The organism is Streptomyces sp. NPDC017056 (assembly GCF_044332485.1).
Lineage (GTDB): Bacteria > Actinomycetota > Actinomycetes > Streptomycetales > Streptomycetaceae > Streptomyces.
In genome coordinates this window covers 1-56,771 of sequence record NZ_JBIRPD010000019.1, presented here as the reverse complement: position 1 = coordinate 56,771, position 56,771 = coordinate 1, and the positions used below count along the sequence as shown (strand labels likewise).

49 protein-coding genes and 1 pseudogene (1 of these 50 running past the window's edge) are annotated in these 56,771 nt (G+C 74.1%); 27 read left to right on the top strand and 23 right to left on the bottom strand.

Translation table 11 applies throughout. The features are described 5' to 3' along the window. The 4 genes from ACH4OW_RS29760 to ACH4OW_RS29745 form a co-directional block, all read right to left on the bottom strand. On the bottom strand, nt 1–3,260 hold the 5' portion of the coding sequence (locus tag ACH4OW_RS29760; protein ID WP_398030843.1) for a BTAD domain-containing putative transcriptional regulator. It extends 85 nt beyond the left edge of the window; 3,260 of the gene's 3,345 nt are visible here — the first part of the coding sequence; it begins with the start codon at nt 3,258–3,260; the stop codon falls past the left edge of the window. A gap of 46 nt (nt 3,261–3,306) precedes the next feature. After that, nucleotides 3,307–4,572 (bottom strand): SAV2148 family HEPN domain-containing protein, encoded by a 1,266-nt coding sequence (locus ACH4OW_RS29755; RefSeq protein WP_360131528.1) that lies wholly within the window; start codon nt 4,570–4,572, stop codon nt 3,307–3,309. 102 nt (nt 4,573–4,674) lie between these two features. After that, entirely contained in the window at nt 4,675–5,796 is a 1,122-nt protein-coding gene (locus ACH4OW_RS29750) for a copper amine oxidase (protein ID WP_398030963.1), read from the bottom strand. A 352-nt stretch (nt 5,797–6,148) separates the two neighbouring features. Next, nucleotides 6,149–6,979 carry a Tat pathway signal sequence domain protein gene (locus ACH4OW_RS29745; protein ID WP_398030841.1) on the bottom strand — a complete coding sequence of 277 codons (831 nt, stop codon included), beginning with the start codon at nt 6,977–6,979 and terminating at the stop codon, nt 6,149–6,151. Nucleotides 6,980–7,193: 214 nt separating this feature from the next. On the opposite strand from ACH4OW_RS29745, the gene glgX reads away from it, so the two are divergent. Then, nucleotides 7,194–9,389 carry a glycogen debranching protein GlgX gene (glgX, locus tag ACH4OW_RS29740; RefSeq protein WP_398030839.1) on the top strand — a complete coding sequence of 732 codons (2,196 nt, stop codon included), beginning with the start codon at nt 7,194–7,196 and terminating at the stop codon, nt 9,387–9,389. Nucleotides 9,390–9,569: 180 nt separating this feature from the next. Beyond that, entirely contained in the window at nt 9,570–12,002 is a 2,433-nt protein-coding gene (gene treY, locus ACH4OW_RS29735; RefSeq protein WP_398030838.1) for a malto-oligosyltrehalose synthase, read from the top strand. A gap of 59 nt (nt 12,003–12,061) precedes the next feature. On the opposite strand, the gene ACH4OW_RS29730 is transcribed toward treY, so the two are convergent. Next, nucleotides 12,062–12,607 carry a DUF1707 and FHA domain-containing protein gene (locus tag ACH4OW_RS29730; RefSeq protein WP_360131514.1) on the bottom strand — a complete coding sequence of 182 codons (546 nt, stop codon included), beginning with the start codon at nt 12,605–12,607 and terminating at the stop codon, nt 12,062–12,064. Between the two features lie 324 nt (nt 12,608–12,931). Between ACH4OW_RS29730 and treZ the strand changes: the two genes are divergently transcribed. Then, the gene (treZ, locus tag ACH4OW_RS29725) at nt 12,932–14,794 is read left to right on the top strand and encodes a malto-oligosyltrehalose trehalohydrolase (RefSeq protein ID WP_398030835.1); all 1,863 of its coding nucleotides are present in this window, start codon (nt 12,932–12,934) and stop codon (nt 14,792–14,794) included. Nucleotides 14,795–14,815: 21 nt separating this feature from the next. On the opposite strand, the gene ACH4OW_RS29720 is transcribed toward treZ, so the two are convergent. Then, on the bottom strand, nt 14,816–15,349 hold the full coding sequence (locus tag ACH4OW_RS29720; protein ID WP_360131509.1) for a type 1 glutamine amidotransferase domain-containing protein: 534 nt from the start codon (nt 15,347–15,349) through the stop codon (nt 14,816–14,818). A gap of 213 nt (nt 15,350–15,562) precedes the next feature. Here ACH4OW_RS29720 and ACH4OW_RS29715 point away from each other — a divergent pair, with 213 nt between their 5' ends. Both ACH4OW_RS29715 and ACH4OW_RS29710 read left to right on the top strand, forming a co-directional pair. Beyond that, the gene (locus ACH4OW_RS29715; protein WP_398030961.1) at nt 15,563–17,101 is read left to right on the top strand and encodes a PucR family transcriptional regulator; all 1,539 of its coding nucleotides are present in this window, start codon (nt 15,563–15,565) and stop codon (nt 17,099–17,101) included. A gap of 84 nt (nt 17,102–17,185) precedes the next feature. Beyond that, a complete protein-coding gene (locus ACH4OW_RS29710) occupies nt 17,186–18,091 on the top strand; it encodes a metallophosphoesterase family protein (protein ID WP_398030833.1) in 906 nt (301 codons plus the stop codon). Between the two features lie 55 nt (nt 18,092–18,146). On the opposite strand, the gene msrB is transcribed toward ACH4OW_RS29710, so the two are convergent. The 4 genes from msrB to ACH4OW_RS29690 all read right to left on the bottom strand — a co-directional run bounded on the left by msrB (nt 18,147) and on the right by ACH4OW_RS29690 (nt 21,946). Next, nucleotides 18,147–18,554, bottom strand: coding sequence for a peptide-methionine (R)-S-oxide reductase MsrB (gene msrB, locus ACH4OW_RS29705; RefSeq protein WP_398030832.1), 408 nt, complete (start codon nt 18,552–18,554; stop codon nt 18,147–18,149). Nucleotides 18,555–18,571: 17 nt separating this feature from the next. After that, nucleotides 18,572–19,975, bottom strand: coding sequence for a UDP-N-acetylmuramate--L-alanine ligase (gene murC / locus ACH4OW_RS29700; protein ID WP_398030830.1), 1,404 nt, complete (start codon nt 19,973–19,975; stop codon nt 18,572–18,574). Between the two features lie 94 nt (nt 19,976–20,069). Continuing rightward, nucleotides 20,070–20,741, bottom strand: a complete 672-nt coding sequence (locus tag ACH4OW_RS29695) for a response regulator (protein WP_398030829.1) — start codon at nt 20,739–20,741, stop codon at nt 20,070–20,072. Beyond that, on the bottom strand, nt 20,738–21,946 hold the full coding sequence (locus tag ACH4OW_RS29690; RefSeq protein WP_398030959.1) for a sensor histidine kinase: 1,209 nt from the start codon (nt 21,944–21,946) through the stop codon (nt 20,738–20,740). Before ACH4OW_RS29690 ends, ACH4OW_RS29695 begins: the two co-directional genes overlap by 4 nt. Before the next feature lie 242 nt (nt 21,947–22,188). On the opposite strand from ACH4OW_RS29690, the gene ACH4OW_RS29685 reads away from it, so the two are divergent. Further along, complete coding sequence (locus ACH4OW_RS29685) at nt 22,189–23,313, top strand: ABC transporter permease (protein WP_360131466.1); 1,125 nt, start codon at nt 22,189–22,191, stop codon at nt 23,311–23,313. A gap of 295 nt (nt 23,314–23,608) precedes the next feature. Further along, on the top strand, nt 23,609–24,334 hold the full coding sequence (locus tag ACH4OW_RS29680; protein ID WP_360131463.1) for an ABC transporter ATP-binding protein: 726 nt from the start codon (nt 23,609–23,611) through the stop codon (nt 24,332–24,334). On the opposite strand, the gene ACH4OW_RS29675 is transcribed toward ACH4OW_RS29680, so the two are convergent. Both ACH4OW_RS29675 and ACH4OW_RS29670 read right to left on the bottom strand, forming a co-directional pair. After that, nucleotides 24,300–24,845: an indole-3-glycerol phosphate synthase gene (locus tag ACH4OW_RS29675; RefSeq protein ID WP_360131460.1), complete on the bottom strand. Its 546-nt coding sequence runs from the start codon at nt 24,843–24,845 to the stop codon at nt 24,300–24,302. The genes ACH4OW_RS29680 and ACH4OW_RS29675 overlap by 35 nt on opposite strands. A gap of 145 nt (nt 24,846–24,990) precedes the next feature. After that, complete coding sequence (locus ACH4OW_RS29670) at nt 24,991–25,752, bottom strand: pyrimidine reductase family protein (protein ID WP_398030827.1); 762 nt, start codon at nt 25,750–25,752, stop codon at nt 24,991–24,993. Between the two features lie 248 nt (nt 25,753–26,000). Between ACH4OW_RS29670 and zapE the strand changes: the two genes are divergently transcribed. The 3 genes from zapE to ACH4OW_RS29655 all read left to right on the top strand — a co-directional run bounded on the left by zapE (nt 26,001) and on the right by ACH4OW_RS29655 (nt 29,699). Continuing rightward, nucleotides 26,001–27,089 carry a cell division protein ZapE gene (gene zapE, locus ACH4OW_RS29665; RefSeq protein ID WP_398030957.1) on the top strand — a complete coding sequence of 363 codons (1,089 nt, stop codon included), beginning with the start codon at nt 26,001–26,003 and terminating at the stop codon, nt 27,087–27,089. 163 nt (nt 27,090–27,252) lie between these two features. Further along, entirely contained in the window at nt 27,253–28,620 is a 1,368-nt protein-coding gene (locus ACH4OW_RS29660; protein WP_398030825.1) for an alkaline phosphatase PhoX, read from the top strand. A gap of 119 nt (nt 28,621–28,739) precedes the next feature. Further along, a complete protein-coding gene (locus ACH4OW_RS29655) occupies nt 28,740–29,699 on the top strand; it encodes a polysaccharide deacetylase family protein (protein WP_398030823.1) in 960 nt (319 codons plus the stop codon). Here ACH4OW_RS29655 and ACH4OW_RS29650 read toward each other — a convergent pair. From ACH4OW_RS29650 to ACH4OW_RS29635, 4 genes are read right to left on the bottom strand one after another with little or no spacing between them, the layout of a single operon-like run. After that, a complete protein-coding gene (locus tag ACH4OW_RS29650) occupies nt 29,696–29,920 on the bottom strand; it encodes a hypothetical protein (protein ID WP_360131447.1) in 225 nt (74 codons plus the stop codon). The two genes, ACH4OW_RS29655 and ACH4OW_RS29650, sit on opposite strands and share 4 nt — an antisense overlap. 43 nt (nt 29,921–29,963) lie before the next feature. After that, complete coding sequence (locus ACH4OW_RS29645; RefSeq protein ID WP_398030821.1) at nt 29,964–30,632, bottom strand: ABC transporter; 669 nt, start codon at nt 30,630–30,632, stop codon at nt 29,964–29,966. Continuing rightward, on the bottom strand, nt 30,629–31,570 hold the full coding sequence (locus tag ACH4OW_RS29640; protein ID WP_398030819.1) for an ATP-binding cassette domain-containing protein: 942 nt from the start codon (nt 31,568–31,570) through the stop codon (nt 30,629–30,631). The genes ACH4OW_RS29645 and ACH4OW_RS29640 overlap by 4 nt, the downstream gene beginning before the upstream one ends. A 40-nt stretch (nt 31,571–31,610) precedes the next feature. Beyond that, nucleotides 31,611–32,288, bottom strand: a complete 678-nt coding sequence (locus ACH4OW_RS29635; RefSeq protein ID WP_360131438.1) for an AIM24 family protein — start codon at nt 32,286–32,288, stop codon at nt 31,611–31,613. An 86-nt stretch (nt 32,289–32,374) separates the two neighbouring features. Here ACH4OW_RS29635 and ACH4OW_RS29630 point away from each other — a divergent pair, with 86 nt between their 5' ends. Next, a complete protein-coding gene (locus ACH4OW_RS29630; RefSeq protein WP_398030818.1) occupies nt 32,375–33,148 on the top strand; it encodes a peptidyl-tRNA hydrolase in 774 nt (257 codons plus the stop codon). 9 nt (nt 33,149–33,157) lie between these two features. On the opposite strand, the pseudogene ACH4OW_RS29625 reads toward ACH4OW_RS29630, so the two are convergent. Continuing rightward, nucleotides 33,158–33,451: pseudogene (locus tag ACH4OW_RS29625) on the bottom strand (glyoxalase/bleomycin resistance/dioxygenase family protein); the annotation flags it as partial. A gap of 73 nt (nt 33,452–33,524) precedes the next feature. Between ACH4OW_RS29625 and ACH4OW_RS29620 the strand changes: the two are divergent. Together ACH4OW_RS29620 and ACH4OW_RS29615 are read left to right on the top strand one after the other, a co-directional pair. Continuing rightward, the gene (locus ACH4OW_RS29620; RefSeq protein ID WP_398030816.1) at nt 33,525–33,932 is read left to right on the top strand and encodes an ArsR/SmtB family transcription factor; all 408 of its coding nucleotides are present in this window, start codon (nt 33,525–33,527) and stop codon (nt 33,930–33,932) included. Beyond that, nucleotides 33,929–34,120 carry a hypothetical protein gene (locus tag ACH4OW_RS29615; protein ID WP_398030814.1) on the top strand — a complete coding sequence of 64 codons (192 nt, stop codon included), beginning with the start codon at nt 33,929–33,931 and terminating at the stop codon, nt 34,118–34,120. Before ACH4OW_RS29620 ends, ACH4OW_RS29615 begins: the two co-directional genes overlap by 4 nt. Before the next feature lie 165 nt (nt 34,121–34,285). Here ACH4OW_RS29615 and ACH4OW_RS29610 read toward each other — a convergent pair whose 3' ends face one another. Further along, nucleotides 34,286–34,651, bottom strand: coding sequence for a darcynin family protein (locus ACH4OW_RS29610; RefSeq protein WP_360131429.1), 366 nt, complete (start codon nt 34,649–34,651; stop codon nt 34,286–34,288). A 138-nt stretch (nt 34,652–34,789) separates the two neighbouring features. Between ACH4OW_RS29610 and ACH4OW_RS29605 the strand changes: the two genes are divergently transcribed. After that, entirely contained in the window at nt 34,790–35,749 is a 960-nt protein-coding gene (locus ACH4OW_RS29605) for a LysR family transcriptional regulator (protein WP_398030955.1), read from the top strand. A 35-nt stretch (nt 35,750–35,784) separates the two neighbouring features. On the opposite strand, the gene ACH4OW_RS29600 is transcribed toward ACH4OW_RS29605, so the two are convergent. Beyond that, nucleotides 35,785–36,492, bottom strand: coding sequence for a nuclease-related domain-containing protein (locus ACH4OW_RS29600; protein ID WP_398030812.1), 708 nt, complete (start codon nt 36,490–36,492; stop codon nt 35,785–35,787). 126 nt (nt 36,493–36,618) lie between these two features. Here ACH4OW_RS29600 and ACH4OW_RS29595 point away from each other — a divergent pair, with 126 nt between their 5' ends. The 6 genes from ACH4OW_RS29595 to ACH4OW_RS29570 all read left to right on the top strand — a co-directional run bounded on the left by ACH4OW_RS29595 (nt 36,619) and on the right by ACH4OW_RS29570 (nt 43,872). After that, complete coding sequence (locus ACH4OW_RS29595; protein ID WP_398030811.1) at nt 36,619–37,287, top strand: LysE family translocator; 669 nt, start codon at nt 36,619–36,621, stop codon at nt 37,285–37,287. 147 nt (nt 37,288–37,434) lie between these two features. Further along, entirely contained in the window at nt 37,435–38,754 is a 1,320-nt protein-coding gene (locus ACH4OW_RS29590) for a DUF692 domain-containing protein (protein WP_398030809.1), read from the top strand. A gap of 5 nt (nt 38,755–38,759) precedes the next feature. Further along, nucleotides 38,760–39,779 (top strand): TIGR04222 domain-containing membrane protein, encoded by a 1,020-nt coding sequence (locus ACH4OW_RS29585; RefSeq protein ID WP_360131414.1) that lies wholly within the window; start codon nt 38,760–38,762, stop codon nt 39,777–39,779. A 198-nt stretch (nt 39,780–39,977) separates the two neighbouring features. Continuing rightward, nucleotides 39,978–40,766: a DUF4142 domain-containing protein gene (locus ACH4OW_RS29580; RefSeq protein WP_360131411.1), complete on the top strand. Its 789-nt coding sequence runs from the start codon at nt 39,978–39,980 to the stop codon at nt 40,764–40,766. 24 nt (nt 40,767–40,790) lie between these two features. Further along, nucleotides 40,791–42,056, top strand: a complete 1,266-nt coding sequence (locus tag ACH4OW_RS29575; RefSeq protein ID WP_398030807.1) for a DUF1996 domain-containing protein — start codon at nt 40,791–40,793, stop codon at nt 42,054–42,056. Between the two features lie 190 nt (nt 42,057–42,246). Further along, nucleotides 42,247–43,872: an alpha/beta hydrolase gene (locus tag ACH4OW_RS29570; RefSeq protein ID WP_360131408.1), complete on the top strand. Its 1,626-nt coding sequence runs from the start codon at nt 42,247–42,249 to the stop codon at nt 43,870–43,872. A gap of 51 nt (nt 43,873–43,923) precedes the next feature. On the opposite strand, the gene hemQ is transcribed toward ACH4OW_RS29570, so the two are convergent. Next, the gene (gene hemQ / locus ACH4OW_RS29565) at nt 43,924–44,670 is read right to left on the bottom strand and encodes a hydrogen peroxide-dependent heme synthase (RefSeq protein ID WP_360131405.1); all 747 of its coding nucleotides are present in this window, start codon (nt 44,668–44,670) and stop codon (nt 43,924–43,926) included. 11 nt (nt 44,671–44,681) lie between these two features. Then, entirely contained in the window at nt 44,682–46,148 is a 1,467-nt protein-coding gene (hemG, locus tag ACH4OW_RS29560; protein ID WP_398030805.1) for a protoporphyrinogen oxidase, read from the bottom strand. A 128-nt stretch (nt 46,149–46,276) separates the two neighbouring features. Here hemG and ACH4OW_RS29555 point away from each other — a divergent pair, with 128 nt between their 5' ends. The 4 genes from ACH4OW_RS29555 to ACH4OW_RS29540 all read left to right on the top strand — a co-directional run bounded on the left by ACH4OW_RS29555 (nt 46,277) and on the right by ACH4OW_RS29540 (nt 51,645). After that, the gene (locus ACH4OW_RS29555) at nt 46,277–47,272 is read left to right on the top strand and encodes a DUF4349 domain-containing protein (protein WP_398030803.1); all 996 of its coding nucleotides are present in this window, start codon (nt 46,277–46,279) and stop codon (nt 47,270–47,272) included. A 115-nt stretch (nt 47,273–47,387) separates the two neighbouring features. Continuing rightward, nucleotides 47,388–48,623, top strand: a complete 1,236-nt coding sequence (locus tag ACH4OW_RS29550; protein ID WP_398030801.1) for a thiolase family protein — start codon at nt 47,388–47,390, stop codon at nt 48,621–48,623. 121 nt (nt 48,624–48,744) lie between these two features. Next, nucleotides 48,745–50,175 (top strand): aldehyde dehydrogenase family protein, encoded by a 1,431-nt coding sequence (locus tag ACH4OW_RS29545; RefSeq protein ID WP_398030800.1) that lies wholly within the window; start codon nt 48,745–48,747, stop codon nt 50,173–50,175. A gap of 87 nt (nt 50,176–50,262) precedes the next feature. Next, nucleotides 50,263–51,645: an FAD-dependent oxidoreductase gene (locus ACH4OW_RS29540; RefSeq protein ID WP_360131390.1), complete on the top strand. Its 1,383-nt coding sequence runs from the start codon at nt 50,263–50,265 to the stop codon at nt 51,643–51,645. Nucleotides 51,646–51,687: 42 nt separating this feature from the next. Here ACH4OW_RS29540 and hemE read toward each other — a convergent pair whose 3' ends face one another. Next, the gene (gene hemE, locus ACH4OW_RS29535; protein ID WP_360131387.1) at nt 51,688–52,755 is read right to left on the bottom strand and encodes a uroporphyrinogen decarboxylase; all 1,068 of its coding nucleotides are present in this window, start codon (nt 52,753–52,755) and stop codon (nt 51,688–51,690) included. 102 nt (nt 52,756–52,857) lie between these two features. Here hemE and ACH4OW_RS29530 point away from each other — a divergent pair, with 102 nt between their 5' ends. The 3 genes from ACH4OW_RS29530 to ACH4OW_RS29520 all read left to right on the top strand — a co-directional run bounded on the left by ACH4OW_RS29530 (nt 52,858) and on the right by ACH4OW_RS29520 (nt 55,878). Next, a complete protein-coding gene (locus ACH4OW_RS29530; RefSeq protein ID WP_398030798.1) occupies nt 52,858–53,517 on the top strand; it encodes a DUF3000 domain-containing protein in 660 nt (219 codons plus the stop codon). A gap of 346 nt (nt 53,518–53,863) precedes the next feature. After that, nucleotides 53,864–54,526, top strand: coding sequence for a response regulator transcription factor (locus ACH4OW_RS29525; protein ID WP_003985651.1), 663 nt, complete (start codon nt 53,864–53,866; stop codon nt 54,524–54,526). A 77-nt stretch (nt 54,527–54,603) separates the two neighbouring features. After that, a complete protein-coding gene (locus ACH4OW_RS29520) occupies nt 54,604–55,878 on the top strand; it encodes a ribonuclease D (protein ID WP_360131380.1) in 1,275 nt (424 codons plus the stop codon). 44 nt (nt 55,879–55,922) lie between these two features. On the opposite strand, the gene ACH4OW_RS29515 is transcribed toward ACH4OW_RS29520, so the two are convergent. Continuing rightward, complete coding sequence (locus ACH4OW_RS29515; protein WP_398030796.1) at nt 55,923–56,600, bottom strand: PepSY domain-containing protein; 678 nt, start codon at nt 56,598–56,600, stop codon at nt 55,923–55,925. Nucleotides 56,601–56,771 lie beyond the last annotated feature (171 nt).

Genomic DNA, 56,771 nt, shown 5'->3' with positions numbered 1-56,771 from the left:
TCCTCGAAGGCTGCCGCGAACGCGTCGTCGCCGCCCAAGCCGTCGCGTGCGCGGGCCGTGACGCGGTCCACGTCCCAGCGTTCGGCGGGCGGCAGCGGTGTGCCCAGCGCGGCCCGGGTCGCGCTGGCGCGGCCCAGTAGGCGGGCGGCGTGGGCGTACCGGCCCGCGGCGGCCTCCGCGCCGGCCAGTCCCTCCAGGGCGAGGGCGACGGCGCGCGGATCGCCGGTGGCGCGCGCCGCCTCGTAGCCGTCCAGATGGAGGCGGCGGGCCGTGGCCGCCTCGCCCCGCAGTTCGGCGACGAACCCCAGTTCGGCGAGGAGCAGGGCCGTGCCGGGGTCGCCGTCCCGGCTGCGGCACCATTCCAGCCAGCGCGAGTGGTGCCGCTCGGCGTCGTCCAGCCGGCCGGCGCGGCGGGCGCCGATGCCCAGTCCGGTATCGGCGAACATCTCGCCGCGCCGGTGCGACTGCTCGGCGGCCAGCCGCAGCCCCCGTTCGTGGTGTGCGCGCGCCGCCTCCAGGTCGCCGGTCAGCAGGGCGATGCGGCCGAGGCCGGAGTGTTTGTACGACGCCTGGATCCACAGGCCCAGTTCCTCGGCGCCGCGCAGCCCGTCCCGGTGCAGCCGGGCGGCACGCTCGTAGTCGCCGTCCTGCTCGGCCAGTGTCCCGAGCGCCTCGGCCGCCTGGAGGCGGCCCCACCGGTCGCCCAGTTCCTCGAACAGCGCGGCGCTCTCTTCGGCGTCGCGCCTGCGTGCGGCCCGGTCGGGTACGGCGCCGGGGCCCGCGGACTGGGCTTGGGCGCGGCTGCTCAGGGCGGCGGCCGTCCCCCAGCGGTCGCCGAGTGTCCGGAAGCCCGCAAGCGCGCGGGCGAGCCGTTCGCGTGCGACGGCCGGGTCGCCCAGCCCTATCTGAGCGTAGGTCAGGAACCAGAGGGCCCAGGCGTGGCCCGCCGGGTCGTCGGCAGAGAGTGCCGGGGTTCCGGAGGTCCTGCTCCCGTCCTCGTACTGCTTCAGTACGGCGTCGGCCCGTGCCACCGGGTCGGTGTCGCCGCCCGCCAGCGAGGCCATGCCGACCTGCCAGACCGCGGCGCGCAGCCGGAGCCGGCCCGGCGCGGGGCCGCCGTCCCCGTCCACCCTCAGGGCCGCGCTCAGCGCCCGCCCCGCCTCGCCGAGCCGGCCGCGCAGGAACCAGTACCAGGCCAGCGCGTTGACCAGGCGCAGCGCACGGTCCGCCGCGCCTTCCTGGACGGCACAGTCCAGCGCCGCGCGCAGGTTCGCCGTCTCCTGGTCGAGCCGGGCGAGCCACTCGCGTTGCCCGGCCCCGTACAGAAACGTTTCAGCGCGTTCGGCGAGCGCGGTGTGGTGAACGCTGTGCCGCCGCCGCACGGCCTCCCACTCGGCCGCCTCGCGGAGCCGTTCGAGGCAGTAGGCGGCCACCGACTCCAGCAGGCGGTAGCGCGGGCCGTACGGGCCCTCGGCGACCGCCACCAGGGAGCGGTCGACGAGCCGCGCCAGCAGGTCCGCCACCTCGCCGGACCGTACGCCGCCACCCGCGCACACCTCCTCGGCGGCCCGGAGCGTGCAGCCGTCGGCGTGCACGGCGAGCCGCCGCAGCACGATCCGCTCGGACGGGGTCAGCAGCTCCCAGCTCCAGTCGATCATCGCGCGCAGGGTCTGCTGGCGTGGCGGCGCGCCCCTGCGGCCCGCGCCCGGCAGCCGGAACCGGTCGTCCAGCCGCGCGCTCAGCTCCCGTACGCCCAGGGCCCGTACCCGCGTCGCGGCCAGCTCCAGCGCGAGCGGGATGCCGTCGAGGCGGCGGCAGACGTCCGCGACATCCGCCGCGTTGTGCGCGTCGAGCGTGAAGCCGGGGGCCGTCGCCGCCGCGCGTGCGGCGAAGAGGCGGACGGCGTCGGACTCTTCCAGCGGCGGCACCGGCCACACCCGCTCGCCGGCCAGCCCCAGCAGTTCCCGGCTGGTCGCCAGCACCCGCAGGCCGGGCGCCGCCCTGAGGAGTTCCGCCGTGACCTCGGCGACCGCGTCGACGACGTGTTCGCAGTTGTCCAGCACCAGGAGCAGCCGTTTGCCGCGCAGCGCGCCCGCCAGGCGCTCGCCGGCCGGGCCTGACGCCGCGCCTTCCCGTACGCCCAGCACCGCGAGCACCGCCTCGGCCGGCCCGGCGGCCGTGCAGGTCTCCGCGGGGGCCCCGGCCGGGCGGCCGAGCGCGGCCAGCTCCACCAGCAGGACACCGTCGGGAAAAGCGGTGGAGTCGCCGGTGAACCCGTGCGCGGCCTCCAGGGCCAGCCGGGTCTTGCCCACCCCGCCAGGGCCGGTGAGCGTCACCAGCCGGCCCGCCTCCAGGAGCGCGCGGACCTGGGACACCGCCGCGCCCCTACCGACGAGTTCGGTGAGCGTGGCGGGCAGGTTCGTACGCGGCGGGGCGCCCGGCGAAGGCGACGGGGCGCCCGGCGAAGGCGACGGGGTGCCCGGCGAAGGCGGCGGGCCGTCGTCCGCGCCCGCCAGGTCCGGGTCCTGCCGCAAAATCGCCTGGTGCAGGGCGGTCAGCTCGGGGCCCGGGTCGATGCCCAGTTCCTCCGCCAGCCGTTCACGCAGCGCGGCGTACGCGGCCAGGGCCTCGCTCTGCCGCCCTGCGCCGTACAGGGCCCGCAGGTGGAGCGCGCTCAGCCGTTCGCGCAGCGGATGCCGGGCCACCAGCTCCGCCAGTTCGCCGGCCAGCGGGCCGTGGCCGCCCAGCCGCAGCCGGGCCGCGGCCCGTTCCTCCAGCGCGGTCAGCCGCTGTTCCTCCAGGCGCTCGGCCGCGGGCCGGGCGAACGGCGCGTCCGCGAATCCGGCGAAGGCCGGGCCTCGCCACAGCCCGAGCGCCTCGGTGAGCAGCGCGGCCCGCCGCCCGGGGTCAGGTTCCCCGTAGGCGCGGGCCGTCAGCGCGGCGAAGCGGTCCGCGTCGACGGCGTCGGTCCCGGCGTCCAGCTGGTAGCCGGGCGGGCGCGCGGCCACCAGCGAACGGCCGCCGGGCCCGGCGGCCTCCAGAGCGCGCCGCAGTTGGGAGACCTTGGCCTGGAGGGCGCCGGCCGGGTTGGCGGGCAGCCGCTCCTCCCACAGGGCGTCGATGAGGCGTCCGGCGGCGACGGGCCGCCCGCGGTGCGCGAGCAGCGCGGCCAGCAGGGTGCGTACCTTCCGTTCCGGTACCCGTACGGGCCGTCCGTCCGCCGACCGCACTTCCACCGGCCCGAGCACGCCGAATCGCATGCCGCAACGTTACCTGCCCGTTCGCGGCCGGCCGGGCCGCCGCCCCCTACGACACCGGCCGCGAATCCGCCCACACGCTCTCGAACTCCTCCCGGTACGTCGAGAAGAGGCCGTTGTCGTCGTCCCGGCCCGCCTCCTGGCGCAGGATCTCGCGGCCGCCGCCGCGCAGGACCAGGACCGGCGACTCCATGCCCCGGCTGCGCCGCAGGTACGACTGGACGACGGCGAGGCCGTCCGGGCCGTCGCCGTCCACCAGGTAGGCCGTGAAGCGGGGGGTCTCGTCGAAGACCTGGATCTCGAAGGCGCCGGGGTCGCGCAGCCGCGCCCGTACCCGCCGCATGTGCAGGATGTTCATCTCGATGGAGCGGCTCATCTCGCCCTTCTTGAGGCCGAGTTCCCGCTCGCGGCGGCGGACCGCGCTGCTGGCGGGGTTGAGGAAGAGCAGCCGGATGCGGCAGCCGGACTCCGCGAGCCTGACCATGCGGCGGCCCGAGTAGTTCTGCACGAGGAGGTTGAGGCCGATGCCGACGGCGTCCAGGCGGCGGGCGCCGCCGAAGAGGTCCTCGGCGGGCAGCTGCCGCTGGAGGCGCACCCGGTCGGCGTGGACGCCCACGACGTCCGCGTACCGGTCGCCGACCAGGTCCTCGACCGCGTCGATGGGCAGCCGTCCCGCCGTACGGGTGCCGATGCCGGAGCCGAGTATGTCCAGCAGCCGGGCGGAGGCCCGCTCGGCCTGGGCCAGGACCGTCCCGGACAGGGCGCGGTTGCGGGAGACGATGTTGCGGGCCACCTCCAGTTCGTCGAGGGCCAGCTCCACCTCCCGCCGGTCGTCGAAGTACGGCTCGAAGCAGGGCCAGTGCTGGACCATCAGCTCGCGCAGCTGCGGCAGGGTCAGGAAGCTGAGGATGTTGTCGTCCGCCGGGTCGAGCAGGTAGCCCTTGCGGCGGCTGACCTCGCGGACCGCGACCGCCCGCTGGACCCACTCCTGTCCGGTGGGCCCGGCGGCGGCGATGACCCACTCGTCGCCGTGCACCGGCTCGTAGATGGGGCTCAGCACCGCCGCCACGACGGCCCGCAGCCGCTGTTCGACGAGGTTCAGCCAGATGTACGCGCGCCCGGCCCGCCGGGCGCGCGTCCGCACCTCGCTCCAGGCTTCGCTGCCCCAGTCCAGCTCCGCGCCGATCTCCATCGGCCGGGCCAGGGACACCGCCCCGGGCGGGGCGTCGACGGAGCCGCCCTCGTGTCCCTCGTGACCGTCCTGGCCGTCATGGCCGTCGTCACCAGGGGGCAACTCCAGCCCGCCCGAGCTCACCCGCACACCGCCTTCCGAACCCCCGTGCCAACGATCAAGGCAGACTACTGCGGGTCCGGGAGGCGGTGCAGCAGGATGGATCGAGTCCTTCGCCAACTCCCCTTATTCGACGTGACCGTTGTGCCCGGAAAGCGCGGGCGGAGTGAGCGGATTCATAGCGGTGACGTCGCGCGGGGAGAGCTGGAAGCCCTGCCAGTGGACCGGCATGGGCTCCTGGTCCTCGTCCCTGGCGATGTGGTGGAAGCCGATGTTGACCCAGGCGACGGGGTGACGGAGCGGCTGCCCGTTGACCCACTTCTCCACACTTCGCCCGGCCCCGGCCCCGCAGTCCGCGAGGTTGTGGCTGGCGAACTGCTCGCACTTGTTGTACTCGGTGAAGTACACGTCGTGCTTGGCGTAGGCGCGTCCGGTGTACTTGGTGGTGTGACCGGGAACGATCTCGTACGACCGGGGATGACCGTCCTTGTTCTTGCCGACGTTGCTGACCACCCGCCACCACCGCATCGGCCCGGCGTCGCCCGCCAGCTCCTTGGTCACCGGCGTACGGACCGTCTTGGTCTTGGGCGTTTTCCCGTCGCTCTGCGGGGTGATCGTCGAGTCGAACTGCTCGACCCGGTTGGCGGAGGAGCCGTCCAGGCCGAAGTTCAGGCGCCAGAAGACGTTGTGGCTGTGGCTGGTGGCGTAGTCCTTGGCGCCCTTGCCGATCGGCCAGCCGCGGCCGTCACCCGCGTCGTAGTCGCTGGGCGAGAGCGTGCCGGTGGCGCCGACCTGCATGTTCATCGTGCCGTCGCCGGAGAAGCGCCACTCGACGACGTACTCGTACCAGCCGGTCTTGTTGACCGTGTAGACGAGCAGGTCCTTGCCCTGGGCCTGGTAGGTCGTGCCGGCCTCGCCCGGGTAGTACCCCAGGCGGTAGGCGTGGCCGCGGGCGCGCGTGGTGACGCACAGCCCGTTGACGTCCGCGTGGGCCGGGTCCCAGGCGCCCGGCACCTTGACCGATTTGATGGTGCCGCCGGGACACTCGCCCGGGTCGAGCGTCTGGAGGCCCTGGGCGAAGCCCTGCCCCGTCAGGTCGTCGTACTCGATGCCGCCGTCGTCGTACGGGACGTGGATCTGCGCGAGTTTGGCGCTGGTCAGCACCTGGATCGGCCGGGGCTCGCCCTTCGGCTGGTAGGAGACGTTGTCCAGGACCAGCCCGGCGTTCGCCTCGTAATGCCAGCACATGCGCCAAGTGGTGCCGCCTTCGAGGGTCTGCGTGATGCTGTACGGGGTACTGCATCCTGCGGCGGTGGGAGCGGGCGCCGCGGGGGCCGCCGGCGCGGCCTGGGCGGCGGAGGGCCCGGTCGTCAGTGCCGCCGTACCGAGCAGCAGCGGCGCGGCGACCAGTGCGGCGCGCCGGAGGCGGGCACGGTGGGTAGGGACAGGGACACGGGTACGGGCACGGTCGTGATCGACGCGGGCACGGCGGAAGGGTCTTGCGTGCATGGGAACGCTCCTGTACGGCAGTGATACGGAAGCTGCGGGGTACGTGACGGCGGCGTGCTCGCACGCCACCGCGGGGCCGGCCGCGGCCGGCTCAGTCCAGCCGGCCGACCGTGCGGGCACTCAGGTCGACCACGAAACGCCGGGTGTCGATCCACTGGCCGTTCTTCACCTTGGTGAAGAGCCGGACGCAGCGGTGCTGCCCGCACTCGCGCAGCCCCTCGGGTGCCGGCCCCTCGGCGGCTCCCCGGTAGACGAAGCCGGCCACGGCCAGCTGCTCCGGGCCGGTCAGCTTCTTGCCGGTGGCGTGTTCGTAGTCCTTCCTGAGGCCCTCGCCCTCGGGCGCGGCGATCAGCAGGCCGGCCGCCGTCTCGCTCTCGGTGCGGTTGGGCGGCGGCTGCACGCCGTGCTGGGTGTTCGTCTTCTCCACCTTTCCCGTGGTCAGGTTGACGGTCTTGGTCACGTACGCGTCGGCCCGGTAGTCGTAGAAGGAGACGTCGGCCCGGCGCGGCGGATCGGCGCTGCCGGTCTCGTCGGGACCCAGCTCGGCCAGGTCGGTGGTCAGCCGCTCCGGGCCGGCCCCGCCCTTGACGTTCTCGGTCGCGCCGCGGAGCGTACGGGGCGCCGCCAGCTCCTGTGCCCGCCGGAACTCGTCGTCCGTGAGCGGGTCGCGGCCGACTCCCCTGCTTCCCTCGGCGGGCGGGCGTTCGACGGCCCCGGGGCGCGCCTGCTGCCCCTGGCCCGCTGGCGGCTGCTGCCCCTCGGACGCGGCGGCCCGGCTCCCCCCGCCGGCCGCTCCCGCGTCCCCCGGCAGGGCCACCGCGGCCATCACGGCGGTACCCGCCAGGGCCACGGCCGCGCCCGCCACCACCTTGCCCAGGTGGCGGTGCATCATCTTGCGCACTGTTCCCCCCTGCTGCCTCATGGTGCTCAGCACATATCGGTCGTCCTGTACGACGATCCGACTTCGTCGCGGGTTGGCCGCCTTTCAGCCCGGATCACGCGAAAAACCAGCCGAACAGGGCAGGTTGAGACACCGAACCAACCCACCGCATACCGCCAACGAACACAGCGACACACGACCGACGTGAGGCATCCAGGCGCCGCGGCGCCCATCGAGGAAGTGGAAGAGTCGACGCATGCAGGTCTGGCCGGGACAGATGTATCCCCTGGGTGCCACGTACGACGGTGCGGGCACCAACTTCGCGGTGTACTCCGAGACGGCGGAGCGCATAGAGCTGTCACTGCTGCACGACGACGGCTCGGAGACCGCCGTCGAACTGCGGGAGACCGACGCGTTCGTGCGGCACGCCTACCTCCCCGGGATCATGCCGGGGCAGCGGTACGGCTTCCGGGTGCACGGCCCGTACGAACCGGAGCGCGGTGACCGCCACAACTCCGCCAAGCTGCTGCTGGACCCGTACGCGAAGGCGGTCAGCGGCAGCATCGACTGGGACGAGGCGGTGTACGGCTACCACTTCGGCAAGCCGGACAGCCGCAACGACCTCGACTCGGCGCCGCACACGATGACGTCGGTCGTCATCAACCCGTACTTCGACTGGGGCGACGACCGCCCGCCGCGCACCGACTACCACGAGACGGTGCTCTACGAGGCGCACGTCAAGGGCCTGACGATGCTCCACCCCGACCTGCCGGACGACCTGCGCGGCAGCTACGCGGCGCTCGCGCACCCCGCGGTCATCGAGCACCTGACCGAGCTGGGGGTCACGGCCCTGGAGCTGATGCCGGTCCACCAGTTCGTGCACGACCACCGGCTGGTGGACGCGGGGCTGGCGAACTACTGGGGCTACAACACGATCGGCTTCTTCGCCCCGCACAACGCGTACGCCTCCTGGGGCGACCGCGGGCAGCAGGTGCTGGAGTTCAAGTCGGCGGTGCGGGCCCTGCACGAGGCGGGCATCGAGGTCATCCTCGACGTCGTCTACAACCACACCGCGGAGGGCAACCACCTCGGCCCGACACTGTCCTTCCGCGGCCTGGACAACGCCTCCTACTACCGGCTGGTCGCCGACGACCCGCGCTACTACATGGACACCACCGGCACCGGCAACTCACTGCTGATGCGCAGCCCGCACGTCCTCCAGCTCATCATGGACTCGCTGCGCTACTGGGTGACGGAAATGCGGGTGGACGGGTTCCGCTTCGACCTGGCGGCGACGCTGGCCCGGCAGTTCCACGAGGTGGACCGGCTGTCCTCGTTCTTCGACCTCGTACAGCAGGACCCGGTGGTCAGCCAGGTGAAGCTGATCGCCGAGCCGTGGGACGTGGGCGAGGGCGGCTACCAGGTGGGGAACTTCCCGCCGCTGTGGACCGAGTGGAACGGGAAGTTCCGGGACACCGTACGGGACCTGTGGCGCGGCGAACCGCGCACCCTGGCCGAATTCGGCTCCCGGCTGACCGGCTCCTCCGACCTCTACCAGGGCGACGGCCGGCGCCCGCTCGCCTCCGTCAACTTCGTCACCTGCCACGACGGCTTCACCCTGCGCGACCTGGTCAGCTACGACAACAAGCACAACGACGCCAACGGCGAGGACAACCAGGACGGCGAGAGCTTCAACCGGTCCTGGAACTGCGGCGCCGAAGGCCCCACGGACGACCCCGCCGTACGGGAGCTGCGAGCCCGCCAGATGCGCAACTTCATCGCCACGCTGATGCTGTCGCAGGGCGTGCCGATGCTCAGCCACGGTGACGAGTTCGGCCGCACCCAGCGCGGCAACAACAACGCGTACTGCCAGGACAACGAACTGGCCTGGGTGCGCTGGCCGGGCACGGCCGAGACGGACAAGAGAGAGGGGGCCGACCCGGATCGGGCCGCCGAGGAGGAGGACCCGGCCACGGCAGCCGTCCGGGAAGAGGACCGGGAGCTGCTCGCCTTCGTCCGGCAAATGGTGTGGCTGCGGCGCGACCACCCGGTCTTCCGGCGGCGGCGCTTCTTCCACGGCCGGCCCATGGAAGGCACCCACGACGAGCTGTCCGACATCGCCTGGTTCACCGCGGAGGGCGAGGAGATGCGGCAGCGGGACTGGCAGGCGGCGCACGCCAAGTCGCTGACCGTCTTCCTCAACGGCAGCGCGATCTCCGAACCGGGGCCGCGCGGCGAACGGATCACCGACGACTCGTTCCTGCTGATGTTCAACGCGCACGCGGACGAGCGGGAGTTCACCGTGCCCGTCGACCACGGCCGCCAGTGGCAGGCGGTCGTGGACACCGCGGCGCCGGAGGCCGTGGCGGAAGGCGGCGGCATAAAGGCCCAGGCCGGCGACCGCCTGACCCTGTCGGGGCGGAGCATGCTGGTGCTCCAGCGGCCGGCTTAGCGGCGACTTCGGCGGCTGCGGGCCGCGGGGACCGTGCGCGTACGGCGGTGCCCGCGGCCCGCGCGCCCGTACCGGGTACGCCACGGGCGGGACGGCGGGGTCCGCCATTGCGGTGACCCGGGCCCGAGGCGTCCCGGTTCGGGTGACACAACGAGCCGTCCGGCGGGTACGTGTGTTCCCATGACGGCCGATTCCAGTGCGCCCCCCACCGCCACGTACCGGCTCCAGCTCCAGCCGGACCTGCCCTTCGCCGCCGCCGAGAAGGCCGTGCCGTACCTTGCCGCGCTGGGCGTCTCACACCTCCACCTCTCCCCCGTCCTCGAAGCCGCGCCCGGCTCCACGCACGGCTACGACGTGGTGGACCACTCGGCGGTACGGGCCGAACTGGGCGGCGAGGAGGGTTTGCGGGCACTGGCCGCCACGGCCGCGGCGCACGGGCTGCGGCTGGTGGTGGACCTCGTGCCCAACCACATGGCCGTACCCGCGCCCGAGTCGCTGAACGCGCCGCTGTGGGCGGTGCTGCGGGACGGCCCCGCGTCGCCGTACGCCCGCTGGTTCGACATCGACTGGGACGGCGGGCACGGCGGCCGGGTGCTGCTGCCGGTGCTGGGCGGGCGGCTCGGCGACGAACTGCGCGACATACGGGCCGACGGTGACGTCCTGCGCTACCACGACCACGTCTTCCCCGTCAGGCCCGGCACCGAACGGCTGCCGCTGCCCCGCCTGCTGGACGCGCAGTGGTACCGCCTCGCCTGGTGGCGGCTGGCCCGCAGCGAGATCAACTACCGGCGGTTCTTCACCATCTCGGAGCTGATCGGCGTGCGCGTCGAGGACCCCGAGGTGTTCGACGCGACGCACCGGACCATCCTGCGGCTGCTGCGCGAGGGCGTCGTCGACGGGCTGCGCATCGACCACCCGGACGGCCTGGCCGCCCCCGGCGACTACCTCGCCCGGCTGCACGCCGCCACCGGCGGGCGCTGGACCGTGGTCGAGAAGATCCTCACCGGCCGCGAGCGCCTGCCGCACGGCTGGAAGTGCGCGGGCACCACCGGCTACGACGCGCTGCGGCACCTCGACGGCCTGTTCGTCTGCCCGCTCGGCACCGGCCGTCTCTTCACCGTCTACCGCGACTTCGTCGCCCCGCTGGCGGACACCGGCGGCGACTGGGAGGAAACGGTACGCCGCGCCGCGTACGAGGTCGTCACCCACGACCTCGCCGCGGAGGTCGAGCGGCTGGCGCGCACCGCGGGACGGATCAGCGACCAGGCGTCGCACCAGGGCGACCACGCCCCCTGGGCGCTGCGCACCGCCATCCGCGAACTGCTGGTCAGACTGCCCGTCTACCGGCCGTACGCCACCGACGGCGCCGGAGCGCGGGACCCCCGGCGCGGCGAGCAGGACGCGGCGATGCTGGCCGAGGCCGCCGCACGGGCGCGTACGGTCTTCCGCGCGCCGGAGGAGGCCCTCGCCGTCGACCTGGTGCGCGACCTGGCGCTCGGCCTGCTCGGGGACGGCCCGGACTGCGTGGACTTCTGCGCGCGCTTCGCCCAGACCTCCTCCGCGCTGCGCGCCAAGTCCGTGGAGGACACCGCCTTCTACCGCTACGTGCCCCTGCTGTCGGCCTGCGAGGTGGGCTCCGACCCCGGAGCGCCCACCGTGGGCGTGGACACCTTTCACGCGTACTGCGCCCGCATCCAGCGGGACTGGCCGCTGACCTCGACGGTGCTCTCCACCCACGACACCAAGCGCAGCGCCGACGTCCGGGCGCGCATCGCCGTACTGACCGAATGCCCCGACCGGTGGCGGGAACTGCTGCGCCGGGTCTCCGCCGGCCCGGCCGGCGGCGAAGGGCCGCAGCCGCCGGACCAGCAGCTCGCCTGGGTGGCCTGGCAGACCGCCTTCGGCCTCGGCAAACCGTCGGCGGAGCGGCTGATCCCGTCGGTGCTCAAGGCCGTGCGCGAGGCAGGGCTGCACACCTCCTGGACGGACCAGGACGCCGGGTACGAGGAGGCGGTCGGCGACTTCCTGCGCGCCGGACCGTGCGGGCCCGCCGCCTCGTCGCTCACCGAACTGGCCGCCGAACTGGCGCCGTACGTCCGCGCCAACGTGCTGAGCGCGGCGCTGCTCCACCTGACGATGCCCGGCGTGCCCGACCTGTATCAGGGCACCGAGACGGAGTACACCGCCCTGGTCGACCCCGACAACCGCCGCCCGCCCCGGCTGCGTGCCGCGCTGCTGACCGAACTGGACGACGGGACGGGGCCGCAGGACCTGTCGGGGGAGAAGATGTTCCTGACGGCCACGGCCCTGCGGCTGCGGCGGGCCCACCCGCGGTGGTTCGGCGCCCACGGCACCTACACCCCGCTGCACGCCGACGGCACGGCCGCCGGGCACTGCCTGGCCTTCACGCGCGCCGGCCGGGTCGTGACGGTGGCCACCCGGCTCTCGCTGCGCCTGTCCGAGGACGGCGGCTGGCGCGACACGGAACTGTCCCTCCCGGGCCACGACCGGTGGCGCGACCTGCTCACCGGCCGTGAAGTGCCGGGGCCCGTGGTGTGCCTGCGGGAGCTGTTGCAGCAGTATCCGGTGGCGCTGCTGGTCGCCGAGGGTTGAGGGCGCGGAGGATCGAGGGCGGAGGGGCGGGCCCGTACGGGATCGGGTCGGCCCGGCCGTCAGCGCTCGGTGAGCACGTAGTCGACACGGCCGAAAGCGACGTGGTCGCCGGGGCGCACCAGCACTTCGCCCACGACCCGGCGCCCGTTCACACACGTGCCGTTCGTGGAGCCGAGGTCGCGCAGGAGCCAGCCGGCGTCGGCGCTGCGCAGTTCGGCGTGGGAGCGCGAGACGGTGTCGTGGTTCAGGCGCAGGCCGACGCCGGGCGCGCGCCCTATGAGCAGCGGGAACGGTCCCGGCGCGGGAAGCAGCAGCTTCGGCAGCCGCTCCCTGCGCCACGCCCTGCGGACCATGATGTTGAACTGCGACACCTTGCCCACCGCGCTCAGAACGGCGCCCTCGACACGGCCCCTGGAGGCCAGGTCGGCGGTGGCCGCGGCGAGTTCGGCGTGCTGACGGGCGGTGAGCACCAGCTCCAGCCGCCGCAGGAAGGTGTCCTGGGACAGCCGGCCTTGCGCCGCGCCTTCGCGCAGCAGCTCCAAGGCACGTTCCCGGTCGGCTTCCGACGGGCGCGCCGGTCGGGCCGGGAACTCCAGCGATGTCATGCCGGTGATTGTCCGGTGCCCACGAGCCGGTGTCCAGCGGGGGCGGCCCCGGGGCCGCCCGTCGAGCGGTACCGCTGCGCGTGGGCGCCCGGGTGCGGCCTTCCGGAGCAGCCGGGGCGGCTGGTGTTCCGGCCAGAGCCGGCAGCCGGCCGCCGGAGGAGCCGACCGGATCGTCGCCGAAACGGACCAGTCGAACGCCCCCATGGCGGCGGCTTTCGCCAAGGCGGGCTACCCGTTGACGCAGGAGCGTGCATCCTTCGTCTGAGAGCGCGTGAGAGCGGGCGGGGCCTTCTTCGTCCGCCTGGCGGACTAGGGAGGACAGCCGTGCTGTTCGAAGTGTGGGCACCGAACGCCGGACGGGTCGCGCTGCATTTCGTGACGCCCCGCGGCCGGGAAGCCGAGGACCCCGAGGATCAGGATCTCGCCCTCACGACGGGGCACGCCGCGGCGACGGGGTACGTCCGCACGGGGCGGGTCCCCGCCGAGCACGTCCCCATGGAACGCGACCCGGCCCGTGAGGGCTGGTGGCGGGCCGAGGCGCCGGCCCGCGACGGGGACCGCTACGGCTTCCGTCTCGACGACGGCCCGCTCCTGCCCGATCCGCGCTCGGCGCGTCAGCCCGAAGGGCCGGACGGGCCGAGCGCGGTCGTCGAGCACGCCCGGTTCGCCTGGCGGCACGACTGGCCCGGCCGTCCCCTGCCGGGCGCGGTCCTGTACGAGCTGCATACGGGCACGTTCACCGGCGCCGGTACGTTCGACGCCGCCGTCGAGCACCTGCCGCACCTCGCCGGCCTGGGTGTCACCCACCTCGCCCTGATGCCCGTGTGCCCGTTCCCCGGGACGCACGGCTGGGGGTACGAGGGCGTGGCGCCCTGGGCCGTACACGAGCCGTACGGCGGCCCTGACGGGCTCAAGCGCCTCGTCGACGCCGCCCACGGCCACGGCTTGGGCGTCGTCCTCGACGTCGTGCACAACCACCTGGGGCCGTCCGGCAACCACCTGCCCGCGTTCGGGCCGTACTTCACCGACACCCATCACACGCCGTGGGGCGCGGCGGTCAACCTCGACGCGCCGGGGTCGGACGAGGTCCGCGCGTACTTCATCGAGAGTGCGCTCGCCTGGCTGCGCGACTACCGGATCGACGGTCTGCGCCTCGACGCCGTACACGCTCTGATCGACACGCGGGCCCGCCATTTCCTGGCCGACTTGTCCGGCGCCGTCGATGCACTCGCCACACACCTGCGCCGCCCGCTGTTCCTCATCGCCGAATCCGACCTCAACGACCCGCGCACCCTCGCCCCGCGCGCGGGCGGCGGTCATGGCGTGCACGCCCAGTGGAACGACGACTTCCACCACAGCCTGCACACCGCGCTGACCGGCGAGTCACAGGGCTACTACGCCGACTTCGCGCGCGCGCCGCTCGCCGCCCTCGCCAAGACGCTGACCGGCGGCTTCTTCCACGACGGTACGTATTCCAGCTTCCGCGGCCGCAGGCACGGCAGCCCTCTGGACCGGCGTGCCACCGCCGCCCACCGCCTGCTGGCCTACGCGCAGACACACGACCAGATCGGCAACCGGGCGCTCGGCGACCGGGCGGCCGCCGGCCTCTCCCCCGGCCTGGTCGCCTGCGGCGCGGCGCTGTCGCTGTGCTCGCCGTTCACGCCGATGCTGTTCATGGGAGAGGAGTGGGGGGCCCGTACGCCCTGGCAGTTCTTCACCGACCACACGGACCCGGAGCTGGCCGAGGCGGTACGCACCGGGCGCCGCCGCGAGTTCGCCGAGCACGGCTGGCGGGCGGCGGACATCCCCGACCCGCAGGACCCGGCGACCCGTGAGCGCTCCTGCCTGGACTGGTCCGAGAGGGAGCGTGCACCGCACGCCGAACTGCTGTCGTGGTACCGGACGCTGCTCACGCTACGCGCCGCCCACCCGCCGCTCACCGACCCTGACCTGACGCTCACCCAGGTCACGTACGACGAGGAGGCCCGCTGGCTGTGCCTGCGGCGCGGGCCGGTGCGGGTGGTGGTGCACCTGGCCGGGGAGGGCACGGCCGAGGTGCCGGGGGCCGGCGGGCGGGCGCGGGTGCTCGCCGCGTGGCCGGACGCCCCGGACACCGTCACGGCCGGCCCGGACGGCGTCCTGAGACTGCCGCCCGAGTCGGCCGTGGTGCTGTCGGAAGAGGGGTGACCCGCGTCCCCGTACGGGGGATCAGCGCTTGAACTCCGCGACGAAGGTCTCGCAGAACGCCTTGAGGTCGTCCGGCTTACGGCTGGTGATCAGCTTGTTCGGGCCGCCGGTGCAGACCTTGACCTGCTCGTCCACCCAGGTGCCGCCGGCGTTCCTGATGTCCGTCTGCAGGCTCGGCCAGGACGTGAGCGTACGGTCACGGACCACGTCGGCCTCGATCAGCGTCCACGGCGCGTGGCAGATCGCCGCCACCGGCTTGCCGGCGTCGAAGAAGCCGCGGGCGAACGCCACGGCCTTCTCGTTCAGCCGCAGCGCGTCCGGGTTGGCGACGCCGCCGGGCAGCACCAGCCCGTCGAAGTCGCCGACCTGCGCCTGGTCCACGGTCTGGTCGACGGGGAAGGTGTCCGCCTTGTCCAGGTGGTGGTACGCCTGGACGCGGCCGGACTCGGTGGAGACCAGCTTCGGGGTGCCGCCCGCGTCGATCACCGCCTGCCACGGTTCGGTCAGCTCGACCTGCTCGATGCCTTCGGGTGCTACGAGAAACGCCACCTGCATGCCGTTCATCCTTTGCGTTCGTCTTGCGTACGAAGAGGTGTTCCCTCTGTGGTCTTCTTTTCGACTCCCCGATCGGAAGCGGGCAAAAACATGCCAAATGGGATGTGATGCGTCCTCTCTCAGCGGGTACCGGAGTCCGCCCTCACCCAAACGGAGGAGCCACCCTCCTAGCCCGATCGTCTACTCTGCCCTCCCCTGATGGACACTGTGTCCATGCCGCTGCGTATCGCCGACCTCCTCGCCCGCCCCGAGCTGAACCTGTCGGTGACCTACGACGTCCCCGCCACGCTGCTGGACCGCCCCGTCGAGGCCGCGACCGTCTCCGACCTGCTGCACCCGGGAAAGTGGCTGCAGGGCGGCGAACTGCTGATGACGATCGGCCTGGTCCTGCCGATGGAACCCGCGGCCTGCCGGGCGTACGTCCGCGACGTCACCGAAGGCGGGGCGGCCTGCCTCGCGCTCGGCCTGGGCACCGGCCTCCCGTACCAGCAGGCCCCCGCGCCGCTGGTCGACGCCGCGCGCGAAGCCGGCCTGCCGCTGCTCACCGTCCCCGACGAAGTGCCGTTCATCGCCGTCACCAAGGCCGTGTTCGACGCGCGCGCCGACGAGCAGCGCGCGGTACTGCACCGGGCGTTCGCGACACAGCGGCGGCTGACCGCGGCGGCGACGGACAGCGGGCTGCAACCGATGCTGGAGGAGTGGACCGCCGCCACCGGCGTCGGCGCCGCGGTGCTGGACCCGCTCGGGCGGCTGCTCGCCACGGGCAGCGGCCCCCACACGCCACCGCTGGCCGAAGCGCACGACCTCGTCGACCGGGTCGCCGCGCGCGGACTGCGCGGCAGCGCGTCCAGCACGGCTGCCGGCCACCAGGTGGAGGTACAGCCGCTCGGCGCCCGGCGGCTGCGCGGCCTGCTGCTGCTCACCGGCAGCCCGGACGCGGCAGCGCGCGCCGTGGTCCCCGGCCTGGTCTCGCTGCTCTCTCTGGAGCTGGAACGCCGCCACCTGATGGACGAACCGGAACGGCGCCGCAGATCCGCGCTGCTCGCGGAGCTGCTGGCCGACGAGGAAGGCCCGGCGGGACGGGCCCACGACATCCTGGCCACCGCGGGCCTGCACGACGACCGGGTACGCGGCGTCGCGGTCGAACCCCCGGCCGGACTCGCGCACACCGGCCCCCACGACATCGCCGCCGACCTGGCCCTGGCCGTGCCCGGCGGCCTGGTGCGCGTCGCGGAGAGCGGCCGCGTCGAGGCCGTGGTCGGCGCGAACCTGGACGTCCGGGACGTACTCGGCCGCTTCGCGCCGCACTGCCCCGCGGGCATCGGCCCGCTCACCCCGCCGGAAACGGTACGCGTCTCCCTGCGGCAGGCAGCGGGACTGCTCGGCGTCAGCCGGGCCAGCGGAGTGCCGGAGGAAGCCCGGCAGAGCGCGGCCAGCCGGCTACTGCTGGGCCTCGGCGACCGCCACGCGCTGCACGGCTACGCCGATTCCGTACTCGGCCCGCTCGATCTCGACGCCCACGGCGAGGAGTTGCTGACCACGCTCGCGGCCTGGCTGGAAACCGGCGGCGCGTGGGACGCCACCAGCCGCCGCCTCGGCGTCCACCGGCACACCGTACGCAACCGGCTCGACAAGGCGATGGACCTGACGGGACGCCGGCTCGACGACCCCGACGACCGGTTCGACCTCTGGCTGGCCACCCGCATCCGGCGCGGCGGCGACACCCCGCCGGGCGGCACCGGACGGGCCTGAGCACACGGGCCCCGATCTCCCGAGGTGTCCAACGCCTCACCCCCGGCGTGTCCTTGCACGCGTCTCCTGTCCTACCGTCGGGGCATGCAGACCCCACGCTCCGAAGGAGACCGCGCCGCCGGGCCCGGCCGGGCCGCGACCGCGCCCGGACGGCTGATGGCCATCAGCGACCTGCACATCCGCTACCAGGAGAACCGCGGCATCGTCGAGCGGCTGCGTCCCGGGGCGGACGCGGACTGGCTGCTGGTGGCCGGGGACGTCGGCGAGTACGTCGCGGACATCCGCTGGGCGCTGACCGAACTCAGCCGCCGGTTCGCCAAGGTCATCTGGGTGCCCGGCAACCACGAACTGTGGACACCGGCCAACGACCCCGTACAGCTGCGCGGCGTCCGCCGCTACGAGCACCTGGTGGAGATCTGCCGCGAACTGGGCGTCCTGACACCCGAGGACCCCTACCCGGTCTGGGAGGGCGAGGGCGGGCCGGCCGTGATCGCCCCGGTCTTCGCCCTGTACGACTACACCTTCCGCCCGCCCGGCACCCACACCAAGGAGGCGGCGCTGGCGGTCGCCGAAGAGGCCGGTGTGGTCTGCACGGACGAGTTCTTCCTCCACCCGGACCCGTACCCGACCAGGGAAGCCTGGTGCCGGGCCCGCGTCGAGGCCACCGAGGCCCGGCTCGCCGCAATCCCCGAGGACCTGCCCACGGTGCTGGTCAACCACTGGCCGATCGTCCGCAAGCCCACCGAGCCGCTCTGGCACCCGGAGTTCGCCCTGTGGTGCGGCACCGAGGCCACCGCCGACTGGCCCCGCCGCTTCCGCGCCGCCTCCGTCGTCTACGGCCACCTGCACATCCCGCGCACCATCGAGGTCGACGGCATCCCCCACCAGGAAGTGTCCCTGGGCTACCCCCGCGAATGGCGCCGCCGCAAGACCCCTCCGGGACAACTGGTACAGATCCTGCCGGCGGTGGCGAGGGAACCGGCGTTCTGAGCGGGGCGTGCCGTGCGGCCGCCGACCCGGCTCCGGGCCGGCGGCCCGCCCCTCGTCAGCTGCCGTCAGCCGTCAGCCGCACCGATATGGAGTTGATGCAGTACCGCTGGTCGGTCGGGGTCGGGTAGCCCTCGCCCTCGAAGACGTGGCCGAGGTGGGAGCCGCAGCGGGCGCAGCGGACCTCCGTGCGGACCATGCCGAGGGAGTCGTCCCGGAGCAGTTCGACGGCGTCGGTGTCCTTGGGGTCGTAGAAGGACGGCCAGCCGCAGTGGCTCTCGAACTTGGTCTCGGAGCGGAACAGCTCGGCGCCGCAGGCGCGGCAGGAGTAGACGCCCGCCGTCTTCGTGTCGGTGTACTCGCCGACGAAGGGGGGCTCCGTGCCGCCCTGGCGCAGGACCTGGTACTCCTGCGGGGTCAGCTCGGCGCGCCACTGCTCGTCCGGCTTGTCGATCTCGTACGGCATGAGGTCCCTCTTCTCTGTCAGCCCTGCAGGCGCGCGAGGATCTGCGGGCCCAGTTCGGTCACGTCGCCCGCGCCCATGGTGAGAACAAGGTCGCCGGGCTCCGCCATTCCTGCGATCACCTCGGGAATCGCGGCCTTGTCGTGCTCGGCGGTCACCCGGGCGCCCTTGGCCTGGGCGGCTTCGATGATCAGGGCGCTGGTGATGCCGGGGATCGGGTCCTCGCGGGCCGGGTAGACGTCCAGGACCACGGAGGCGTCGGCGAGGGTGAGGGCCTCGCCCATCTCCTTGCCCAGTTCCTGGGTGCGGGAGAAGAGGTGCGGCTGGAAGACGACCAGGACGCGGGAGCCGGTGGCGGCGCCGCGGATGGCCTCCAGGTCGGCGGTCATCTCGGTGGGGTGGTGCGCGTAGGAGTCGATGACCTGCACGCCGGCGGCCTCGCCCTGGAGCTGGAGGCGGCGCTTGACGCCGGTGTACGTGCCGAGCGCGGAGGCCAGGTTGTGCGGCGGGAGGCCGAGGGCGGTGCCGGCGGCGAGGGCGGCGACCGCGTTGTGGGCGTAGTGCTTGCCGGGGACCGAGACGGTGAAGGTGAGGATCTTGCCGTTGGCCAGGGCGACGGTGACCTCGCTGGACAGGCCGCGCGGGTTGACCTTGAGGACCCGTACGTCGGCGTCCTCGGCGTCGCCGTAGGTGACGATCTCGATGTCGTGGCGGCCGGCGACGCGGGAGGTCAGTTCGCGGGCGCCGGGGTGGTCGGCGGAGATGACGAGGGTGCCGCCGGGGCGGATGCGGGCGGCGAACGTCTCGAAGGACTCGTAGATCTCGTCCATCGAGGCGTAGTTGGCGTGGTGGTCCAGTTCGACGTTGAGGACGATGGCGACCTCGGGCGCGTACTTGTGGAAGCTGCGGTCGCTCTCGTCCGCCTCGGCGACGAAGATCTCGCCGCTGCCGTGCTCGGCGTTGGAGCCGGGGGCGTTCAGGTCGCCGCCGATGGCGTAGGACGGGGACAGGCCCAGGGAGGCGAGGGAGACGGCCAGCATGGAGGTGGTGGTCGTCTTGCCGTGGGTGCCGGCCACGGCGATCGGGCGCAGGCCGTCCATGAGGGCGGCGAGCGCGTCGGAGCGGTGCACGACGGGGATGCCGCGCTCGCGGGCCGCGGCCAGCTCGGGGTTGTCCTCGCGGATCGCGGAGGAGACGACGACGCTGGTGGCGTCCTCGGCGAGGTGGGCGGCGGCGTGGCCGACGTGGACCGTGGCGCCGAGGTCGCGCAGGGCGCGGGCGGTGGCGGAGTCCTTGGCGTCGCTGCCGGCGACCCGGGCGCCGCGCTGGGCGAGGATCTTCGCAATGCCGGACATCCCGGCGCCGCCGATGCCGATGAAGTGCGGTCGGTCCATCGCGTCGGGGATGCCCGGGGACGGTGCCATGCGTCAGTCTCCTGCTCGTCGATCTCTACGTCCGTACGCGCACGATTCTCGCACCCGGCACCGACAGCCGGTGCCGGGCGGGCCCGGCACCGGATCAGCGGCGGATCAGCCCGCGCGCGGCGGCCGCGGCCACCGCCGAGGTGCGGGAGTCGACGCCCAGCTTGGCGTAGATGTGCACGAGGTGGGACTTGACCGTGGCCTGGCTGAGGAAGAGCCGTTTGCTGATCGAGGCGTTGGACAGGCCGTCGGCGACGAGCTGGAGGACCTCGGTCTCGCGGCGGGAGAGGGCCGTGGCGGGCGTCCGCACGCGGTCCATCAGGCGCAGCGCGATGGTCGGCGCGAGCGCGGACTTGCCGGCCGCCGCGGTGCGTACGGCGGCGGCGAGCTCCTCGGGCGGCGCGTCCTTGAGGAGGTAGCCGGTGGCGCCCGCCTCGATGGCGGCGAGGATGTCGGCGTCGGTGTCGTACGTGGTCAGGACCAGGACGCGGGGTGCGTTCGCGCGGGCGGTGATGGCGGCGGTGGCTTGGGAGCCGAGCATCCGGCCGCCGAACTGGAGGTCCATCAGGACGACGTCGACGCCGGCGCGTGCCGCCCGCTCCACGGCCTCCTCTGCGGTGGGCACGTCCGCCACGACCTCGAAGTCGGGTTCGGTCTCCAGGACGGCGCGCAGTCCGGCCCGTACGACGGGGTGGTCGTCGGCGAGGAGGAGGCGGACGGGGGCGGGGCGGGGGCCGGTGGCGGGTCCGGGCTCGGGGTGGTGGGTCACGCGGTGGCCTGTTCGGGAGGGGCGTCGGGGCCGGGTGGAGGAGCGGGGGCCGGCGGGGCGGCCGACTGCGGGTACGGCAGGGTGACGGCGAGCGCCGTGCCCTCGCCGGGTGCGGACTCCACGGCCAGCGTGCCCCGCAGCGCGCGGGCCCTGGCGCGCATCGCGGCCAGCCCGAAGCCGGTGCCCGCCCCGGTGCCGGAGCCCGGTGCGGGCACCTCGGCGGGCACGAAGCCCGCGCCGTCGTCGACCACGTCGAGGGCGACCTCGGTGTCCATGTAGGAGAGGGTCAGCTCGGCGCGGCCGGCGCCCGCGTGCCGCACGGTGTTGGCCAGCGCGGACTGTGCGATGCGCAGCAGTGCGACCTCGTGCGGGGTGGGCAGTTCGACGGGGGCGCCGGAAACCTGGCAGTGCACGGCCATGCCGGAGGCCCGGGCGGTGGTCGCGCACAGCCGTTCCAGGGCGGCGGGCAGCGACCCGGCCTCCAGGTCGGGCGGGCTCAGCGCCCGTACGAAGCGGCGGGCCTCGGCGAGGTTGTCGACGGCGGCCTGCCGGGCCTGCCGGACGTGGCCGAGCGCGGTCCCGGTGTCCTGCCCCTGCGGAATCGCCCGTTCCGCGGCGCGCAGCAGCAGCTGGATGCTGGAGAGCCCCTGCGCGAGGGTGTCGTGGATCTCGCGGGCCAGCCGCTCGCGCTCGGCGAGCACCCCGGCGGCGTGCTCGGCGGCCGCCAGGTCGCTGCGGGCGGCGGTCAGCTCCTCGATGAGGCGGCGGCGCTGCTCGCTCTCCCGGTACAGGGCCTGGTAGCCCAGAACCACGGCGACGGCGACCGCGGCGCCGAGCGCGGGCCCGACGACCGTGCCGACGGTGAGCACGTGGGTGTGCCGGCCGAACCCGCCGATCGCGACGAGGGTGGTGGCCAGGACCGCGGGCAGGCCCCAGCGCAGCGGGAGCAGGTGCAGCTGGACGAAGAAGAGCGGGAAGGCCAGCCAGACGCCGAGCGGCGTGAGGGCGAGCAGGACGGTCCACACCGCCATGACGACGGCGAGCCAGAGCGCCGCCGCGGCCGTGGAGGTGCGGACCGGCGGCAGGGTCGGGCCGACGGCGTAGACGGCGAGGAGCAGGACGGCGGCGCCGGTGACGGCCGGCGCGTTCGGGCTGTGGTCGGCGACGGCCCGTACGGCGGCGAGCGCCAGCAGCGCGGCGACCATCAGGTGCAGGCAGCTGCGCAGCACCCGCAGGACGGGGGTGAGGGAGTGCGGAGTCACGACCCCTCCAGGCTAGGCGCCCGGCCCCGTACCGGCATCAATCGAAAGGTTGATCGCGGGGTGCGCCTTTCGATCCCGGCGAACCGGCCGAGGGCGCGATGCGCGCCGCCCCGCTCGCCGGCGACGGTGGGGTCCAGCCGCCGGGCACCGGGCCCGGCGACCGACCGAAGGATGGCCGGGACCCCGTGTTCGTCGCCTGGAGAGACCTGAGATTCGCCAAGGGCCGGTTCGCCCTGATGGGCACCGTCATCGTGTTGATCACGGTGCTGGTGGGGCTGCTGTCCGGGCTGACGGCGGGCCTGGGCCGGGAGAACACCTCGGCGATCACCTCGCTGCCCGCCGACCGCCTCGCCTTCGCCGCCCCGGCCGGCGGCGGCGACGTCTCGTTCACCGACTCGCACGTCGGTGAACGCACCTGGCAGGCGTGGTCGCGGGTGCCGGGCGTCGCGTCGGCGGAGCCGCTGGGGATCGCTACGGCCAAGGCCGCGGCGGGCGACGGCGCGGACCGGCGCTCCGCCGCGCTGTCCGCCTTCGGGGTACGGCCGGGCTCCGGCCTGGCGCCCGCGTCCGGCCGGATAGCCGACGGTGCGGCCGTGCTGTCCCGCAAGGCCGCCGAGGAGCTGGGCGTACGGGCCGGGGACGCCTTCACCCTGAACGGGCGGCGATTGACGGCCGCCGCGGTGTCGGGTGAGGCCATGTACAGCCACACGCCGGTGGTCTGGACGTCGCTGGCCGACTGGGCGGGTGCGCCGGGCGGCGGAAGCGGGGGCTCCGGGGGCGCCGGCGGCTCCGGCGGCGGCGCGGACGCGGCCACGGTGGTGGCCCTCACCACCTCCGGGGGCGCCGACGTGGCCGCCGCCGACCGGCGGCTGGGCACCCGTACCGTCACGACCGGCGAGGCGCTGCGCGCCATCGGCTCGTACACCGCCGAGAACGGCTCCCTACAGCTGATGCGCGGCTTCCTCTTCGCCATATCGGCGCTGGTCATCGGCGCCTTCTTCACGGTGTGGACGATCCAGCGCAGCGGCGACGTCGCCGTGCTCAAGGCGCTCGGCGCCTCCACCCGCTACCTGCTGCGGGACGCGCTCGGCCAGGCGGTGGTGCTGCTGGTGGCCGGCACGGGCCTGGGCACCGCGCTCGCGGCCGCGGTCGGCGCTGCCGTGGGCGACGCCGTCCCGTTCGTCCTGGACCCGGGCACCGTCCTGCTCCCGGCCCTGGTCATGATCGCGCTGGGGTCCTTCGGCGCCGCGCTGTCGATCCGCCGTATCACCGCCGTCGATCCGCTGACCGCGCTGGGCAGTGCGCGGTGAGCCGCCACGGCGCCCTCGTGACGGCGTACGGCTTTCCCGATTCCGTGCCTTTCCGGCGCCCGGCCGGGATTCTCCGGTGAAACCCGCGGCGCGGCCGGATTCCGGTTCCATCCCTCAGGCGTATTCCGGAAGCAATTCCGGTCCGGCCGCGGGTGTGTTCCGCCAGCGCGTTCCGGTTCCGGGAATTCCGATGGCCGCGCGGGCGCCGCTCCCGCGCATTCCGGGCACGAAAGGACGGCCCCGGACACCGCGCCCGCCCCGCTTCCTCCGACCCACGACCCCAGCGACGGACACCATGAACGCGAACGCTTCCCGCCTCCCCCACGCCCCCGGCCTCGAACTGACCGGGGTCACCCTCACCTACCCGGACGGCGCCGCCCGCCTGACCGCCCTCGACGACGTGAGCCTGACCGTGCCCGCCGGGTCCGTGACCGCGGTGCTCGGTCCCTCGGGCTCCGGGAAGTCCAGCCTGCTCGCGGTGGCCGCGACGCTGATCACGCCGGACGGCGGCCGGGTGGTCGTGGCCGGCACGGACACCACCGGGATGGACCGGGCCGGGCTGACCGCGCTGCGCCGCACGAAGATCGGCACGGTCTTCCAGCAGCCCAATTTGCTGCCGTCCCTGACGGCGGTGGAGCAGTTGCAGGTGATGGCCCACCTGGACGGCCGCCCGCCGCGCACGGCACGGGCGCGGGCGCTGGAGCTGCTGGCCGCGGTGGGCCTGGCCGACCAGGCCGGGCGCCGCCCGCACCAGCTCTCCGGCGGCCAGCGGCAGCGGGTCAACATCGCGCGGGCGCTGATGAACGAACCGGCCGTCCTGCTGGTCGACGAGCCGACCAGCGCGCTGGACCACGAGCGCGGCGCCGCGGTACTCGACCTGATCACCACGCTCACGCACCAGCGCGCCACCGCGACGGTGCTCGTCACGCACGACCGCGCCCACCTGGACGCGGTGGACGCGACCGCGGAGATGCTGGACGGGCGGCTCAGCTCCCCGCGGCGTCCTCTCCCGAGCCGGTAGCCGGGCCCTTGGCCGGGTTCTGCGCCACGTCCTGGGCCGGGTCGTCGGGCGCGTGCGAGAAGAGCTTGAGCACGGGCACGCCGACCTTGTGCCGGGCGCGGGAGGCCCAGTCGCGGTGGAAGAACTCCTCGACGAAGTGCGGGGCGGTCAGCACGATCACCTCGTCGGCGCCGGTCTCGTCGACGACCGACCGCAGCAGGTCCAGCGGGTGGTCCTCGACGATCTGCCCGACGGCCTCGGCGCCCGCCGCGCGCAGCGCCTCCAGGGTGTAGGACAGGGCGCGCCCGGCGGGTGGCTCCGCCTGCGCGCCCTCCGGCTCGTCGCCTTCGCGTACGGCGTCCTCGAACTCACCCAGGGCGACGTCGTCGATGGCCCGGAGCAGGAGGTCCTGCTTGCCGCGCGGCTGCATGAGGACGACGAAGGAGACCTGGTCGTCGCCGTGCAGCGTGGTGACGAACTCCACGTCGGCGGGCGTCAGGGGCTTCTCGATCATCAACACACTCGTGAACACGGCGGGCGCCCTTCTTCTCTTCTCTCGCGGCCCGTCCCTGGGAGCGGGCCGAACAGAAACCATCCTGCCCCGTCGCCACACGGGGCCTACTGGCCTTTAGTGTGCCCGGCGGGAGCTAAGCGGAACGAATAATTCCGCCGTTTGTTCAGGACCGACGGTAACGGGTGAACAGGAAACCGGCTTCCTCCAGTACGGACGCGAGTACGAATGTTTCCGGAACGGCGGCCACCGGCGCGTTCATGATGCGCGGCGCGTCACCGGCGACCACCAGAGGTGCCAGGGAGAGGCACAACTCATCGAGTGCCCCGCATCCGGCGAGCTGACCCAGCAGACGCGGGCCGCCCTCCGTCAGCAGCCGCGTGAAGCCGCGCGCCGCGAGCGCCCCGACGATGCGCGACGGGTCGACGACACCGCCGTCACCTGCGAAGACCACCTCGGCGCCGGCCTTGCGCGCGGTACGCACCCGGTCCTCGTCGGCCCCCGCGCCGGTCAGCACCACCGTCGGCACCAGCGGCTCGGTGAACAGCGGCTGCGCGAAGTCCAGGTCCAGGCTGGCGGTCACCACCGCGACGGCGGGAGCGGGGCCCTGCCCGGCCGCGGCCCGGCGCGCGGCGAACGCCTCGCGGGCGCGGGCCGGGCGGTAGCCCTCCTTGCGTACGGTCTCGGCGCCGACGACCACCGCGTCCGCGAGCCCGCGCAGCACGCCGAAGATCCTCATGTCCGCGTCACTGGACAGCGGCTGCGAACGGCCCTCGTGGTGGGCGGCGCCGTCCAGCGAGGAGACCATGTTCGCGCGCAGCCAGCCCGCGCCCTCGCCGAGCCGCGGATACGCATAGGCGTCCGCCAGTTCGTCCAGACCCCACCGGCGGTCGGCGAAATCGGCGGGCCCCGCCGTACCGGAATCCACCGGGGCGGAACTCGCGCTGTGGGAAGTGCCCGTACCGGAATCCGTGCCAACGGGACCGGCGGTGGAATTCTCGGCAGCGGAGGGTCCGGGGAAATCCGCTGACCGTGCGTACTGGGCGGGAATGGGGAACAGGCGTCGCATAGGCCGCAGTGTGACATGCCTCGCTCACCCGGCCGAGTCGTTCCGCACAGGAGCTAGGCTGGACGGCTGTGTCGCCTTCCCAGCCCTCGTCCCCCCAGTCCTCCCCCATAGCCGGACCGCCGGCAGAGGGGGCCGGAGCGGCGCCCGCCGCGCTCACCGCGCGCGCACCGCACGTCCCGGCCGACCGTCTGGTGGCGGAAATGGTCCCGCCGCCGCGCTTCCAGAGCGCGCGCTTCGAGACGTACATCCCGGACCCCAAGCAGCCCAGCCAGGCCGCGGCCGTACAGATCCTGGGCGACTTCGCCGCGGGGATCGGCGGCGGTGCGGAGACCGCCGGCGGCGGCAAGCGGCGCTGGTTCGGCAGGGGCCCCAAGAAGGCGGCGGCGCCCGCCGGTCCGCGCGGCGTCTACCTGGACGGCGGCTACGGCGTCGGCAAGACGCACCTGCTGGCGTCCCTCTGGCACGCCACCCCGGCCGCCCCCGAACTGAAGGCGTTCGGCACCTTCGTCGAGCTGACCAACCTGGTCGGCGCGCTCGGTTTCCAGCAGACCGTGCAGACGCTCAGCGGCCACCGCCTGCTCTGCATCGACGAGTTCGAGCTGGACGACCCCGGTGACACCGTGCTCGTCTCCAGTCTGCTCAGCAGACTGGTCGAGGCGGGTGTGGCGCTCGCCGCCACCTCCAACACGCTGCCCGGCAAGCTGGGCGAGGGCCGCTTCGCCGCGGCGGACTTCCTGCGCGAGATCCAGGGCCTGAGCGCGCACTTCCGGCCGCTGCGCATCGACGGCGAGGACTACCGCCACCGGGGCCTGCCCGAGGCCCCGCCGCCGTTCGACGACGCGACCGTCACGCGCGTCGCGTACCGCACCCCCGGCGCCTCGCTCGACGACTTCCCCTCGCTGCTGGAACACCTTTCGAAGGTGCATCCCAGCAGGTACGGGGCGATGTGCGACGACATCTCGGCCGTCTGCCTGACCGATGTGCAGGCGGTGCCGGACCAGTCGACGGCGCTGCGCCTGGTGGTGCTCGCGGACCGGCTCTACGACCGCGAGATCCCCGTGCTGGCAGCGGGCAAACCGTTCGACGCGCTGTTCAGCGAGGACATGCTCAAGGGCGGCTACCGCAAGAAGTACTTCCGCGCCATATCCCGGCTGACGGCACTGGCCCGCGACGCCAAGCCGCTGGCGGAGGCGTAGGGCGAAGACCCGTGCGGGCCGGGCCGGACGGCCCCGGCCCGCTCCCTGCGATCCGGCCCTGCGGCGCCGCCCCGGCGGGCCGCGCGCGGCCGGTTCCCGGCGGCCGACGTGCGTGGTACACACATGCGGTCACGTCACCTGTCCGCCAGCAGGGAGTTGCCCCATGTCCGCAACACGGCGTCAAATCCTGGCAAGAACCGGCACACTGGGCCTGTCGATCGCCTTCGCCGGCAGCATTTCGGAAGTCTTCGCGGGGACCGCCACCGCGCGGAGCGCGGGCCGGCGCGGCTACGGCCCGCTCGTACCGGACCCGGCCGGACTGCTCGACCTCCCCAAGGGGTTCCGGTACACGGTCCTCTCCCGCGAGGGCGGCCGGCTGCCCTCCGGCGAGGGCCGAATACCGGGCAACCACGACGGCATGGCCGCCTTCCCCGGCCGCCACGGCCGCGTCCACCTCGTACGCAACCACGAGAACCGGCGCAGATCGCGGGTGCCCGTCCCCACCGTCGCCGGCCTCACCTACGACCCGGCCGGCGAGGGCGGCTGTACGGCGCTGGAACTGGACCGGCACCACCGGGTGCTCTCCGAACGCGTCGCCATCGCCGGCACCTCCACCAACTGCGCGGGCGGGCCCACCCCGTGGCACACCTGGCTCACCTGCGAGGAGACCGAGGTGCGCGCGGGCCAGGACGGGCACACCAAGGACCACGGCTTCGTCTTCGAGGTCGATCCGTACGACCCGCGCCGCACCGGGGCCGTGCCGCTGACCGCCATGGGGCGGTTCCAGCACGAGGCGGTCGCCATGGACCCGGAGAACGGCACGGTCTACGAGACCGAGGACGCCTTCGACAAGCCGTTCGGCCTCTTCTACCGCTTCCGGCCCGCCAAGCCGCTGGGCGGGCGGGGCTCGCTGCGGGCCGGCGGCCGGCTCCAGGCGCTGCGCATACCGGACGTCCGCGACCTCTCCGCCGTCCAGGAGGCCGGTACCACGTTCCGCCACGTGGAGTGGGTGGACGTCCCCGACCCGCTCGCCCGGCAGACCCCCATACGCCTCCAGGACTTCGGCCCGCGCGGCATCACCCACGCGCAGAAGCTGGAGGGCTGCTACTGGGGCGGCTCCAGCGTCTACTTCGTCTCCAGCTTCGCGCGGAGCGCGGACGGCTCGGCCGCCGACCACTACGGCCAGATCTGGCGGTACGACCCGGGCGCGCGCCGCCTGACCCTCGTCGTCGTCTTCGGCCCCGGCACCGACATCCAGCTGCCCGGCGAATCCCCCGACAACATCTGCCTGGCGCCCGGCGGCGGCCTGATGGTGTGCGAGGACGGGGAGGGGGCCCAGCACGTGTACGGACTGACCCGGCGCGGCACGGTCCACCCCGTGGCACGCAACCGGCAGAACATCGGCACACCGGAGAAGCCGGAGTGGGGCGAGTTCGCGGGCGTCACCTTCTCCCCGGACCAGCGCACGATGTACGTCAACTGCTACACGCCCGGCACGACGTTCGCGGTCACGGGCCCCTGGGAGGACTGAGACCGCCTCCGTATCGGCCGTGTCGCCCGGGGCGAGTGACACGGCCGATACGGTCGACACGGCCGCCGCACCCGTGTCGTCCCGGCCGTCGCCCCGCCTCCGCTGCTTACGCTCCGCACATGCTCACCAGCGCCGGTTCCCGGCCGCTCACGACCGCGCTGCGGGTGCTCGCGCCGCTCGCCCTCCTCCTGACGCCGGCCACCGCCTGCGGGCCCGCACCGGCCGTCCGGGTCGCGCCGTCCGCACCCGCGCCCGTACCGGTACCGACCCTTCCGGCCGGGCCCGACGGCCGTACCGCGGTCTTCGCACACGGCCCGCGGTACGGCGGCGGGGCGACGGGCCGGGCAAGCGGCGCGGCCCGGCCCGTGGCGCTCACCTTCGACGCCGACATGACCTCGGACGACGGCGCACGGGCGGCCGGCGGCGCACGCTTCGACAACCCCGCGCTGATCGCGTCACTGCGCCGGATGCGCGTACCCGCCACGGTCTTCGTGACCGGACGCTGGGCCGAGCAGTACCCGGACCAGACGCGTTCGATCGGCCGCGACCCGCTCTTCGAGGTCGCCAACCACTCCTACGCGCACCACTCCTTCACCCCCTCCGCCTCCTGTTACGGCCTGCCCGCCCTCGCCCCGGAGGCGATGCGCGGCGACGTGGACCGGGCCTTCGCCGCGTTCCGGCGGGCCGGGGTGACGCGCCCGGTGCCGTACTTCCGCTTCCCCGGCGGCTGCTACGACGACCACGCGCTGCGGGCGGTGGCACCGGCCGGGGTGACGGTGGTGCAGTGGGACGTGATCGGCGGCGACGCGTTCGCCCGGAACCCGGACCGGGTCGCCGAACAGGTACTGGCCGGCGTCCGGCCCGGCTCGGTGGTGGTGCTGCACTGCACCCGCAGCGCGGCACCGGCCACGGAGGAGGCGGTGCGAACGATCGTGCCCACGCTGCGGAAGCGCGGCTACCGGTTTGTCCGGGTGTCGGAGCTGATCGCTGCTGCGCGAGGCGCGAAAAGTCGAAGCGGCCCGGAACGGGTTTCGCCGGCCCCGGAACGGGTCCCGCCGGGCCCGGAACGGTCTCACTAGCCGGAGCAGGCCGAGCGCTGGGCCTCCAGCCACTCGCAGGGCGGGCACAGCAGGGCACCGGGCCGACTGGCCGGGTACTCGGTGGGCTTGCCGCAGTGCACGCAGTCGGCGAAGGGCGGGCCGGTGTCCGCGGCGTCCGGCCGCTCGTCCGTCCGGCTCGTCCGGTCGTCGTCGGTGTCCTGCTCGCCGCCGGTGCCCTGCATGTCGTCGGTGCCCTGCATGCCGTCGATCCTACGTCCGGGCCCGGAGACGCGGAGCGTCCGTTCAGCTGCGGCGGGAGCTGAGCCGGCACGCGAGGGCGGTGGCGGCGGCCGCGATCGCGGCCGTGAGGGCCAGCGGCAGCCAGGGCGCGGTGATCGTGCCGTCGCGGGACCCGGTGACCAGGCCGGATATGGCGGCATTCGCAGGCGACGCGCTCGCCACGAGCAGCAGTAGCGCGGCCAGCAGGCCGGACAGGATCGACCAGCCGGTGCTGCGCAGTACCGGCTGGTTGCACAGTGCTCCGACGGCGGTGCCCAGCAGCACGCAGGCGAGCGCGGCCATCAGGCCGGCGCCGGCTGCGGGCAGCACGGGGACGGCGGTGTGGTGGTCGGAGGCGTGCGGGTCGGCCACCAGCGCGACGTAGACCGTGCCCACGAGGGCCAGGAAGGTGGCCGACAGCGCCCCTGTCAGGACGCCGGCGAGGTGGGCCCGGCCGGGACCGGCGGCGGCCGCCGCGCAGGCGCGGGCGGCGGGCGGCTCGTTGGTGACGCAGATCCGGCACAGCCAGGCGGCGAGGGGCAGCAGACCGATCGCGGCGAGCCCGTACGAGTCGAGGATCGGCCCGCCGGTCTGCACCCCCACGGCGAGGAAGGCTGCGTAGAGCAGGAGCAGCGGCAGCCAGCGGTGCGACCGCAGGAGCAGGGCCGACTGGTAGCGCAGGAGCGGAATCACGGGAACCGGTTTTCGTCGGGGGTCGGGCCGCCGGGCGGGCTCTGCGGGCCGGCCGCGGCCGGGGCCTGCGGTACGGGCGCGACCGCGCGGATGTGCCACGGCGGGCGCGCGGTGAGCAGGGCGCGCAGCAACGCGTCGGAGTGGGCGGCCGGCACGGTCAGCCGCGCCGTCGTCCCGTCGGCGCCCGGGGTGACGACGGGCCGGCCCGGCAGGTCGCCGAGGCCGGTCGTCTCCGCGAGGCGGCCGGCGCCTCCGGGAAGCGCCGCCTCGACGGTCACCTGCGGGCCGGACGGCGGACGGTCTTCCGCGCGGCCCGTTTCCACCGCGTCCGGCAGCCGGTCCAGCCGGTTGCCCACGACGCGGTACCGCGCGTCGGCCGCGCCCTCCAGGCGGCGCGGGTCGTGGTCGACGAAGACGACCGTGCCGCCCTCCGCCACGCGCTCGGCCACGGCCAGGTCGAGGGTGTCGCGCGCCGCGGGGTCCAGGCCGGTCCACGCCTCGTCGAGGACGAGCAGGTCCGGCTCGGCCAGCAGTGCCTGGGACACGGCGACCTTCTGGCTGGTGCCCTTGGACAACTCGGCGAGCGGCGTACCGGCGTGCTCGGCGGCGCCGAAACGCTCCAGCCAGTCCGCCGTCCTGCGGGCCGCCTCGGAGCCGCGCAGGCCGTGGATCCGGCCGAGGTGGGTGAGGTAGCCGGCGGCGGTGAACGGGAGGGCGGCCGGGAAGCGTTCGGGCACGTACGCGGTGCGCGGGCGCCCGGTGATGCGGCCCTTGCTGGGCGCGTCGATCCCGGCCAGGAGCCGTAGCAGCGTGGACTTGCCGCTGCCGTTGCGGCCCTCCACGCGCACCAGGGACCGCCTCGGCAGGTCGAGGTCGACGTCCCGCAGCACCCACGGGCCGCGCGCTCCGTAGCGCCGCCCCACCCCGTCCAGTCTCATCGGTCCCCTGCCGCCCCGCCCGCCCCGCACGCCGTCGCCGTCAGTTGCCGCTCGCCCGCTCGGGCCGCAGCTCGCTGGGCCGGACGATCACGAAGCCCTCGCCGTCGAGCCGCAGCTGCACGGCCTCTCCCGAACCGCCGCGCAGCATCGAGCCGATGCTCTGCGAACGGTGCAGCGACGTCTTCAGCGACGCACTCCACCCCACCACCGCGTCGGTATCGACGAAGACCGGGGCCTGCGGCGAGACGGGGATGACGATGGGGTTGCCCTCGCACACCACGCCCAGCTTGCCCTGGCCGGTGAAGACGGAGTTGAACAGGCCGCCGCCGGTCATCCCGGCACCCTTGACGGTGGAGATCTCGTACGACAGGGACGGGTCGAAGCACAGCACGTTGCGGCCGTTGATCGTGATGCCGTCCCCGGGGGCGAGCTCGACGATGAAGCAGTTGGCGGCCTCGTGGGCGAACCACACCTCGCCGCGGCCGCGCACGGCCATCAGGGCCAGGCCCTCGCCGGTCACCGCCCGCTTGATGAACTTGCCGACGCCCTGCCCCTGCTTCTCGAACTGCAGATCGCCGCGGTAGGCGACCATGGAGCCCTGGCGGGCGAGGCATTCGCCGTCCACCGCGTACTTGATCGATTTGGCGTTCTGCAGGGTCATACCGGGCGCCGAGGCCGGTGTGACCACGTTTTCGGAGGCGAAGAGGTCGCTGTGCATACGGAGGATAATCACCCGGAATGATCCGCTCCGCCAACACGGCGGCCCGCGCGGGGGCGATCCGGGCTGCTGGCACACTTGTCCGTGTGACCAGCACCGACCTCACCGGCCCCGGCGAACCGACCGGCGCGGCGACCGGCGCGGCGACCGGCGCGGCCGGCCCCTCGCAGGCCGACCGCGACGCCGCACCGCAGTACGTCCTCCCGCTCGTCGTACGCATCGAGCGGGCCGCGCCGCCCGCCCGCACGGACGCCCTGGAGACGGCGGCCCGTGCCGTGCTGGTCCTGCTCTCGGACGAACGGGCGGCCGGCGACGGCGCGTGGGCCGCGGCCGTACGCGACTGGCAGGACGCCCGCATCCGCAAGGTCGTGCGCCGGGCCCGCGGCGCGGAGTGGCGGCGCGCCGAGGCGCTTCCCGGGATCACCGTCCGCGGCGAGAGCGCGGAGGTACGGGTCTTCCCGCCGGTCCCGCTGGACGGCTGGCCCAAGGACCTGGCCCGGCTCCAGGTCTCCGGAACGGACCTGGACGACCCGCACGCCCCGCCCGCTCCCGCCACGGACGGGCCGGTGCTGTGGCTCAACCCCGGACTGGACATGTCGGCCGGCAAGACGATGGCCCAGGCGGGCCACGGCGCCCAACTGGCCTGGTGGGAGCTGTCGGACCCCGAGCGCGCCGCCTGGCGGGACGCCGGCTTCCCCCTGTCGGTACGGACCGCCCCGCCGGGCCGGTGGGACAAACTGGTGCACAGCGGACTCCCGGTGGTGCACGACGCCGGGTTCACGGAGATCGCACCCGGGGAAACCGTCGTGACCGAAGGGGGCAGCCGTTTCTGCCCGCTCCCCGGCGAACGGCGCCCGTAGGCCACCAGATCAGCTTCCGCAGGCGCAGGCCGCCGCGGGGGCGTCACCGGGCGCATCGGGTCCGGCGCTCTCGCCGAGAGTGCCGGCGGCGGCCTTGACGACGTAGACCTCCCACGGCTCCCGGCCGGGGCCGCGCACCCACACCTTGTCCTGCAGGGCGTAGCAGCACGAGGTGCCGCTCTCCTCGAAGGTGGCGAGGCCGGCGTTGTTGAGGCGGTCGGTCGCGGCCGTCACCTGGTCCGCGGACCCGACCTCCACGCCGAGGTGATCGAGGCGGGTTTCCCGTCCGGGCTCACCAGGGATACGCCAACTTCGCCCTCGCCGAGCCGCCACTCAAGCTCGTACTGATCGAGGGGAAGGACGTCAATATAGAAGCATGTCGAATCAGGAGCTCGTGGTGCTCGGCCAGGGCGACGCGACCGACGACTGCTGCCCCGGCCTGCTGACCGCGCCCCTCGGCGAGGGGCAGGCGGCAGAGCTGGCGAAGGTGTTCAAGGCCCTGGGCGACCCGGTGCGGCTGCGCCTGCTGTCGATGATCGCCTCGCGCGCCGGCGGCGAGGTCTGCGTCTGCGACCTGACCCCCGCGTTCGACCTGTCCCAGCCCACGATCTCGCACCACCTCAAGCTGCTCAGGCAGGCCGGTCTCATCGACTGCGAGCGGCGCGGCACATGGGTCTATTACCGGCTGCTGCCCGAGACGACCGACCGCCTCGCGGGCGTCCTGGCCCGGCCCGCCGGCGAGCCCCTGCCCGCCCCCGCCGGGACCGCCGGGGCGGCCTCGTGAGCGCCGCACCCGGGCAGGCGGTCGCCGGCCGCCTGTCGTTCACCGACCGCTACCTCGCCGTGTGGATCCTCGCCGCGATGGCCCTCGGCCTGGTCCACGTCGCGCTGTACGCCCGCCGCTTCTTCGCCGCTCCCGCTCCCGCTCCCGCGCCCGCGCCCCTCGCCGAGGAGAATCCCGCCCCTGCCTGACACCGCGGCGCCGTCGGTCCTGTTCGTCAGCGTTCACTCGTACAGGCGTCCGACGTCGTGATCACGACGGGCAGCGGCGACACTTGCCCCGAGCCGGGACGCCCCCTGACCGCGTGAGGTCAGGGGGCGTCGGCGTTGCGTGTGGCGTGTGATGTAGGGGGTGTATCAGGTACTGATGGTGGCTACGGGGGCGACGTTGTAGGTGCGGGCGTAGCCGTTCTCGGTGCCTACGAGGAGGTCGACGACCTCGAAGTAGCGGTCCCAGAACGGGGTTTCGCGCAGCGCGTCGATGAGGAGCTGGTAGGCGTTGTGGTCGTCGGCCTCCCAGACCCAGACGTCGGTGACGCGGGTGGAGTAGAACTCCGTGTCGTAGAAGCGCGAACGGATGCCGGTGGTCTTGGCCTTGACCGCGGGCATGACCTCGGTTTCGAAGGCGCGGATCCGCTCGTGGGGGGTCATGGCGAGCCACTCGGGCAGGGTCTTGATGAGCATGAACGCGGTGACGGGCGTCGTGGTTTCCTCTGCGGACATGACGGTGCCTCCAAAGTGGCAGGTAGGTGGGGTTGTTACGACCTCGTGGGCCCTACTGGGCCGGTCGTTTCCCATCCTGTGAGGGCCGTCGTGTTGCCACAATGGGAACTTCAGCAACGGATCATTGCCCGAAATGGAATTACGCTGGTGAACAGCCCAGAGCCGGTCGTCGACGCCCATCTCGCCGTCGCGCTGGACGCCCTGCTGGCCGAGCAGAGCGTCACCCGCGCCGCCGAGCGCCTGCACACGTCCCCCGCCGCCATGAGCCGCACGCTCGCCCGCCTCCGCCGCATCCTCCAAGACCCCCTCCTGGTACGGGCCGGACAGACCATGGTCCCCACCCCCCGCGCCCAGGCCCTGCGCGACGAGGCCGCCTCGGTGGTACGCCGCCTCGGCGCGCTGCTCTCCCCCGGGGCCGGCGTCGACCCCGCCAACCTGCGCACCACCTTCACCCTCCAGGCCGCCGACCTGGTCGGCGCCGCCCTGGCGCCCGGGCTGCTGGAACTGGCGCGGCAGGAGGCGCCAGGGGTCTCGCTGCGGTTCCGGGCCGAGGAGCTGGAGGCCGGGCCGGCTCTGCGCGACGGCCGGATCGACCTGGAGATCGGGGCCATCGACCACGTCGACCCGGAAACCCGGATCGACGAACTGGCGACCCTTCGGATGGTGGCGGCCGTCCGGCCCGGTCACCCTCTCGCCGAGAAGCCTCTGACCCCGGCCCGGCTCGCGGCGGCCGAACACGTCGGGGTCAGCCGCCGCGGCCGGTTCGCCGGCCCCCTGGACACCGCCCTGGCCGAGCACGGCCTCAGCCGGCGGGTCACCGTCGTCCTGCCCAGCCACCTGGCCGCGATGACGCTCGCCGCGCGCAGCGATGTCGTCTGCCTCATCCCCACCGCGCCCGCCGGCGCCGCCCCCTCGCCCTTCACCGACGCCGCCGTCGCCCTCGGCCTGCGCCTTCTCGACATCCCCCTGCCGCTGCCGCCCGTGACCATCGGCATGGCCTGGCACCCACGCCACGCCGCCGACGGGGCCCACCACTGGCTCCGCGACGCCGTCCGCCGGACTCTTCGCGCACCCGGAGTCCCTGGCGATCCGGCGTGACCGAGGACGCGCGGGCTGCCCCCGGACACCGGCTCTCAGGCCGCCTGCCACGTACGGCGGTTCCTGGCGACGGTGTAGACGCGCTCGACGCGGGCGGGGGCGAGCACCCCGCCGAGCCGCCCGAGCAGCGGTACCTCGCGCTCGTCCCGCACCACCCGCACCCCCCGCAGCGCCGGGTCCGTCTCCACGTCCGCCGCGCCGACGAACGCGAGCACCGGCCGCACCTCGACGCGGAACCCGCAGCCGCGGGTCAGCACGTACGAGGCGCGCCGGGCCTGCTGCCGGCACTCGCGGACGTACGGTCCCGCCGGGTACCCGCGGCTGGCACGCACCGCGTCCTCCGCCACCCGCACCCGGGCCCCGCGTACGTAGTGGGTGCCGACGCACAGCACGCCGCCGGGCCCGATGAGCAGGTGGCCGACGACCGCGGCGGGCGGCACCGGTATGGAGTGGATCACGTACCAGCCGCCCGCCGTCAGCCCGTCCAGCGCCGCGCCGACGGCCCGTTCGCCCAGGAGCTGCCGGCGCCAGGCGTCCTGGGGCGGGCGCCGGCCGAGCAGGCGGGCGCACCACAGGGCCGCCCTGGCGCGCGGATGCTCGGCGAGGCGGACCCGCAGGGCCTCCCCCGGGCGGTTCGGGGCGAGGTCGTCGTCCGGCGGCAGGAACAGCCGGTCCGGGTCGCTCGCGTACCGCGTCTCCTGCTTGCCCTCGTCCGCTCCGGGCCCGGGACGGATGTCGCTCATACCCACCACCCCCCGATGGACATGGGAGCAGGCGCCCGGCCCCTGGGCAAGAGGTACGCGGCGGTGCGCGGGTTCGCAGGGGGCGCCGGGGAACACCGGCCGGCGCACGACGTACGGTTGCGTCCCGTGTTCTCTTCTCTTCTGGGTTTCACCGCGGTGGCCGTGCTGCTCACCGTCTCGCCGGGCCCCGACTTCGCGGTGGTGCTGCGGACCTCCCTCAACTCCGGGCGGCGGGCGGCGCTGTGCTCCGCGCTGGGCATAGCCGCCGGCTGCTTCGTGTGGGGGCTGGCCGGGGCGGTCGGGCTGACGGCCATGCTGTCGGCGTCGCAGGCGGCGTACGACGCGCTGCGCGTCGCCGGGGCGCTGTACCTGATGTGGCTGGGCTTCCAGGCGCTGCGCGGCGCACGCCGCCGCTCCCCGGAGGCCGGACGTGACGCCTCCGGTCCCGCCGCGGCAGGCGCCGCCGCCCACGGCCCCGAAGCCGACCGGCAGTCGCCGCTCCGCGCGTTCCGTACGGGGCTGCTGACCAATGTCCTGAACCCGAAGGTCGGGGTCGTCTACATGTCCCTGCTGCCGCAGTTCGTCCCGCACGGCGCGCCGGTCGTGGCGACGACGCTGCTGCTGGTCGCCGTGCACGTCACGCTGGGCTTCTGCTGGCTGGGCGGGATCGCCCTGGCGGTGCACCGGGCGCGCGCCTTCTTCCAGCGCCCGCGCGTACGCCGGCGCCTGGACCAGGCCACCGGCGGCGTGCTGCTCGCCCTCGGCGCCGCGGTGGGCGTCGAGACCGCCCGCTGAGCCGCCCGCCCGCCGCCGGCCACCGGTGGGCGCCGCGCGCGGCAAGCTCAAATCAACCTCTGAACCCGCTGCCCGACGGATTCGCCGAGGGCCGCCGGGGTCATGAATACCCCACACCACGGGAGTGGTATCGGGGGAGGGGGCATCATGGAACGTCTCGGCACGGGCATCGGCTGGCGGCCCGAGATAGCCGACGAGATCGCGGAGCTGCCCGGTGTGGACTGGGTGGAGGTCGTCGCCGAAAACATCTGTCCGGGTCATCTGCCGCCCGCCCTGCGAGCGCTGCGCGAGCGGGGCACCACCGTCGTCCCGCACGGCGTCTCGCTGGGGCTCGGCGGGGCCGACCGGCCGGACGCGGGCCGGCTGGCCGCGCTCGCGGAACGCGCCGAGGCGCTGGGCGCGCCCCTGGTCACCGAGCACATCGCGTTCGTACGGGCCGGGGGCCCGCTGACCGCCTCCCCCGCGATGGAGGCCGGGCACCTGCTGCCCGTGCCGCGCACCCGGGACGCGCTGGACGTGCTCTGCGAGAACGTCCGTATCGCGCAGGACGCGCTGCCCGTGCCGCTCGCCGTGGAGAACATCGCGGCCCTGGTCAACTGGCCCGGCGAGGAGCTGACCGAGGGGCAGTTCCTCGCCGAACTGGTCGAGCGGACCGGCGTACGGCTGCTCGTCGATGTCGCCAACCTCCATACCAATCACGTGAACCGGGACGAGGCCCCGGCCACGACGCTGGACGAACTGCCCGTCGAGGCCATCGCGTACGTGCACGTGGCGGGCGGGATCGAGCGGGACGGCGTCTGGCACGACACCCACGCCCACCCGGTGACCCGGCCCGTCCTGGACGTTCTGGCCGAACTCTGCGCGCGCGTCACGCCGCCCGGCGTCCTGCTGGAGCGCGACGAGGACTTCCCGGCGGCCGGCGAGCTGACCGGTGAACTGGACGCGATCCGCACCGTCCTCAAGGAGGCACCGACGCCGCGCACGGCGACCGCGGTGCCGACCGCCGCAACCGGCACCGCCACTACCGCCGCCACCACCGGCGGAACCGGCACCGGCCCCGCCCGGCAGCGGCTCGCCGTCGCGCAGGCCGCGCTGCTCTCCGCGCTCGTCGCCGGGACGCCGGCGCCGGAGGGCTTCGACCGGCGGCGGCTGCTGGTGCAGAGCCGGGCCCTGGCCGCCAAACGGGCCTCCGTGGTCGCCAAGGTCGCGCCGGAACTGCCGGACATCCTGGGCGCGGGCTACCGCGACAGCTTTCTCGCCTACGCGCGACACCGGCCCATGAGCGCCGGCTACCGCCAGGACGCCATGGACTTCGCGGTCCAGCTGCTGGCCACCGGCCGCCCCGCCGACCCGGAGGCGCGCCGGGAGCTGACGCAGTGGTGGCGGGACCGTGCCGGGCCGAGGCCGCCGCGCGGCCCGGTGCACCGGCTCTCCCGGGCCGTCCGGCTCGCCCTGCGCCGGAGGTGAACGCCGTGCTCGCGCTTCTCGTGACCCTGGCGGTCGCCGCCTCCTCCGTGCTGCTCGTCGCCCGTACCGTCCGTATCGTCCGGGCGGCGCCCAAGGCGAAGCGTCCCGGCAAGGCGGACCACGACCTGTGGGAGATCGCCTTTCTCGCCGGCGGCCCGGCGCGGGTGGCGGACGCCGCGATAGCCGGGATGCACCAGGACGGCCGGCTGGCCGTCGGCGGGCCCGGCGTGGTGACCGTACGGCAGTCGGTGGCGTACGACCCGGTCGAGACGGCCGTGCTGGACTCCCTGGCGCGGACCCCGGACGGCGCGCTGGGCACCCTGCGCCGCCATGTCATGCACGCCCCCGCCGTCCAGGCCGTCGGCGACGGTCTGGCGGCGCGCGGCCTGATGCGGCACCCGCGCACCGGCCGCCCCTGGCGTTCGTACGCGGCCTGGCAGGCCGGGAGCTGTGCGGCGGGCTTCGCGCTGGTCCTCCTCTTCACCCTCACGGGAGCCATCACCCACGCGCCGTCGCAGACCCCGTTCGTCGTCGCGATCCTGCCCGCGGCCCTCGTCGGCACCGTGGTCGGCGGGGTGTGCCGGAGGGTGCTGGGGCGGCGGGTCACCCGGGCCGGCGCCTCGGTGGTGAAGGCGGCGGCGGTGGGTGTGGCGACCAACGCGGCGCAGTCCGCGGCGCTGCTCGTGGCGCTCGGCAGCACCGCCCTGCTGGTGGACGACGTGCTGCGCGAGCAGCTCACCGAGGCGCAGCGGTCGGCGGCGGCCACCTCCGCGTACTCCCCGTCCCCGGCCGGCTCGTCCGGCGGCTCGTCGGGCTCGGGATGCGGCTGGAACGTGCCGGACGACAGCTCGGACACCGCCTGGTGCGGGTCGTCGTGCGGCGGCGGGTCCGGCTCCGGCTGCGGCAGCTCGTCCGGCGGGAGCGGCGGCGGAGACGGCGGGTCGTCCGGCAGCGGATCGAGCTGCGGCAGCAGCTCGTCCTGCGGGGGCGGCGGCTGTGGGGGCGGTGGCTGCGGGGGCGGCTGACCCTCGGCACTCCCGTCAGGCAGGGCGCCCCGGCCCCGCCGCCCCTCGCGGGTGGCCGGCGGGGCGCCCGGTACGTGTGGCACCGCTGGGCAACCGGTCAACGTACCAGCGGCCAGGGGGCGTTGACGGGGCTTCCCCGAACGGACGACAGGATCAGCGCAGGGCGCACTAGCGTGCGGTGCCGCACCAGGAGGCACCATGCGATCCGTAACCGGCACCGGTCTCGTCGTCGCCGCGCTCGCCGCGACACTGGCCGCACTGCTCTTTCCGATCTGGTCGTTCGCCGGCCGGCCGGGCGCGGGCGGGGACGTCAACACGCAGACCGTCGCCACCTCGTTCGGCCCGCTGTCCGCGCTCGACCGGGACTTCGTCAACCGCGTACGGCTGGCGGGCCTGTGGGAACTGCCCGCCGGCCAGCAGGCCCAGGAGCGCGGCACCGTGCCGGCCGTACGGGAGGCGGGCGACCACCTCGTAGAGGGGCACGCCGCGCTCGACCGGCACGTACGCGAGGTGGCCGCGCAGCTCGGTCTCGGCCTGCCCGACCGGCCCAACGCCCAGCAGCTCCGGTGGCTGGCCGAGCTGAGCGCCGCGCGCGGGGCCGCGTACGACCGGAAGTTCGCGAACATCCTGCGGCTCGCGCACGGCAAGGTCTTCACCGTCGTCGCCCAGGTCCGCGCCACCACCCGCAACTCGCTGGTCCGCGCTCTGGCGGACGACGCCAACACCACCGTCCTGGACCACATCTCGATGCTGGAGCGCACCGGATTCGTCGACTTCGACGCGATCGCCGAGGACGCGGCCACCGCCTCTCCGCCGCCGAGCCCGTCGGCACCGCCGCCGTCCCTGGACGCGACGCCCGCCGCGCCTCCCCTGCCCGTCACACCGTCACGGACGTATTCGCTGCCTCCGCCCGCGACTCCCCCCGCCACCGCCACCGGGTCCCCCGAAGCCACCGAGACCCCCGGTGACCGGCGCCAACACCCCTGAAAGAACGGGAAGAAGTGATCCCCCATGACCGACCACCGGTCCGCCGCGAACCCGAAGCCCCCGCAGTCGCCCCGGCCTTCGCCGCCACCGCGGCCGTCGCCGCCGCCCCCGCATCCCCCGCGGCACCGCCGCCGGCTCGGCACCAAGCACCTCGTGCTGATCGCCCTGCTCGCGGTGCTCGGCTCCGCCGGCACCTTCGTCTCCGTCACCGGTAACGCGTCCGCTCACAACGCCACTCCCCCGTCCGGGTCCCCGCCCGCCGATCCGTCACCTTCACCGTCGTCACCCAGCGTGACATCCCCCACTGACAACGGCCCCGGCGAACCGGCCGCCGGCCCCGCCGACACCCCCGACAACCCCGCGGGCCCCACCGGCCCGACCGGCTCCGCCGCCCCCGGCCAAGGCGTCCCCGCGGCCGGCGACTTCGCCGACATCCGCTCCGCGCCGCCCGCCGCCCGGCCCCCCGGCAACGGGCGCGGCGCGTCCACCGGCACCTTCACCAGCGGCTGCGGCCGCAACGAGAACCGGCACAACAACCCCGACAACTTCATCGTCACCCCGGGCGTCGCCAACGGCGCCCACCACCTCCACGACTACGTCGGCAACCGGTCCACGGACGCCTTCTCCACCGACGACTCGCTGCGCGCTGCCGGCACCACGTGCGCCCGGGGCGACAAGTCGGCGTACTTCTGGCCCGTGCTGCGCCGGCTCGGCGGCCGGGACGGGCCGAGCAGCGGGAACGGACAGGACCCGGCGGACGGCAACGTGGGACAGGTGCTGACCCCCAGCTCCGTCTCGCTGTCCTTCCGCGGCAACGCGGCCGGCAAGGTCGCCGCGATGCCCGAGGGGCTGCGCGCCGTCACCGGCGACGCCAAGGCGGCCACCAACGGCACCGCCAACGCGCGGGCGCAGTGGACCTGCACCGGCTTCGAGAACCGGCGGCTGACCGACAAGTACCCGCTGTGCCCCGGCGGCAGCCAGGCCGTACGGATCCTGGACTTCCCCAGTTGCTGGGACGGCGCGAACAAGGACAGCGCCAACCACCGCACGCACCTCGTCTTCCCCGACCGGTCCTCGGGCCGCTGCCCCGCCGGCACGAAGGCCGTGCCGCAGCTCCAGATGCGGCTGACCTACGCGGTCACACCCCGGCCGCGGGCCTTCGCGGTCGACAGCTTCCCCGAGCAGCTGCGCAAACCGGTCACCGACCACGCCGACTTCGCCAACTTCATGCCCCGCGACCTGATGGCGCGCGCGGTGGACTGCATCAACTCCGGCCGCCGCTGCCGGTGAGGAACAGGAGACCGGGAACACGTATGGCCGTACGAGCCGGACGGCCGTGAAACCCGCACTTCGCGCACCGCGCTCCACTCGTCCGGGGCATAGCACCCGACACCGGAGCGCGGTGCTTTACAACCTCAACCGCCGCCCCAACTATCCCTTTTGTATGCGCACCCGGCGCCTCCATACGAAGGGACGGCTCGTGAAAGCAGTAGCGCTGTACGGCACCATCGGGTCTCTGGTCCTGACCGCACTCGCCGCCGTCCCCGCCGGCGGCCTCGCCCGCCCGGATACGGCCGGGTCCGGCACCCCGGCCCCCGCACCGCCCCGCATCGCCTTCGGCCACTGCGCGCCCGTGGAGCGCCTGCCGTCGTCCGTGGAGTGCGGCCGCCTCACCGTCCCCCTGGACTACGCCCACCCGCGGGACCGGAAGATCACCCTGATGGTGAGCCGGGCGCGGGCGACCGGCGGCCCCAAGGTGCGGCAGGGCGCCCTGGTCTTCAACCCGGGCGGCCCGGGTGCGTCCAGCATGCACTTCCCGATGTACGGGAAGACGGAGCGGTGGCGCAAGACGGCGCGCGCCTACGACTTCGTCGGCTACGCGCCGCGCGGCGTCGGGCGTTCGGCGCCGCTGTCCTGCCAGGATCCGGCCGCGTACGCCAAGATCCCGACCGCGAGCCCGCGCGATCCCTCGGCGGCGTTCAAGCGGCAGAAGTACGCGGAGGCCAAGGCGTACGCGGAAGGCTGTGCCCGCAAGGCGGGCCCCGCGCTGCGCCACTTCACGTCCGCCAACAACGCCCGCGACCTGGACATGCTGCGGGCCGCGCTGGGCGAGAAGAAGCTCACCTACATGGGCGCGTCCTACGGCACCTACTTCGGCGCGGTGTACGCGACGCTCTTCCCGGGACACGTCCGCCGGATGGTCTTCGACAGCGTCGTCAACCCCGACCCCCGGCAGATCTGGTACCGCAACAACCTCGACCAGAACGTCGCCTTCGAGCGGCGCTGGACGGACTGGGCACGCTGGGTGGCCAAGCACCACAAGGTCTACCGGCTCGGTACGACGCCGCAGCAGGTGCTGCGCGCGTACGACACCGTCCGGGCGCGGCTGGGCCACCGGCCTCTGGGCGGCAAGGTCGGGTCGGCCCAGTTGCAGGCGGCCTTCCTCAAGACGGGCTACAACGACGCGTACTGGCCGGTGCGCGCGGCCGCGCTGTCCGCGTACGTCAAGGGCGACCCCAAGCCGCTGCTGCGGCAGACCCTGCCGCAGCCGGGCGGCGAGGCGGCGGACGAGAACAGCAACGCGGTCTACACGGCCGTGGAGTGCAACGACGGGCCCTGGCCGCGTGACCTGCGGGTCTGGGACCGGGACAACACCCGGGTCGCGCGCGTCGCGCCCTTCGAGACCTGGGACAACGCCTGGCTGAACCTGCCGTGTGCCTTCTGGCCCCGGCACGCGCCGCGGGGCGCCACCCAGGACCCGTCGCGTTTCGCCACCGACGTGACCGACGCGGCCCTCCCCCAGGCCGGCGCGGCGTACCGGCCGGTCGACGTGCGTACCGCACCGGGCGCGCTGCCGCCGGTGCTGCTGCTGGCGGCCGAGCGGGACGGCGCGACGCCGTACCCCGGCGCGGTCGAGCTGCGGCGCAGGCTCGCCGGTTCGGCGCTGGTGACCGAGCGCGGCGCGGGCACGCACGGTGTCTCCTTCGGGACGAACACCTGCGCCAACCAGCACGTCGAGCGGTACCTGCTGACCGGGCGGACCCCGGCGCGGGACACGTACTGCGCACCGCGCGCGGAGCCCAAGCCGGTGCCGCCCGCCAAGTAGGCGGGAGCTGCCGCGGCAGGCCGGGTACGGCACCCGGCCTGCCGCACCGCCTCAGGCCAGGCCGGCGACCAGCTCGGCGACCGGCTTGCGGCGACCGGTGTAGAACGGCACCTCCTCGCGGACGTGCATCCGCGCCTCGGAGCCGCGCAGGTGGCGCATGAGGTCGACGATGCGGTACAGCTCGTCGGCCTCGAAGGCGAGGATCCACTCGTAGTCGCCGAGCGAGAAGGACGGCACGGTGTTGGCGCGCACGTCCGGGAAGCCGCGGGCCATCTTGCCGTGGTCGGCGAGCATCCGGCGGCGGTCCTCGTCGGGGAGCAGGTACCAGTCGTAGGAGCGCACGAACGGGTAGACGCTCACGTAGTCGCGGGCGACCTCGTCGGCCAGGAAGGCCGGGATGTGCGACTTGTTGAACTCGGCCGGGCGGTGCAGCGCCATGTTCGACCAGACCGGCTCCAGCGCGCGCCCCAGCTTGGTGCGGCGGAAGAGGCTGTACGCCTCCTGGAGCGCGTCGGAGCTCTCCGAGTGCCACCAGATCATCACGTCGGCGTCGGCGCGCAGACCGGAGACGTCGTAGGTGCCGCGCACGACGACGTCCTTGGCGGCGAGCTGCGCGAACAGCGCCTCGACCTCGTCGGCGTACCCGGTGCGGTCCTCGGGCAGCACGTCGCGCAGCTTGAACACCGACCAGAGCGTGTAGCGGATGACCTCGTTCAGGTCCTTCGCCTTCTTGCCGGCGTTCGGAGTCTTCTCGGGAGCGGCCCCGGTGGGGGTGGCGGGGGCGGAAGCGTCAGTCATGGGTCCCATTCTCACTCCCCCGATGTGGCGGCTTGCGGCAGGGTGTCCAAGATGTCGTCCGCGGCCTTGCGGGCGGAGGCGACGCAGGCGGGGATGCCCACCCCGTCGTAGAGCGCGCCGCACACCCGCAGGCCCGGCAGCTTGCCGGCCTCGGCCCGGATGCGGGCGACCCGCTCCAGGTGGCCGACCGGGTACTGCGGCAGCCCGCCGTGCCACCGCGTGACCTGCTGCGCGACGGGCCGGGCGGCCAGCCCGGCCGCCTCGCCGAGGTCGCGCAGCGACAGTTCCACCAGGTCGGCGTCGTCGCGCTCCAGGTCGGCCTCGTCGCCGTACCGCCCGACGGAGGTGCGCAGCACGAACAGGTCGGGGTCGCCGTCGGCGATCCAGCCCCACTTGTTGCTGGCGAAGGTGGACGCCTTGATCTTGCGGCCGTCGACGGGCGGTACGAGGAAGCCGCTGCCGGACAGCGCCGTACCGAGGTCGGCGCGGCGGAAGGCCATGGTGACCAGGGCCATCGAGGCGTACTCGACGGCGGACAGCTCGGTGGCGGCGGCGGGCGCCTCGGCGGCCAGCAGCCGGGCGGCGGCGGGCGCCGGTGCCGCGAGGACCACGGCCTCCGCCTCCACAACCGCCGTGCCGTCCGCGCCGTCCAGGACGACGCGCCAGCCGTCGGCGGTGCGCCGCAGCTCCCGTACCGGGGTGTGCGTACGGATCTCGCCGCCGGCGGCCCGTACCGCGTCGGCGACGGCGACCGGCAGCGTGCCCACGCCGCCGTCGATGCCCATAAAGACCGGGGCCGGCGCCTGGCCCGGCCCCGCGGCGCGCGCCGCCGTCCGCGCCTGGATGCCCCTTACACCTTCGATCAGCGAGCGCTCGGCGCGCGCGGCCTCGAAGAGCTGCGGGACGGCGGCGCGCATCGAGATGCGGTACGCGTTGCCCGCGTACACGCCGCCCAGCAGGGGTTCGACGAGCCGGTCCACGACCTCGCGGCCCAGCCGCGCGGCGACGTACTCGCCGACCGCCACGTCCGCGCCGACCTCCGTGCGCTCCAGCGCCTCGTCCTCGGCGATCCGCGCCATGCCCTCGGGGGAGATCACCCCGGAGGCGGCCAGCAGGCCCAGGTCGCCCGGTACGCCCATCACGTGCCCCTTGGGCATCGGCCGCAGCGCGCCGCGCGTCCACAGGGCGGCGGTCGCGGTGGTGGGCGGCTGTAGCCGGTCGCCGAGGCCGACCGCACGCGCGAGATCCACCGCCTCCGGCCGCTTGGCCAGCATCGATTCGGCCCCGAGGTCGACCGGTACGCCCGCGATCTCCCCGGCGAGCAGCTTGCCGCCGAGCCGTCCGGACGCCTCCAGCACGGTCACCCGGGCGCCGCCGTCCAGCAGTCGGTGGGCCGCGGCCAGCCCCGAGATGCCCCCACCGATGACGACGACGTGACTTCCGGGCGCGCGGCCCGTACTGGTGTGCGCTGTGCTCATGCCCCCACTCTCTCAGAGTCCGCGCGGAGTCCTGACCGTGACCGCATCGCGATGCGCAGACGGCAACCCACGGCTCCCCCGTCCCGTCGAAGTGGCAACACCGTCACGCCACTTCGGGGGTACAGATCATGGGGACAGCGAGCCGGTCGTACGGGGCACGGCGGGCCGCGGCGGGAGCGCTGCTCGCGGCGTCGCTCGCGGTCGCGGGGTGCGGGGCCGCCGGGGAGGGCGGCTCGAAGGCGGCGAGCGCGGCGCGGGACGGCAAGAGCTCCGGGCAGGCCGCCGACCAGGGCATGGTCGCGCCCAAGGCGCCGGACGGCACGGGCGGGGCGACCGAGGGCAAGGCCGGCACCGCGTCCGGGAAGCCCGCGCCGGCCGTGCCTTCGCAGATCGTCCGCACGGCCTCGGTCACCGTCGAGGCCGCTGACGTACCGGGAGCGCTGGCCAAGGCCCGCACGGCGGCGAAGGGCGTGGGCGGCTACGTGGGCGACGAGTCCACCGACCGGGACGCCGAGGGCCGGGAGCGGTCCCGGGTCGAGCTGCGGGTGCCGCCGGCCGCGTACGACGGCCTGCTGGACCGGCTCTCCCGCCTGGGCCGACTCAAGGAGCGCAAGGTCTCGGCGAAGGACGTCACCGACCAGGTGGTGGACACCGGCAGCCGCATTGCCTCGCAGCAGGCGAGCGTGGCGCGGGTGCGGGCGCTGATGGAGAAGGCGACCACGATCGGCGACATCGTCACCCTGGAGTCGGAGCTCAGCCGCCGGCAGTCGGAACTGGAGTCCCTCCAGGCGCGCCTGAAATCCCTCAAGGAGCAGGTCGGCATGGCGACGATCACGCTGGTGCTGCACGAGCCGGACGCGGCGGCGGACGAGGACGAGGAGACGTCCTTCGCGGACGCGCTCGGCGGCGGCTGGGACGCCTTCGCCACGGCGGTGCGGTGGTTGCTGGTGGCGGTCGGCGCGGTGCTGCCGTTCGCGGCGGCCGGCGCGCTGCTGTACGGGCTGTGGCGGCTGCTGCGCAGCCGGCTGCCGGGGCGCGGGCGGACGCCGGCGACTGCCGGGACGCCCCCGCCGCCGTCTTCGGCGGAGACCGCACGGGAGGGTGATGCCCCAGGTGACCGTTGACAGCCGCGCGTGGCGGGCAAAGACTCGGGTGCGGTAGCGCCGATCTTCGAATGGGCAGCTTCGAACGGGCGGCTTCGGACGGGCAGTTTCGTACGGACAGCGAGGACAGGGCCTGATGACCGACCAGGGTGTACGCAACGCACAAGGCGCACGGGGCACATGGGGCGCCAGGGACGTCTACGTCGTCGACGCCGTGCGGACCCCCGTCGGCAAGTACGGCGGCGCCCTCTCCGGCACCCGCCCCGACGACCTCGCCGCCCACGTCGTCAAGGCCCTGGTGGACCGGACGCCCGCGCTCGACCCCGCCCGCATCGACGACGTCGTCCTCGGCGACGCCAACGGCGCCGGCGAGGACAACCGCAACGTGGCGCGGATGGCCGTCCTGCTGGCCGGGCTCCCCGTCTCCGTGCCGGGCGTGACGGTCAACCGCCTGTGCGGCTCCGGCCTGGAGGCCGTGATCCAGGCCGCCCGCTCCATCGCCCTCGGGGACGCGCACATCGTGCTGGCCGGCGGCGTGGAGTCGATGAGCCGCGCGCCGTACGTCCTCCGGAAGCCCGAGCGCGCCTTCCCCGCCGGGCACCAGGAGATGTACTCCTCGACGCTGGGCTGGCGGATGGTCAACCCGCGGATGGCACCCGAGTGGACGGTGGCGCTGGGCGAGGGCGCCGAGCTGATCGCCGACAAGTACGGCATCGGCCGCGAGCAGCAGGACGCGTTCGCGCTCGCCAGCCACCACAAGGCGGCGCGGGCCTGGGAGGAGGGCGCGTACGACGCCGAGGTCGTACCGCTGCCGGACGTGGACCTGACACGGGACGAGTCGATCCGCGCCACGTCCTCCCCGGAGGCGCTGGCCAAGCTCCGCCCGGCCTTCCGCAAGGAGGGCGGCACGGTCACGGCGGGCAACTCCTCCCCGCTCAACGACGGCGCCGCCGCGCTGCTCCTCGTAGACGAGGAGGGCCTGCGGGCCACCGGCCGGGAACCGCTGGCCCGGATCGGCGCGAGCGCGGTGACCGGCGTGGAGCCGCAGCTGTTCGGGCTGGGCCCGGTGGAGGCCGTACGGCGCGCCCTGGACAAGGCGGGGCGCGGCTTCGCCGACCTGGCCGCCTTCGAGCTCAACGAGGCGTTCGCCGCGCAGGCGTTGGGGTGCCTCGCCCAGTGGCCCGGCCTGGACCCGGCCGTGGTGAACCCGCGCGGCGGCGCCATCGCCATCGGGCACCCGCTGGGCGCGTCCGGTGCCCGGCTGGCCGGCGCGGTGGCCCACCAACTGGCCGCCGGCGGCCCCGGTACGGGCCTGGCGGCGCTGTGCATCGGTGTGGGCCAGGGCCTGGCGCTCGTATTGGAACGCGAGTAGCGGGGGCGGCGCGCCCGTCCTGGAGGGGCCCCAGGCCCCGCCGTCCGAGGTGGCCACCGGTGCGAGAGGATGAACCGAACTGGTTCATTCCTCAACCGTTCTACCGACCGGAGGCCGCGCGATGCCCCTGCTCGACCCGGACCACCTGCCCCTGCTGCACGGCGGCGGGACCACGGCGGTCGAACCGGCGACCGGCGACACGCTGGCCGCGTTCACCCTCGCCTCCCCCGCCGACGTGGGAAGCGCCGCCGCCGGGGCCGCGGCCGCACAGCGCGCCTGGGCCCGTACGCCGTACACGGAGCGCGCCGCGGTGCTGCGGCGCGCCGGAGACCTGATCCTGCGGCACGCCGAGGAGATCTCCGAGTGGATCGTCCGCGAGGCCGGCAGCGTCCCCGGCAAGGCGGAGTTCGAGATCCGCACCGCCGCGGAGGAGTGCTACGAGGCCGCCGCCCTGGCCCACCGGCCGCTGGGCCAGGTCCTGCCCTCCGCCGCGCCCCGGCGCTCGTACGCGACCCGGGTGCCGGCCGGCGTCGTCGGCGTCATCGCGCCGTTCAACGTGCCCCTCGTCCTCGCCCTGCGCTCCGTCGCCCCCGCCCTGGCGCTCGGCAACGCGGTCGTCCTCAAGCCCGACCCGCGCACCGCCGTATGCGGCGGCCACATCGTGGCCGCGGTCCTCGCGGCGGCCGGGCTGCCGGAAGGGCTGCTGCACGTGCTGCCGGGCGGCGCCGAGGCCGGGCAGGCCCTGGTCGGCGACCGGCACGTACGCGTGATCTCCTTCACCGGCTCCACGAACGCGGGCCGCAGCGTCGGCGCGCTCGCCGCCCGGCACCTCAAGCGGGCCCACCTGGAGCTGGGCGGCAACAGCGCGTTCCTCGTCCTGGAAGACGCGGACCTGGACGCCGCCATGTCAGCCGCGGCCTGGGCCTCCTTCTTCCACCAGGGCCAGATCTGCATGTCCTCGGGCCGCCACCTCGTCCACGCCTCCCTGTACGACGAGTACGTGGAGCGGCTGGCGGCCAAGGCGGACGCCCTCACCGTCGGCGACCCGTTCCGCGAGGACGTCCAGCTCGGGCCGGTCATCGACGGCGGGCAGCGGGACCGGATCCACGACCTGGTGCGGGCGAGCACGGCGGCGGGCGCCCGGCTCGCGGCCGGCGGCACCCACCGCGGCCTGTTCTACCGCCCGACGGTCCTCGCCGATGTGGACGACACCGCTCCCGCCTACGCCGAAGAGGTCTTCGGGCCGGTCGCGCCGGTACGCAAGTTCCACAGCAACGACGAGGCCGTGGCCCTGGCGAACGACACCGGGTACGGGCTGGCGCTCGGCATCGTCACCCGCGACACCGCCCGCGCGCTGGACCTGTCCGACCGCATCCCCACCGGCCTGCTGCACATCAACGACCAGACGGTCAACGACGAGCCGGTCGCCCCGATGGGCGGCTTCGCCGACTCCGGCACCGGGTCGCACTTCGGCGGCACCGCCAACCTCGACGCCTTCACCGAGACCCGCTGGACCACGGTCCGCGCCACCCCGGCCGGCTACCCCCTGTAGACGTAGCCTTCGCGGGTACGGACAGGTGTACGGGACCGCGGGACGTGGGCGGCCCCGTACCGGCGCACGGCGAAAGGAACACGCGCGATGGCGGAGCGACTGGTGATCATCGGCGGCGACGCGACGGGCATGTCCGCCGCGTCCCAGGCCCGGCGGCTGAAGAAGCCGGACGACCTGGAGATCGTCGCGTTCGAACGCGGCCACTTCTCCTCGTACTCCGCCTGCGGCATCCCCTACTGGGTCGGCGGGTCGGTGGACGGCCCCGACGACCTGATCGCCCGTTCACCGGAACAGCACCGCGAGCGCGACATCGACCTGCGGATGCGGACCGAGGTCACCGAACTGGACCTGGACCGCGGCCGGGTCCGCACCCGCGACCTGGACGGCGGCGGCACCGAGACGTGGACCGGCTACGACAAACTGGTGCTCGCCACCGGCGCGCGGCCGCTGCGCCCGCCGCTGCCGGGCATCGACGCGCCCGGCGTGCACGGCGTACAGACCCTGGACGACGGGCAGGCGCTGCTGGACACCCTCCAGGCCACCGAGGGCACCAAGGCGGTCGTCGTCGGCGCCGGCTACATCGGCGTCGAGATGGCCGAGGCGCTGGTCACCCGCGGCTACGACGTCACGGTCCTGGACCGCGGCGAGCAGCCGATGTCCACGCTCGACCCCGACATGGGCGAACTCGTCCACGAGGCGATGTGCGGCATGGGCATCGAGACCGTGCGCGGCGCGGTCGTCACCGGCGTCCGCACCGACGACTCGGGGCGGGCCTGCGCGGTGACCACCGAGGACGACGGCGAGTTCCCGGCCGACGTGATCGTGCTGGGCCTGGGCGTACGGCCCGAGACCACCCTCGCCGAGCAGGCCGGTCTGCCGCTCGGCGACGCGGGCGGACTGCTCACCGACCTGTCGATGCGGGTACGCGGCCACGACGACGTGTGGGCCGGCGGCGACTGCGTGGAGGTGCTCGACCTGGTACTGGGCCGGACCCGGCACATCGCGCTCGGCACCCACGCCAACAAGCACGGCCAGATCATCGGCTCGAACGTGGCCGGCGACTACGCGACCTTCCCCGGCGTCGTCGGCACCGCCGTCTCCAAGGTCTGCGACCTGGAGATCGCCAGGACCGGGCTCCTGGAGGCGCAGGCGAACTCCGTCGGCCTCCAGTACGTGACCGTCACCATCGAGTCCACCAGCCGCGCCGGCTACTACCCGGGCGCCCGCCCGATGCGCGTGAAGATGATGGCCGAGCGCCGCACCGGCCGGCTCCTGGGCGTCCAGATCGTCGGCCGGGAAGGCGCGGGCAAGCGCGTGGACGTGGCGGCGGTGGCGCTCACGGCACGGCTGACGGTCGAGGAGATGACCGCCCTCGACCTCGGCTACGCGCCGCCGTTCTCCCCCGTGTGGGACCCCGTCCTGGTCGCCGCGCGCAAGGCGGCCGCCGCGGTCCGCAGGGCGGCCGGCTGAGCGGACGGCGGGCCTCCGGAGCACCGGCGGCCCGCCGCGCGGTCAGCGGACCGAGCGCTCGTGGACGTACTCGACGAGGCGGGTCAGCGCGGCCGGGTCGGTGTTCGGCGGCACACCGTGCCCCAGGTTGAAGATGTGGCCCTCCAGGCCGGCGGCCGCGTCCAGCACCTCGTCGGCCTTGCCCTCGACCGCCTCCCGCGGCGCGAACAGCACCGCCGGATCCAGGTTGCCCTGGAGCGCCTTGCCGGGGCCGACCCGGCGGGCCGCCTCGTCCAGCGGCACCCGCCAGTCGACGCCCACGACGTCCGCGCCCGCCTCACCCATCAGGCCCAGCAGCTCACCGGTGCCGACGCCGAAGTGGATACGCGGCACGCCGTACCCGGACACCGACTCGAAGACCTTGGCGGAGGCCGGCAGGACGGAGCGGCGGTAGTCGGCCGGGGCCAGCGCGCCCGCCCAGGAGTCGAAGAGCTGCACGGCGCTCGCGCCCGCCTCGATCTGCACCTTGAGGAAGGCGGAGGTGATGTCCGCCAGGCGGTCCAGCAGGTCGGCCCACAGCTGCGGGTCGCCGTACATCATCGCCTTGGTGTGCTCGTGGTTGCGCGAGGGGCCGCCCTCGATCAGGTAGCTGGCGAGGGTGAAGGGCGCGCCCGCGAAGCCGATCAGCGGAGTGCTGCCCAGCTCGCCGACGAGCATCCGCACGGCCTCGGTCACATACGACACGTCGCCCGGCTCCAGCGCGCGCAGCTGCTCCAGGTCGGCGCGGGTACGGATCGGCTTCTCGACGACCGGTCCGACGCCCGGCTTGATGTCCAGGTCGATGCCGATGGCCTTGAGGGGCACGACGATGTCGCTGAAGTAGATCGCCGCGTCCACGCCGTGCCGGCGGACCGGCTGGAGGGTGATCTCGGTGATCAGCTCGGGCATCATGCAGGAGTCGAGCATCGCGATGCCCTCGCGGACCTTGCGGTACTCGGGCAGCGACCGCCCGGCCTGGCGCATGAACCACACCGGCGTGTGCGGCACCGGCTCCCGCCGGCAGGCCCTCAGGAAGGCCGAGTCGTACGTACCGGTCTGCTGCTGGCCCGTCGGGCGGTCGTTGGCGCTCACGCACCAAATCTTCGCACGCGCGCGAGGGCGACTCCGAATGGGCGACGCGCGCACCGGGTGTCCTCCCTCAATGAGCGGCTCCTTCCGCCTAATCTTCCGGGCATGGCTGCGGCTCACGAACACCTCGCGGACAGCGCGGACAACGTCCCGATCCTCTTCCGTCAGGCGATCGAGGCGCTCCGCACGGCACGGCTGCGCCCCGAGATCGAGATCGAGCCGACGCCCGCGCCCAAGCGCCTCGCGCCCTACGCGTACGCGCTGGAGGCGGCGGTCGTCGAGCCGGGCACCGGACCCGACGGGGAGGACACGGACCTGGCCGACGGGAAACTGGTGCTGCTGCACGACCCGGCCGGGCACGAGGCGTGGCAGGGCACCTTTCGGGTGGTGACGCTGGCCCGCGCGGAACTGGAGCCGGAGATGGGCTCCGACCCGCTGCTCCCGGAGGTGTCCTGGTCCTGGCTGACGGGGGCGCTGGACGCGCGCGGGGTGCGGTACGGGGAGCCCAGCGGCACGGTCACCCGGGCCGGCTCCCACTACTTCGGCGGGCTCGCGGACCGGGCCCCGGCGACCCAGATCGAGATCCGCGCCTCGTGGACCCCGGAAGAGGGGGGCCAGGGCGGCACGCCGGACCTCGCGGCCCACCTGTCCGCGTGGTGCGACCTGCTGTGCCAGGTGGCGGGGCTGCCGCCGGTCACGCCCGAGCCGTCGCCGCGCGGCGGGGTCGTACCCCTGCCGCAGCGCAGGGGACCGCAGGCGCGCTGACCGTACGCGCCGGCGCACGACACCACCGGTCGAGGCGTCGGCGCACCGCCCGGCGCGGCGGCGTGCCACCGGTGCGCGGGGCGCGCCCCTGCCGCCCTCCCTTGTCCGGGCCGCGGACACCGGGCTGCCCCGCGACGCTCGAACGGTTTCACGGCAATCTCGTGCCGCCCGCTCACTCCAAAGTCGATCAAGCGGCCGATTTGCCCGAAATGAACTAACTAAGTCGAGATCAAACTCTAAAGTCGCGCCGGTTTGATGCCGAAGAGGTCAGTGACCCTTCAAAGACGGAGCATTCCGACTCGCCCCAAATGTCGGCCCCCGTCCCGCCACTCCCCCAGGAGGCCCGGTGTCAGTTCTCCTCGAACAACCTTCGAGCCTGGTCGCCTACCGCCCGAACAAGCCGACGGCCATGGTCGTCGTGGCCGACCCTCGCGTCCGTTCCACCGTCACCCGCCACCTGTGGGCGCTCGGAGTACGTGACGTGATCGAGGCGTCGTCCATCGCGGAGGCCCGTCCCCGCGTCGGCAGCCCGCGCGACATCTGCGTTGCCGACGTCCACCTGCCCGACGGCTCCGGCCTGACCCTGCTGTCCGAGACCCGGGCCGCGGGGTGGCCCAACGGCCTCGCCCTCTCCGCCGCCGACGACATCGGCGCCGTCCGCAACGCCCTGGCCGGCGGCGTCAAGGGATACGTCGTCACCGGCACCCGAACAAACCTCGGACTCCCGGGCCGCCCCGGCGCCGCGCCCATCGGCGCCAACGCCGCCCGCATGCACCGCCGCCCCCCGGGCGCCCCCGGACACCCCGGCGGCTACCGCGAACTGTCCGGACGCGAGGTCGAGGTGCTGCGGCTGGTTGCGGAGGGCCAGTCCAACAAGGCCATCGGCGTCTCGATGGGCCTGTCCGCACTGACCGTCAAGAGCCACCTCGCCCGCATCGCACGCAAGCTGGGCACCGGCGACCGGGCCGGAATGGTCGCCGTCGCACTGCGTACCGGCATCATCCACTGACCCCGCAGACCGCCGTCACGCCCGTCGAGGGAACGTTCCCTCGACGGGCGCAGTGCATACACAGATACCCTTGACTGGTGACCGACGCCCAAAAGACCGCAGAAGACTCGACACTGCGAACATCCGGAGACTCCCCTCCGGACACCCGCCCGGCGCCGGTCCCCCTACTGGAACCGCGCGAGGGCACCCCCGCCGTGACCGCCACGGACGGAGAACTTGCCGAAGTCGTGGCAGCCTTCGCGGCCGGCACGGGACCGGTGGCCGTGGACGCCGAACGCGCCTCCGGCTACCGCTACGGGCAGCGCGCCTACCTCGTACAGCTGCGCCGCGAAGGCGCGGGCAGCGTACTGATCGACCCGGTGGGCTGCCCCGACCTCTCCGCCCTCGGCGAGGCCGTCGCCGACGCCGAGTGGGTACTGCACGCCGCCACCCAGGACCTGCCGTGCCTCCGCGACATAGGCATGATCCCGTCCCGCCTGTTCGACACCGAGCTGGCCGGACGCCTCGCCGGCTTCGCCCGCGTCGGCCTCGGCGCGATGGTCGAAAACGTCCTCGGCTACGCCCTGGAAAAGGGCCACTCCGCAGTCGACTGGTCCACCCGCCCGCTGCCGGAACCCTGGCTGCGCTACGCCGCCCTCGACGTCGAACTGCTGGTGGACCTGCGCGACGCGCTGGAGGAGGAACTGACGCGCCAGGGCAAGCTGGAATGGGCACACCAGGAGTTCGCGGCCATCGCCGCCGCTCCCCCGGCCCCGCCCCGCAAGGACCCCTGGCGCCGCACGTCCGGCATGCACAAGGTCCGCCGCCGCCGGCAGATGGCCGTCGTACGGGAACTGTGGACCGCCCGTGACCAGATCGCGCAACGGCGCGACATCTCGCCGGGCAAGGTGCTCGGCGACGCCGCCATCGTCGAAGCGGCACTGAACCTGCCCCCCAACGCGCACGCGCTCGCCGCACTCAACGGCTTCGGGCACCGCATGGGCCGCCGCCAGCTCGAACAGTGGCAGGCCGCCGTCGACCGGGCCCGCGCCCTGCCCGACAGCGAACTGCCGCAGCCCGGCCAGCCGCTGAACGGCCCGCCGCCGCCCCGCTCCTGGGCCGACAAGGACCCGGCAGCGGCGGCCCGGCTGTCCGCGGCCCGCGCCGCGGTGACCGCGCTCGCCGAGGACCTCAACCTCCCCCAGGAAAACCTGATCACTCCCGACACGGTGCGGCGCCTGTGCTGGGAGCCGCCCACAGAGCCGACCGAAGAGACGGTCGCCGCCGTCCTGGCCGGCCACGGCGCCCGGCCCTGGCAGATCGACCAGGTCGCGCCCATCCTCACCGAGGCCCTGAGCGCGACCGGGAACTGACCCTCCGGGGGCGGACCGGGACCTCCCGGCCCGCCTCCGCCGGCTCAGTCCCGATCGACGTGCTCGCGCAGAATCTTCCGGTCCGTCGCATCGACGTCGAACGTCGTCTTGTTCCAGTCGTTCTTCGTCACGACGTCCACCGACCAGATCTCCTTCTTCTGGTCGTTGTCGTCCAGCTCCACGGCACTGACCGTGCCGCTCTTCTTGCCGGTCGCCGTCGCCACGGCCTGCTGAGCCGTGACGGTCGCCCGCCGCAGCCGGTCCGCCAGCTTCTTCTTGTCGTCGCCGTCCTCGTCCTCCGCCCGCGGCCGGTCCGCCTTCCCCGACACCGCGTCGACCCGCACGGAGCTGGCCGTACCGTCCTCGGTCGCCACCTTCGCGTGCCACTCCGGCTTGCCGCCGGCCCCGCGCTTCAACTCCACCGCCACCGGCTTCGACCCCTCGACGGCCGCGGTGGCGGCCTTGAGGGCCTGGTCGTACGAGGTCTTGGCCGCCGGGATGAGGGCCTTACGGGACCGCTGGTCCTCGGTCAGCGGTGCCGACGTGGTCGGCGTGGTCGACGTAGTCGGCGTTGCCGACGGTTTTGGCGTGGCTGACGTTCCGCCGCCCTTGTCGTTGTCGTCGCCGCACCCGACGAGTACGGCTGACGCCGTGAGCAGCGCCACGAGCGCGGCTGTGGCGCGGGTACGCTGCGCGTTCCTTCCCATCCTGTACGTGTTCATGGCTGCACCATATGTCCCGTAATACGCGCTGCGCGCGGGCTTTGCGCTTCGCGCGGGGGTGCGACTGGTTGTGGTGGGGTCGGGGCCGCGCAGGGGGGTGTCTCCTCACCGCACTCGCGGACGCCATGTCTGGAAAGCTGAACCTGGTGTAGCGAGCTGTCGGCTGCGGGG

Coding starts and splice junctions, on each gene's coding strand:
- ACH4OW_RS29750 (WP_398030963.1), bottom strand. CDS start 5,796: ATGTGCTGGCATTACGAGGCGAACGCCGGGCTGGTCCTGGACAACGTC.
- ACH4OW_RS29745 (WP_398030841.1), bottom strand. CDS start 6,979: ATGAGGCAGCAGGGGGGAACAGTGCGCAAGATGATGCACCGCCACCTG.
- glgX (WP_398030839.1), top strand. CDS start 7,194: ATGCAGGTCTGGCCGGGACAGATGTATCCCCTGGGTGCCACGTACGAC.
- treY (WP_398030838.1), top strand. CDS start 9,570: ATGACGGCCGATTCCAGTGCGCCCCCCACCGCCACGTACCGGCTCCAG.
- ACH4OW_RS29730 (WP_360131514.1), bottom strand. CDS start 12,607: ATGACATCGCTGGAGTTCCCGGCCCGACCGGCGCGCCCGTCGGAAGCC.
- ACH4OW_RS29720 (WP_360131509.1), bottom strand. CDS start 15,349: ATGCAGGTGGCGTTTCTCGTAGCACCCGAAGGCATCGAGCAGGTCGAG.
- ACH4OW_RS29715 (WP_398030961.1), top strand. CDS start 15,563: ATGCCGCTGCGTATCGCCGACCTCCTCGCCCGCCCCGAGCTGAACCTG.
- ACH4OW_RS29710 (WP_398030833.1), top strand. CDS start 17,186: ATGCAGACCCCACGCTCCGAAGGAGACCGCGCCGCCGGGCCCGGCCGG.
- msrB (WP_398030832.1), bottom strand. CDS start 18,554: ATGCCGTACGAGATCGACAAGCCGGACGAGCAGTGGCGCGCCGAGCTG.
- murC (WP_398030830.1), bottom strand. CDS start 19,975: ATGGCACCGTCCCCGGGCATCCCCGACGCGATGGACCGACCGCACTTC.
- ACH4OW_RS29690 (WP_398030959.1), bottom strand. CDS start 21,946: ATGGTCGCCGCGCTGCTGGCGCTCGCCGCCGTACGGGCCGTCGCCGAC.
- ACH4OW_RS29680 (WP_360131463.1), top strand. CDS start 23,609: ATGAACGCGAACGCTTCCCGCCTCCCCCACGCCCCCGGCCTCGAACTG.
- ACH4OW_RS29660 (WP_398030825.1), top strand. CDS start 27,253: ATGTCCGCAACACGGCGTCAAATCCTGGCAAGAACCGGCACACTGGGC.
- ACH4OW_RS29655 (WP_398030823.1), top strand. CDS start 28,740: ATGCTCACCAGCGCCGGTTCCCGGCCGCTCACGACCGCGCTGCGGGTG.
- ACH4OW_RS29650 (WP_360131447.1), bottom strand. CDS start 29,920: ATGCAGGGCACCGACGACATGCAGGGCACCGGCGGCGAGCAGGACACC.
- ACH4OW_RS29640 (WP_398030819.1), bottom strand. CDS start 31,570: ATGAGACTGGACGGGGTGGGGCGGCGCTACGGAGCGCGCGGCCCGTGG.
- ACH4OW_RS29635 (WP_360131438.1), bottom strand. CDS start 32,288: ATGCACAGCGACCTCTTCGCCTCCGAAAACGTGGTCACACCGGCCTCG.
- ACH4OW_RS29620 (WP_398030816.1), top strand. CDS start 33,525: ATGTCGAATCAGGAGCTCGTGGTGCTCGGCCAGGGCGACGCGACCGAC.
- ACH4OW_RS29610 (WP_360131429.1), bottom strand. CDS start 34,651: ATGTCCGCAGAGGAAACCACGACGCCCGTCACCGCGTTCATGCTCATC.
- ACH4OW_RS29600 (WP_398030812.1), bottom strand. CDS start 36,492: ATGAGCGACATCCGTCCCGGGCCCGGAGCGGACGAGGGCAAGCAGGAG.
- ACH4OW_RS29590 (WP_398030809.1), top strand. CDS start 37,435: ATGGAACGTCTCGGCACGGGCATCGGCTGGCGGCCCGAGATAGCCGAC.
- ACH4OW_RS29580 (WP_360131411.1), top strand. CDS start 39,978: ATGCGATCCGTAACCGGCACCGGTCTCGTCGTCGCCGCGCTCGCCGCG.
- ACH4OW_RS29575 (WP_398030807.1), top strand. CDS start 40,791: ATGACCGACCACCGGTCCGCCGCGAACCCGAAGCCCCCGCAGTCGCCC.
- hemQ (WP_360131405.1), bottom strand. CDS start 44,670: ATGACTGACGCTTCCGCCCCCGCCACCCCCACCGGGGCCGCTCCCGAG.
- hemG (WP_398030805.1), bottom strand. CDS start 46,148: ATGAGCACAGCGCACACCAGTACGGGCCGCGCGCCCGGAAGTCACGTC.
- ACH4OW_RS29555 (WP_398030803.1), top strand. CDS start 46,277: ATGGGGACAGCGAGCCGGTCGTACGGGGCACGGCGGGCCGCGGCGGGA.
- ACH4OW_RS29550 (WP_398030801.1), top strand. CDS start 47,388: ATGACCGACCAGGGTGTACGCAACGCACAAGGCGCACGGGGCACATGG.
- ACH4OW_RS29545 (WP_398030800.1), top strand. CDS start 48,745: ATGCCCCTGCTCGACCCGGACCACCTGCCCCTGCTGCACGGCGGCGGG.
- ACH4OW_RS29540 (WP_360131390.1), top strand. CDS start 50,263: ATGGCGGAGCGACTGGTGATCATCGGCGGCGACGCGACGGGCATGTCC.
- ACH4OW_RS29530 (WP_398030798.1), top strand. CDS start 52,858: ATGGCTGCGGCTCACGAACACCTCGCGGACAGCGCGGACAACGTCCCG.
- ACH4OW_RS29515 (WP_398030796.1), bottom strand. CDS start 56,600: ATGAACACGTACAGGATGGGAAGGAACGCGCAGCGTACCCGCGCCACA.